General features: G+C 61.7%; 55 protein-coding genes and 1 pseudogene (1 of these 56 running past the window's edge). 23 read left to right on the top strand and 33 right to left on the bottom strand.

Annotated features, from left to right (window positions below; all coding sequences use genetic code 11):
- Positions 1-464 precede the first annotated feature (464 nt).
- Positions 465-1,508 (top strand): NAD(P)-dependent alcohol dehydrogenase, encoded by a 1,044-nt coding sequence (locus tag ACR9WD_RS05115; RefSeq protein WP_190264794.1) that lies wholly within the window; start codon positions 465-467, stop codon positions 1,506-1,508.
- 100 nt (positions 1,509-1,608) lie between these two features.
- Here ACR9WD_RS05115 and ACR9WD_RS05110 read toward each other — a convergent pair whose 3' ends face one another.
- The gene (locus tag ACR9WD_RS05110; protein ID WP_052253492.1) at positions 1,609-2,211 is read right to left on the bottom strand and encodes a hypothetical protein; all 603 of its coding nucleotides are present in this window, start codon (positions 2,209-2,211) and stop codon (positions 1,609-1,611) included.
- A gap of 316 nt (positions 2,212-2,527) precedes the next feature.
- Here ACR9WD_RS05110 and ACR9WD_RS05105 point away from each other — a divergent pair, with 316 nt between their 5' ends.
- Entirely contained in the window at positions 2,528-2,839 is a 312-nt protein-coding gene (locus ACR9WD_RS05105; protein WP_038989631.1) for a DUF1883 domain-containing protein, read from the top strand.
- Between the two features lie 21 nt (positions 2,840-2,860).
- Here ACR9WD_RS05105 and ACR9WD_RS05100 read toward each other — a convergent pair whose 3' ends face one another.
- From ACR9WD_RS05100 to ACR9WD_RS05090, 3 genes are all read right to left on the bottom strand, one after another.
- Positions 2,861-3,835, bottom strand: coding sequence for an ADP-ribosylglycohydrolase family protein (locus tag ACR9WD_RS05100; RefSeq protein WP_434922862.1), 975 nt, complete (start codon positions 3,833-3,835; stop codon positions 2,861-2,863).
- 171 nt (positions 3,836-4,006) lie between these two features.
- Entirely contained in the window at positions 4,007-4,258 is a 252-nt protein-coding gene (locus tag ACR9WD_RS05095) for a hypothetical protein (RefSeq protein WP_141357491.1), read from the bottom strand.
- A gap of 129 nt (positions 4,259-4,387) precedes the next feature.
- Complete coding sequence (locus ACR9WD_RS05090; RefSeq protein ID WP_073706769.1) at positions 4,388-5,707, bottom strand: YjiH family protein; 1,320 nt, start codon at positions 5,705-5,707, stop codon at positions 4,388-4,390.
- 394 nt (positions 5,708-6,101) lie between these two features.
- Between ACR9WD_RS05090 and ACR9WD_RS05085 the strand changes: the two genes are divergently transcribed.
- The 4 genes from ACR9WD_RS05085 (at position 6,102) to ACR9WD_RS05070 (ending at position 11,665) form a co-directional block, all read left to right on the top strand.
- Positions 6,102-7,127 carry a 3-oxoacyl-ACP synthase III gene (locus tag ACR9WD_RS05085; RefSeq protein ID WP_038989634.1) on the top strand — a complete coding sequence of 342 codons (1,026 nt, stop codon included), beginning with the start codon at positions 6,102-6,104 and terminating at the stop codon, positions 7,125-7,127.
- The gene (locus ACR9WD_RS05080) at positions 7,124-9,712 is read left to right on the top strand and encodes an alpha/beta fold hydrolase (protein WP_434922861.1); all 2,589 of its coding nucleotides are present in this window, start codon (positions 7,124-7,126) and stop codon (positions 9,710-9,712) included. The genes ACR9WD_RS05085 and ACR9WD_RS05080 overlap by 4 nt, the downstream gene beginning before the upstream one ends.
- Positions 9,709-10,716 carry an NAD-dependent epimerase/dehydratase family protein gene (locus ACR9WD_RS05075; RefSeq protein ID WP_434922860.1) on the top strand — a complete coding sequence of 336 codons (1,008 nt, stop codon included), beginning with the start codon at positions 9,709-9,711 and terminating at the stop codon, positions 10,714-10,716. The genes ACR9WD_RS05080 and ACR9WD_RS05075 overlap by 4 nt, the downstream gene beginning before the upstream one ends.
- 88 nt (positions 10,717-10,804) lie before the next feature.
- Positions 10,805-11,665 (top strand): prephenate dehydratase, encoded by an 861-nt coding sequence (locus ACR9WD_RS05070; protein ID WP_434922859.1) that lies wholly within the window; start codon positions 10,805-10,807, stop codon positions 11,663-11,665.
- Positions 11,666-11,713: 48 nt separating this feature from the next.
- Here the strand turns inward: ACR9WD_RS05070 and ACR9WD_RS05065 are convergent, their stop codons facing one another.
- Entirely contained in the window at positions 11,714-12,388 is a 675-nt protein-coding gene (locus ACR9WD_RS05065) for a response regulator (protein ID WP_434922858.1), read from the bottom strand.
- A 10-nt stretch (positions 12,389-12,398) separates the two neighbouring features.
- Positions 12,399-14,000: a sensor histidine kinase gene (locus ACR9WD_RS05060; RefSeq protein WP_434922857.1), complete on the bottom strand. Its 1,602-nt coding sequence runs from the start codon at positions 13,998-14,000 to the stop codon at positions 12,399-12,401.
- 239 nt (positions 14,001-14,239) lie between these two features.
- Here ACR9WD_RS05060 and ACR9WD_RS05055 point away from each other — a divergent pair, with 239 nt between their 5' ends.
- Genes ACR9WD_RS05055 through ACR9WD_RS05040 form a run of 4 tightly spaced genes read left to right on the top strand, consistent with a single transcriptional unit; the run spans position 14,240 to position 17,759 of the window.
- Positions 14,240-15,253: a Bug family tripartite tricarboxylate transporter substrate binding protein gene (locus tag ACR9WD_RS05055; RefSeq protein ID WP_038989642.1), complete on the top strand. Its 1,014-nt coding sequence runs from the start codon at positions 14,240-14,242 to the stop codon at positions 15,251-15,253.
- Complete coding sequence (locus ACR9WD_RS05050) at positions 15,250-15,753, top strand: tripartite tricarboxylate transporter TctB family protein (RefSeq protein WP_434922856.1); 504 nt, start codon at positions 15,250-15,252, stop codon at positions 15,751-15,753. The genes ACR9WD_RS05055 and ACR9WD_RS05050 overlap by 4 nt, the downstream gene beginning before the upstream one ends.
- Positions 15,754-15,774: 21 nt before the next feature.
- Positions 15,775-17,361, top strand: coding sequence for a tripartite tricarboxylate transporter permease (locus ACR9WD_RS05045; RefSeq protein ID WP_434923190.1), 1,587 nt, complete (start codon positions 15,775-15,777; stop codon positions 17,359-17,361).
- Complete coding sequence (locus ACR9WD_RS05040; protein WP_073706764.1) at positions 17,358-17,759, top strand: universal stress protein; 402 nt, start codon at positions 17,358-17,360, stop codon at positions 17,757-17,759. Before ACR9WD_RS05045 ends, ACR9WD_RS05040 begins: the two co-directional genes overlap by 4 nt.
- Before the next feature lie 68 nt (positions 17,760-17,827).
- On the opposite strand, the gene ACR9WD_RS05035 is transcribed toward ACR9WD_RS05040, so the two are convergent.
- Positions 17,828-18,229 (bottom strand): DUF4282 domain-containing protein, encoded by a 402-nt coding sequence (locus ACR9WD_RS05035; RefSeq protein WP_190264790.1) that lies wholly within the window; start codon positions 18,227-18,229, stop codon positions 17,828-17,830.
- A 178-nt stretch (positions 18,230-18,407) separates the two neighbouring features.
- On the opposite strand from ACR9WD_RS05035, the gene ACR9WD_RS05030 reads away from it, so the two are divergent.
- Positions 18,408-19,424 (top strand): S66 family peptidase, encoded by a 1,017-nt coding sequence (locus ACR9WD_RS05030; RefSeq protein WP_434922855.1) that lies wholly within the window; start codon positions 18,408-18,410, stop codon positions 19,422-19,424.
- 49 nt (positions 19,425-19,473) lie between these two features.
- On the opposite strand, the gene ACR9WD_RS05025 is transcribed toward ACR9WD_RS05030, so the two are convergent.
- The 5 genes and pseudogenes from ACR9WD_RS05025 to ACR9WD_RS05005 form a co-directional block, all read right to left on the bottom strand.
- The gene (locus ACR9WD_RS05025; protein WP_434923224.1) at positions 19,474-20,109 is read right to left on the bottom strand and encodes a hypothetical protein; all 636 of its coding nucleotides are present in this window, start codon (positions 20,107-20,109) and stop codon (positions 19,474-19,476) included.
- A 133-nt stretch (positions 20,110-20,242) separates the two neighbouring features.
- Positions 20,243-20,701, bottom strand: a pseudogene (locus ACR9WD_RS05020) (IS1096 element passenger TnpR family protein); the annotation flags it as partial.
- Between the two features lie 222 nt (positions 20,702-20,923).
- Positions 20,924-22,021 (bottom strand): pyridoxal-phosphate-dependent aminotransferase family protein, encoded by a 1,098-nt coding sequence (locus ACR9WD_RS05015; RefSeq protein WP_073706761.1) that lies wholly within the window; start codon positions 22,019-22,021, stop codon positions 20,924-20,926.
- Positions 22,022-22,129: 108 nt separating this feature from the next.
- The gene (locus ACR9WD_RS05010) at positions 22,130-22,822 is read right to left on the bottom strand and encodes a phosphonatase-like hydrolase (RefSeq protein WP_073706760.1); all 693 of its coding nucleotides are present in this window, start codon (positions 22,820-22,822) and stop codon (positions 22,130-22,132) included.
- 28 nt (positions 22,823-22,850) lie between these two features.
- Positions 22,851-23,609, bottom strand: coding sequence for a GntR family transcriptional regulator (locus ACR9WD_RS05005; RefSeq protein ID WP_073706850.1), 759 nt, complete (start codon positions 23,607-23,609; stop codon positions 22,851-22,853).
- A gap of 168 nt (positions 23,610-23,777) precedes the next feature.
- On the opposite strand from ACR9WD_RS05005, the gene ACR9WD_RS05000 reads away from it, so the two are divergent.
- Genes ACR9WD_RS05000 through phnE form a run of 4 tightly spaced genes read left to right on the top strand, consistent with a single transcriptional unit; the run spans position 23,778 to position 27,577 of the window.
- Positions 23,778-24,977, top strand: a complete 1,200-nt coding sequence (locus ACR9WD_RS05000) for a TIGR03364 family FAD-dependent oxidoreductase (protein ID WP_246857137.1) — start codon at positions 23,778-23,780, stop codon at positions 24,975-24,977.
- A gap of 28 nt (positions 24,978-25,005) precedes the next feature.
- Positions 25,006-25,926, top strand: coding sequence for a phosphate/phosphite/phosphonate ABC transporter substrate-binding protein (locus ACR9WD_RS04995; RefSeq protein ID WP_073706758.1), 921 nt, complete (start codon positions 25,006-25,008; stop codon positions 25,924-25,926).
- Positions 25,927-25,928: 2 nt separating this feature from the next.
- Positions 25,929-26,705 (top strand): phosphonate ABC transporter ATP-binding protein, encoded by a 777-nt coding sequence (locus tag ACR9WD_RS04990; protein ID WP_073706757.1) that lies wholly within the window; start codon positions 25,929-25,931, stop codon positions 26,703-26,705.
- Positions 26,702-27,577 carry a phosphonate ABC transporter, permease protein PhnE gene (phnE, locus tag ACR9WD_RS04985; protein WP_434922854.1) on the top strand — a complete coding sequence of 292 codons (876 nt, stop codon included), beginning with the start codon at positions 26,702-26,704 and terminating at the stop codon, positions 27,575-27,577. Before ACR9WD_RS04990 ends, phnE begins: the two co-directional genes overlap by 4 nt.
- A gap of 120 nt (positions 27,578-27,697) precedes the next feature.
- Here the strand turns inward: phnE and ACR9WD_RS04980 are convergent, their stop codons facing one another.
- The gene (locus ACR9WD_RS04980) at positions 27,698-29,290 is read right to left on the bottom strand and encodes an amidohydrolase (protein WP_434922853.1); all 1,593 of its coding nucleotides are present in this window, start codon (positions 29,288-29,290) and stop codon (positions 27,698-27,700) included.
- A 383-nt stretch (positions 29,291-29,673) separates the two neighbouring features.
- Here ACR9WD_RS04980 and ACR9WD_RS04975 point away from each other — a divergent pair, with 383 nt between their 5' ends.
- A complete protein-coding gene (locus ACR9WD_RS04975) occupies positions 29,674-30,411 on the top strand; it encodes a type 1 glutamine amidotransferase domain-containing protein (RefSeq protein WP_073706849.1) in 738 nt (245 codons plus the stop codon).
- A gap of 139 nt (positions 30,412-30,550) precedes the next feature.
- Here ACR9WD_RS04975 and rpsO read toward each other — a convergent pair whose 3' ends face one another.
- The 6 genes from rpsO to truB form a co-directional block, all read right to left on the bottom strand.
- Positions 30,551-30,820, bottom strand: a complete 270-nt coding sequence (gene rpsO / locus ACR9WD_RS04970; protein WP_013348393.1) for a 30S ribosomal protein S15 — start codon at positions 30,818-30,820, stop codon at positions 30,551-30,553.
- A 107-nt stretch (positions 30,821-30,927) separates the two neighbouring features.
- Complete coding sequence (locus ACR9WD_RS04965) at positions 30,928-31,713, bottom strand: class I SAM-dependent methyltransferase (RefSeq protein ID WP_128469837.1); 786 nt, start codon at positions 31,711-31,713, stop codon at positions 30,928-30,930.
- A gap of 5 nt (positions 31,714-31,718) precedes the next feature.
- Positions 31,719-32,672 carry a bifunctional riboflavin kinase/FAD synthetase gene (locus ACR9WD_RS04960; RefSeq protein WP_121866442.1) on the bottom strand — a complete coding sequence of 318 codons (954 nt, stop codon included), beginning with the start codon at positions 32,670-32,672 and terminating at the stop codon, positions 31,719-31,721.
- Positions 32,673-32,736: 64 nt separating this feature from the next.
- On the bottom strand, positions 32,737-33,204 hold the full coding sequence (locus ACR9WD_RS04955) for a hypothetical protein (protein WP_174787679.1): 468 nt from the start codon (positions 33,202-33,204) through the stop codon (positions 32,737-32,739).
- A 9-nt stretch (positions 33,205-33,213) separates the two neighbouring features.
- Positions 33,214-33,576: a hypothetical protein gene (locus ACR9WD_RS04950; protein WP_434922852.1), complete on the bottom strand. Its 363-nt coding sequence runs from the start codon at positions 33,574-33,576 to the stop codon at positions 33,214-33,216.
- Positions 33,577-33,593: 17 nt separating this feature from the next.
- A complete protein-coding gene (gene truB, locus ACR9WD_RS04945) occupies positions 33,594-34,517 on the bottom strand; it encodes a tRNA pseudouridine(55) synthase TruB (RefSeq protein ID WP_434922851.1) in 924 nt (307 codons plus the stop codon).
- A gap of 258 nt (positions 34,518-34,775) precedes the next feature.
- Here truB and ACR9WD_RS04940 point away from each other — a divergent pair, with 258 nt between their 5' ends.
- The 4 genes from ACR9WD_RS04940 to ACR9WD_RS04925 all read left to right on the top strand — a co-directional run bounded on the left by ACR9WD_RS04940 (position 34,776) and on the right by ACR9WD_RS04925 (position 38,697).
- The gene (locus tag ACR9WD_RS04940; RefSeq protein WP_038989659.1) at positions 34,776-35,438 is read left to right on the top strand and encodes a fasciclin domain-containing protein; all 663 of its coding nucleotides are present in this window, start codon (positions 34,776-34,778) and stop codon (positions 35,436-35,438) included.
- Positions 35,439-35,608: 170 nt separating this feature from the next.
- Entirely contained in the window at positions 35,609-36,190 is a 582-nt protein-coding gene (gene sigK / locus ACR9WD_RS04935; protein WP_073706751.1) for an ECF RNA polymerase sigma factor SigK, read from the top strand.
- Positions 36,190-37,014 carry an anti-sigma factor gene (locus ACR9WD_RS04930; protein WP_121866440.1) on the top strand — a complete coding sequence of 275 codons (825 nt, stop codon included), beginning with the start codon at positions 36,190-36,192 and terminating at the stop codon, positions 37,012-37,014. The genes sigK and ACR9WD_RS04930 overlap by 1 nt, the downstream gene beginning before the upstream one ends.
- Positions 37,015-37,212: 198 nt before the next feature.
- Positions 37,213-38,697: a molybdopterin-dependent oxidoreductase gene (locus tag ACR9WD_RS04925; RefSeq protein ID WP_038990105.1), complete on the top strand. Its 1,485-nt coding sequence runs from the start codon at positions 37,213-37,215 to the stop codon at positions 38,695-38,697.
- A gap of 17 nt (positions 38,698-38,714) precedes the next feature.
- Here ACR9WD_RS04925 and ACR9WD_RS04920 read toward each other — a convergent pair whose 3' ends face one another.
- Together ACR9WD_RS04920 and ACR9WD_RS04915 are read right to left on the bottom strand one after the other, a co-directional pair.
- Positions 38,715-39,161, bottom strand: a complete 447-nt coding sequence (locus ACR9WD_RS04920) for a YdeI/OmpD-associated family protein (protein ID WP_052253498.1) — start codon at positions 39,159-39,161, stop codon at positions 38,715-38,717.
- A 510-nt stretch (positions 39,162-39,671) separates the two neighbouring features.
- Positions 39,672-40,331 (bottom strand): maleylpyruvate isomerase family mycothiol-dependent enzyme, encoded by a 660-nt coding sequence (locus tag ACR9WD_RS04915; protein WP_190264788.1) that lies wholly within the window; start codon positions 40,329-40,331, stop codon positions 39,672-39,674.
- Positions 40,332-40,413: 82 nt separating this feature from the next.
- Between ACR9WD_RS04915 and ACR9WD_RS04910 the strand changes: the two genes are divergently transcribed.
- Complete coding sequence (locus ACR9WD_RS04910) at positions 40,414-40,857, top strand: MarR family winged helix-turn-helix transcriptional regulator (RefSeq protein ID WP_170214610.1); 444 nt, start codon at positions 40,414-40,416, stop codon at positions 40,855-40,857.
- Between the two features lie 87 nt (positions 40,858-40,944).
- On the opposite strand, the gene rbfA is transcribed toward ACR9WD_RS04910, so the two are convergent.
- From rbfA to rimP, 5 genes are all read right to left on the bottom strand, one after another.
- On the bottom strand, positions 40,945-41,379 hold the full coding sequence (gene rbfA / locus ACR9WD_RS04905) for a 30S ribosome-binding factor RbfA (protein ID WP_254590552.1): 435 nt from the start codon (positions 41,377-41,379) through the stop codon (positions 40,945-40,947).
- A gap of 101 nt (positions 41,380-41,480) precedes the next feature.
- Positions 41,481-44,378, bottom strand: a complete 2,898-nt coding sequence (gene infB / locus ACR9WD_RS04900; protein ID WP_190264786.1) for a translation initiation factor IF-2 — start codon at positions 44,376-44,378, stop codon at positions 41,481-41,483.
- A gap of 176 nt (positions 44,379-44,554) precedes the next feature.
- Positions 44,555-44,875, bottom strand: coding sequence for a YlxR family protein (locus tag ACR9WD_RS04895; protein WP_052253499.1), 321 nt, complete (start codon positions 44,873-44,875; stop codon positions 44,555-44,557).
- Positions 44,876-45,014: 139 nt separating this feature from the next.
- On the bottom strand, positions 45,015-45,998 hold the full coding sequence (gene nusA, locus ACR9WD_RS04890; RefSeq protein WP_038989667.1) for a transcription termination factor NusA: 984 nt from the start codon (positions 45,996-45,998) through the stop codon (positions 45,015-45,017).
- Positions 45,999-46,000: 2 nt separating this feature from the next.
- Positions 46,001-46,567 (bottom strand): ribosome maturation factor RimP, encoded by a 567-nt coding sequence (gene rimP / locus ACR9WD_RS04885; RefSeq protein ID WP_038989669.1) that lies wholly within the window; start codon positions 46,565-46,567, stop codon positions 46,001-46,003.
- Positions 46,568-46,742: 175 nt separating this feature from the next.
- Between rimP and ACR9WD_RS04880 the strand changes: the two genes are divergently transcribed.
- Together ACR9WD_RS04880 and ACR9WD_RS04875 are read left to right on the top strand one after the other, a co-directional pair.
- Positions 46,743-47,816 carry a hypothetical protein gene (locus ACR9WD_RS04880; RefSeq protein WP_434922850.1) on the top strand — a complete coding sequence of 358 codons (1,074 nt, stop codon included), beginning with the start codon at positions 46,743-46,745 and terminating at the stop codon, positions 47,814-47,816.
- Positions 47,817-48,368: 552 nt separating this feature from the next.
- The gene (locus ACR9WD_RS04875) at positions 48,369-48,710 is read left to right on the top strand and encodes a hypothetical protein (protein ID WP_121866437.1); all 342 of its coding nucleotides are present in this window, start codon (positions 48,369-48,371) and stop codon (positions 48,708-48,710) included.
- A gap of 5 nt (positions 48,711-48,715) precedes the next feature.
- On the opposite strand, the gene ACR9WD_RS04870 is transcribed toward ACR9WD_RS04875, so the two are convergent.
- The 7 genes from ACR9WD_RS04870 to ispG all read right to left on the bottom strand — a co-directional run.
- The gene (locus ACR9WD_RS04870; protein WP_143181070.1) at positions 48,716-49,507 is read right to left on the bottom strand and encodes a TSUP family transporter; all 792 of its coding nucleotides are present in this window, start codon (positions 49,505-49,507) and stop codon (positions 48,716-48,718) included.
- Between the two features lie 59 nt (positions 49,508-49,566).
- Positions 49,567-51,354: a proline--tRNA ligase gene (locus ACR9WD_RS04865; RefSeq protein WP_190264784.1), complete on the bottom strand. Its 1,788-nt coding sequence runs from the start codon at positions 51,352-51,354 to the stop codon at positions 49,567-49,569.
- Between the two features lie 473 nt (positions 51,355-51,827).
- Positions 51,828-52,568: a hypothetical protein gene (locus tag ACR9WD_RS04860; RefSeq protein ID WP_434922849.1), complete on the bottom strand. Its 741-nt coding sequence runs from the start codon at positions 52,566-52,568 to the stop codon at positions 51,828-51,830.
- A gap of 362 nt (positions 52,569-52,930) precedes the next feature.
- On the bottom strand, positions 52,931-53,632 hold the full coding sequence (locus ACR9WD_RS04855) for a hypothetical protein (RefSeq protein ID WP_434922848.1): 702 nt from the start codon (positions 53,630-53,632) through the stop codon (positions 52,931-52,933).
- 97 nt (positions 53,633-53,729) lie between these two features.
- Entirely contained in the window at positions 53,730-54,356 is a 627-nt protein-coding gene (locus ACR9WD_RS04850) for a hypothetical protein (protein WP_434922847.1), read from the bottom strand.
- Positions 54,357-54,696: 340 nt separating this feature from the next.
- Positions 54,697-55,509 carry a GNAT family N-acetyltransferase gene (locus ACR9WD_RS04845; protein WP_434922846.1) on the bottom strand — a complete coding sequence of 271 codons (813 nt, stop codon included), beginning with the start codon at positions 55,507-55,509 and terminating at the stop codon, positions 54,697-54,699.
- Positions 55,510-55,546: 37 nt separating this feature from the next.
- Positions 55,547-55,739: the final stretch of a flavodoxin-dependent (E)-4-hydroxy-3-methylbut-2-enyl-diphosphate synthase gene (gene ispG / locus ACR9WD_RS04840; RefSeq protein WP_038989684.1), read on the bottom strand. 974 nt of this gene lie beyond the right edge of the window; 193 of the gene's 1,167 nt are visible here — the last part of the coding sequence; its start codon lies beyond the right edge, outside the window; the stop codon is at positions 55,547-55,549.

Below are 55,739 nucleotides of genomic sequence, written 5' to 3'. Positions count from 1 at the left end.
GCCGCAGGGAATTCGACTTCCACTGCACAGTCGCCGTCAAACAGCGTCGCCCATCTCTTTGATCCCATTTTTCTGACTCGTCCCACGATTTCACCTCGAAAATGCGCCGGAGGCATTCTCAAAACACTGTCTGCCAGGCTCTTTCGCAGCTGTGTTAGGGATTGAACTTCCTGGATTGCCAAATCGCTTGAATTTCTCGCCATGGCACCGACTCTAAAGGCGACCTCCGACACTATGGAAGCGCTGGATGAAGAGCTTGTGCAGGGTTGAACACCAGTTTGGCAGTAACTGATCAGCATTATTCCTATGGAGGCAGCGGAACGGCGTGGGAAATTTACTCAGACCGGGATTATTCATAGCCTGCCGATTGTTGTTCTCCATGGGCCACGCCCTGATGGACTGCGGCGATCGCCGCAGCCCAGAACATTGCCAGTCGCAACCCGCAAGACAAAGGAAATACCCTGATGGCAACTATGGTCAACGCATACGCAGCGCACTCTGCGGCTGAAGGACTCATCCCGACACAGATTGAGCGCCGTGCTGTAGGTCCGCACGACGTCTTGATTGACATCAAGTTCTCCGGCATCTGCCACTCCGATATCCACACGGTCCGCGGTGAATGGGGAAACCAGAACTATCCGCTGGTCCCGGGCCACGAAATAGCTGGCATCGTCACCGAAGTCGGCTCAGCAGTCACCAAGCACAAGCTGGGCGATCGCGTTGGCGTGGGCTGCCTAGTCAATTCCTGCATGGAATGCGAAAACTGCCTGGCTGGCGACCAGCAGTTCTGCGAGCAGAGCGTGGGAACCTACGGTTCGCTCGACCGTGATGGCAGCATGACCCAGGGCGGCTATGCAACGCACGTCGTGGTTGACGAGAACTTCGCCTTGAACATCCCCGAAGGCATCTCCTTGGATGTCGCCGCACCCCTGCTCTGCGCCGGCATCACCACCTTCTCCCCGCTGAAGCACTGGGGTGCAGGACCGGGCAAGAAGGTTGCCGTGGTGGGACTCGGCGGCTTGGGCCATATGGCAGTCAAGCTCGCCAGTGCCATGGGCGCTGAGGTCACCGTGCTGTCGCAATCGCTGAAGAAGAGGGAGGACGGCCTGAAGCTGGGCGCCAGCGATTACCGGGCCACCAGCGACGAGAACACCCTCAAGGATCTGCGCAAGAGCTTCGATCTGATCATCAACACCGTCAGCGCCTCGATCGACATCAGCTCCTACCTCGGACTGCTGCGCGTGAACGGCACCTTGGTCAACGTTGGCGCGCCGGCTGAACCATTGCCGGTCAACGCCTTTGCTTTGATCGGCGGGCGCCGTTCCTTCGCCGGTTCGCAGATCGGCGGCATCGAAGAAACCCAGGAAATGCTGGACTTCTGTGCCGAACATGGAATTGGCGCAGAAATCGAGGTCATCGATGCCACGCAGATCAACGAGGCCTACGAGCGCGTGCTGGCGTCCGACGTCCGATACCGCTTCGTGATCGATACCGCGACGCTGGCCTAGCCTAGCGATCCCAACGCACGCGCATCACGGGAACGGCGCCGGTGCTGCCTCTGCATTGCAGGGCGGAACCGGCGCCGTTTCCTTTCTGCCGGACTAGCGGCTATTCGCCGCGGCGCGAGCGTCGCGTGCGGGGACTGCCCGTTTGGTTCCCGAGCTCCGTGACACCTGCTGTTGTGGCGGGCGCGGGCAAGATCGCCTTTATCTCGGCGAGCTCGGCCTGCAGCTGCACCACCGTACCGCGGAGATTCAGCATCTCCTTCCGGCGCCGGCGGGCAGCCCGGAAAGTCCGGATCATAATGGCAATGATCAATGGAATGGCCACGAGCAGTGCCCAGCCGCTGCGCGTAAAGAAGTCGAGAGCCACCGGCAGGGCCTGCCTGAATTCCCAGAAGGAGTTCACTCCCCCGGCGATTGCTTCCAAAGCCGATTCCAGGGGAACCAGTTGCTGGCCCACGATCGGGGTTCCGGATAGTTCCGGTGCGCTCACCGGGGGCTCGCCTGCGGTCCACCGCGGATCACCCAGCCGTTTCAGGATATAGATCCCGGCGCCGGCGTTGAGAGTAGCGAACAGGAGCACCGAGGCAAGCGCGACAGCCACCAGTTGGCGCCGGCGCCATAAACCCACAGCGACGGCAAAGGCCAGCACCAAAATCCAAATCCACAGTCGAAGTTGTTCAAGGCCAATGCCGGTCAAAATATCCATGAATCTTGCCTTATTATTCTTGGCCGTCACGGCCCCCAATTGCGTGGGAATTTATCCCATGCAAATAGCGTATCCCCGGTAGCGGACAATCCGCCGCTTGGCTGGTTGACGGAACTTGAAATCGAGATGGCCAGAAGGTTCTGTGGCATCTCTGGCATCAGATGAGGTGGCATAGCCTCCCATGCCTAATCCCCGAGTCGTGTTGGCCACCAGCTCTTGCCCAGAAGCTGGTTCCCGTTGCCGCGACGGTCCATCTTCTGGGTTAATAGGTCTGGGTCTGCTAATCGGCGGATCATCCGAACCCCGGAGGCAGGCATTGACGGAACCCAATTTCGCTGAGTACTACTGGGAGTTCCTTGAACGGGGAACTATCTTGGCAGTGACGCTCAGCGGTCCGGCCAATCTCCGATTGATGGATCCAGAGAATTTCGCGGCATTCCAAGACGGAGAAAAATTCGAATCGTACGGTGGGCTGGCACGCCGGGCACCCTACCGGATCAAGGTGCCCAAATCCGGGCCCTGGTTTCTCGCGATCGATTTGGCAGGTCTTGGCGTGCGCGGGGTACGCCACGAAGTCAGCGTCGTACCTCCACAGAAGCTGGAGGCGAGGCGCACTTCCCGTGACTAGCCGGACGGCAGGTCCGGGAACTTAGCCTGCAAGATCGTTTGAAATATCAACGAGCTCCTGCATCCGCATTGCTGGCCAGCCGTGGACCATCTCCACCCACTGCTCCGGGACGCTTTCCAAGCCAGTGGCCGCGCCGATAAGCGATCCGGCGATGGCTGCCACGGTGTCGGTATCCACGCCTCCGCGAACGGCAGCTTCCACCACCGGAACCAAGCGGGCTTTCCCGTCCACCGCATCGGCGGTGGTGATGGCGCTCCAGGCCGCCTGGAATGCTTCAACAACCCAGCCATTGTTGCCGAAGTCCCGAGGCCGTTGGGTTTCGGCCTGCCCGATGCGCTGTTCCCACACGTGGGCGCGATCTGGCTTGAGAAGCTCAAGCCAGATGCGAATATCAAGTTCTCCGGTGAGCACCGCGTGCTGAATGGCGACGGTCCACAGACCGCACGCTTCAGCGGCTTCGTCATCGAAATGGGTCAGCTTGCTGATGGCCGCCGCTGCGTCGAATGCGGCGGCAGGCGTTCCGGACAGATAAGCCAGGGCAACCGGTGCTGTGCGCATCAGGCTGCCGTTGCCTCCTGAGCGGCCGGTTCGCCTGTGGATCTGCTCGGAACCGGCGAGCGCGTCTGCGGTGTTGGGTTCAGTTCTCCCGTCAGCAGACGCGGTGCTCTGGGCGAAGGCGAGGACGGCACGGGTCTGGTTGCCGACGTCCGGTGCGTTCACCGCCCATCTGGCCCATTCGCGCACCATGTAATCGCTTGCGGCGCCATCAAGCTTGCCGTTGGAACCCAGCAGGCCCTGGGCAACGACTATCGCCATCGAGGTATCGTCGGTCCACTCCCCGGGTGCAAAGTTGCCCAGCCCTCCGCCGATCATGTCCACTTGCGCGGAATCGGGCAACGGCGCATTGAATTCATAGCCCGCGCCTAGGGCGTCGCCGGCAGCCATGCCGGTCATGACCCCGAGAATCCGATCTAGCACTTCTACTGGATATGCCATGCGTGCCTTTCTATGGGTGGTCGCCAAGGCAGCGAAGAACTGCCCAGGTTCACTGTACCGATGCGCAGCGACACCATGGCAGTCCGCGCGGTTTCGGATTACCGCAGCCACAAATGGCCAATGCCCTGCAGGAACCGGGTTCCTGCAGGGCATTGGCCGTCTTGGTTTGGGTCACGGTGTCAGGGCGAATCCAGGTGATGGCGGGGTCGTCGGGTCTGAGGGGTGCCCCGGTGGCGGTTGCGTGGGATCCAGCGGGCCTGGAGGCGCCATCGGGCCATCCGGGTGCGAAGGGCTCGGCGGCGCATCCGGGTGGGATGGGCTTGGCGGTGCGTCGGGAGCCGGCGGCTGCGCAGGAGGCTCAGGCTGGTCGGGAATACTCGGATCGCCCTGCATCGGAACACCTGATTCGTCTAAATGATTCATGGGAGCCTTCCTTACCTTCCTTCATATCGATCCGACCATTCAACGACGGATCACCGATGCGATGCAACGGCATTCAGGCTTCGCAAAGCTGGGACAGCAACAGGCCTGGGCGGAAGCTGCCCAGCCCACCTACAAGAGCAGGCGCACGATCGGTGTCGCGATGAGGATGGTCAGGACAACGCGCACGAACCAGATGGCAACCATTTGCGGGATGTTCAGCGGAATCTGCGTTGCCAGGACGCATGGCACCAGTGCCGAGAAGAAGATGATCGCCGAGACGCAAACAATGGCGATCACCATGCGCAGCTCGATCGATTCATGTCCCGCAACCAGGGTCGCTGGCAGGAACATTTCGGCGATGCCGGTCGCCGACGCCTTGCCGGCCAGTAGCGGATCTTCCAACCCGACGATCCAGGCGAAGGGCACGAACAGGTAGCCCAGCCAGTCGAAGACCGGAGTGAAGCGTGCCACCACCAGCCCGAGCAGTCCGACGGAAAGAATGGATGGCAAGATCGCCATCGCCATTTTCAGTCCGTCCCACACATTGGCGCCGATGTTCTTGGCCAGCGACGGTGCCCGCCGAGAGGCTCCCAGAGCTTCGTTCCAGGCCACGCGTGCGCGGTTGCCAGTGACCACCTGTTCCTTGTCGTGCTCCATGCCCAGGTACGTGGTGTCCGGAACCCGGCTCAGCGGCGGAATGCGCACCGAAATGGCAGTCACCGCAAAGGTGACGACCAGCGACAGCCAGAAGTACAGGCTCCAGTGGTCCATCAGATCCAGCGCCTTGGCAACGATCACCATGAAGCTGGCTGACACCGTGGAAAAGCCGGTAGCGATAATGGCCGCTTCGCGTCCGGTATAGCGCCCACCGCGGTACATGCGGTCGGTGATCAGCAATCCCAGCGAGTAGCTGCCAACGAAGGACGCCACGGCATCCACGGCCGAACGGCCTGGGGTACGCCAAATCGGGCGCATGATCGGCTGGCAGAAGACGCCGAGGAATTCCATCAGGCCGTAGCCCACCAGCAAGGCCAGGAAGATGGCCCCCACGGGAACGATCAGGCCTACGGGAATCACCAATTTTTCCAGCAGGAACGGCCCCATGTCCGGATCGTTGAGCCATGCTGGAGCGAAGTCGAACAGCAGGGAGCAGCCGACAACCAGGCCGAGGATGTTCAAGAACGCGAAGACGCCCCGGACCTTTGATGCCTTCCAGCCACCGGTGGCGAAGGGAAGAACCGTTCCGCAGACGAGCATCAGCAAGATGATGTACGGAACCACCGGTGCCGCGGCCGTTTGGATCCAGGTAATCAGGTGATCCAGCGGGATGGTGCTCTTGCCGTTGATGGTGATGGGCAGGAAGAAGAACACGATGCCGACGAGGCTGTAGACCATGAATCGCAGAACGACTGGAAACGTGCCTTGGGTTTCAACGCTTGAAGTTGTCATTGGATACCGCTTTTCGATGAGGACAGGGCCGTCAAAATGAATCGATGCGATATCCAATACAACGCGATCTTCGACCGTGAATGTGAGCTGGATCGCTTTTCATGTCCGGGGTTTCAGACTTGCTTTCGATCAGCTGTGCGGATGGAAGAAAGCCCACAGGATGAACGGCCCACTTTTCATGATTCTCATAGGACTAGTCTGTAGGATCGATATAGTCTGCATAGATCCTGCATCTAGCTTTCGGCTGAAAACTCGCACTCAAGTACGTCTTGGCGCGATGCAGGGAATAACCTAGGGAGTATACATTCGCAGCCCTGGGCACTTTCCCATCGGCACAGACGTTTCAACGCAGTACGCAGCATATAGATAGTCCAGCAGAAACGAAGGCACCATTTTGAACGGCAATGCCACCTTTAAGCACCACAACGTTGCGCTTTTATCAGTGAACAGCGTTCTCGCACCAGAGGTGGTGAGCTCGGCAGAATTCGATGAGCGGCTGGCTCCTAGCCTGAAACGCCTGCGCCTGTCCAAGAAGCTTCTGGAACGTGTCTCCGGTGTCAAGGAACGCCGTTGGTGGTCCGACGGTGTCGGCTTTGACGATGCCGCGATCATGGCCGGCAAAAAGGCCCTGGATGCCGCTGGTGTCGACGCCAGCAGCATCGGACTGCTCATCAACACGTCGGTGACCCGCCGCAACCTGGAACCATCGGTGGCCTCCAAGGTGCACAACGGCTTGGGCCTGCCCTCCTCTGCCATGAACTTCGACGTGGCCAACGCCTGCCTCGGTTTCGTCAATGGCATGAGCCTGGCGGCGAACATGATCGACTCGGGCCAGATCAAGTACGCCCTGATTGTTGCCGGCGAAGATTCCAAGCCGACCCAGGAAACCACCTTCCAGCGCCTGAACGCCGAGAATTCCACGCGCGATGACTACATGCGTGAATTCGCCACCCTGACCCTGGGCTCCGGTGCCGCGGCTGCGGTCATCGGCCCGGCCGATGCGCACCCGGATGCGCACCGCATCCTCGGCGGCGTCTCGCGAGCCGGCACCGAGCACCACGAACTGTGCGTCGGAGGCCCCTCGGGCATGTACACGGACACCAAGGGCCTGCTGGACAACGGCCTGGAACTGGTGGTGAACGCTTGGAACGAAGCCCATCAGTCGGGTTGGAACTGGAAATCCATGGACCGCTACGTCACCCACCAGGTGTCCAAGTCCTACACCAACGCCATCATCAAGGCCGTCGGACTGGTCAAGGACCGCGTGCCGATCACGTTCTCCAAGTGGGGCAACGTCGGTCCGGCTTCCCTGCCGATGACCCTGTCCCAGGAAGCTGATTCGCTGAAGAAGGGCGACCGGGTGCTCTGCATGGGCGTCGGTTCCGGCCTGAACACCGCGATGATGGAGATTGCCTGGTGACCGAGCTGTTCCCCGGTGTAGATGCAATTTACTCGACGTATCTTCAAGTGCCGTCCACCTCGCAGGTTGACACCCAGGGCAGCACGCACCGGTGGCACATCCTGGACAACCATGAAGAACTCCAGCAACGTGGCATCGATCCGGTCGGCACACTGCTGTGCGTGCATGGCAACCCCACCTGGTCCTACCTCTGGCGCAGCCTGCTGAACCACGTCAGCGAGCACTCATTGCCGTGGCGCGTGGTGGCAGTCGACCAGCTGGACATGGGCTTCTCCGAGCGGACCGGCACCTTCCGCCGCCTGGCCGACCGGGTCAACGACCTGGGCGACCTGACCGGCGCGCTGGGGCTGACCGGCAAGGTCACCACCGTGGGCCACGACTGGGGCGGCATCATTTCCCTGGGCTGGGCCGTCTCCCATCAGGAGCAGCTGGAAAACGTGGTGCTGACGAACACCGCAATCCACCCGGCAGGCTTCGAGCTTCCCGCCGCGCTGAAACTCGCCTCCCACCCTGCGGTGCATTCCTGGGGCACCAAGACCTCCCCTGCTTTCTTGCAGGTCACCCACTCGTTGGCGCAACCGGCCTTGGCCCCTGAGGTCCGCAAGGCCTTCATGGCCCCGTACACCAGCGCCGCGAAGCGCGATGGAGTTGCCAACTTTGTCGCCGATATCCCTTTCTCCCCCGAGCACCCGAGCCGCCCTGCCCTGGACGAGATCTCGCAGGCCGTGCGCTCGCTGAAGGTGCCGGCCCTGATGCTCTGGGGCCCGAAGGACCCGGTCTTCTCCGACCGGTACCTGCGCGATCTGCTCTCCCGCCTGCCGCACGCCCAAGTGCACCGCTTCGAGGGCTCCAGCCATCTGGTGGGCGAGGACAACGACATCGCCGCCCCGATCTTCCAGTGGCTTGCCGGCGAGAAAGAATCCAGGAACACCTCGCGGGCCGAATCCCTGGGCGATTACCGTCCGATGCTTGCCGAACTCGATTCGCGCACCAATGACCATTCAGCAGCCGTGGTGGACATCAACCCTGCGCGCTCGCTGTCCTGGGCCGGGCTGGGTGAGCGCGTGAACGCCCTGGCCGCAGGCCTGCGGCAGATCGGGGTGAAGGCTTCAGACCGGGTGAACCTGCTGGTACCGCCGGGAATCGAGCTGACCTCGCTGATCTACGCCTGCCTGCGTTTGGGCGCGGTCATCGTGGTGGCCGACGCCGGGCTGGGCACCAAGGGCATGGGACGCGCCATCAAGGGCGCCGGTCCGGGCTTCCTGATCGGCATCGAGCGTGCGCTCACCGGCGCGCGGCTCTTCGGTTGGCCGGGCACCAGGATTGCTGCCGAGAACCTGCCAGCAGCCAAGCGCAAGCTGCTGGGCGTCGCCCACACCTTGCCTGAGCTCTATGAAGCCGGCGGCAAGGCAGCCACCGAATCCTCGGCGTTCGAGCCTGCGGACCCGGATGCCGACGCGGCGGTGCTGTTCACCTCCGGCTCCACCGGCCCGGCCAAGGGCGTGGTGTACACGCACCGCCAGCTGGCAGCCATGCGCGATACGCTGCGCGAAACCTACAACCTGAAGGCCGGTTCCGCGCTGGTGGCAGGCTTCGCGCCGTTCGCGCTGCTGGGTCCTGCCCTGGGAGCCACCTCGGTCACCCCCGACATGGACGTGACCGCCCCGCGGACCCTGACCGCCACCGCATTGGCTGATGCGGCTGCCGCGGTGCACGCAACCACGGTCTTCGCCTCACCCGCGGCGCTGGCCAACGTGCTGGACACCAAGGATGCGCTGGATCAGGTCCAGCGCAAGACCCTGGAAGGGGTCTCGCTGATGCTTTCGGCCGGGGCACCGATCCCCGAACCATTGCTGGCCAAGGTGCAGGAACTGGTTCCGCAGGCCAAGGTCCACACCCCCTATGGCATGACCGAGGCCTTGCCGGTCACCGATATCGATCTTCCCGGAATTCGCGCTGCCGGCCGGGGCAATGGCGTGTGCGTCGGCACGGCTGTCGCCGGGGCCACGGTTGCCATCGCGCCGATTGATGATATGGGCATGGCCGGCGACCAGCCGGAATTCATCCCGAATGCCACCGGCGAAATCCTGGTTCGCGCCCCGCATGTCAAGGACCGCTACGACCGTTTGTGGATCACCGAACAGCACAGCAGCTCGATCCCCGGCTGGCATCGCACCGGCGATGTCGGGCACCTGGATGACCAGGGGCGGCTCTGGGTCGAGGGCCGCCTGAGCCATGTGCTGCGCACTGCCAAGGGCGCGATCACCCCGGTGGCGGCCGAGCACGCTGCCGAGTCGGTTGCCGGCGCTGGCCGTGCCGCGCTGGTTGGCGTGGGACCCGACGGAACCCAGGCTGCAGTGGTGGTCATGGAAACCGTGCCCCCGGCCCGCAAGCCGGGCCCGGCCAGCAGCGAACTGGCGCGCCAGGTGCGCTCCGCGGTCGCTGCCACCGGCACCGACGTGGCAGCCGTGCTGGTAGTGCCCAACCTGCCGACGGATATCCGCCATAATTCGAAGATTGACCGTGCCGCGCTAGCCGGCTGGGCCGCCGCTACGCTCGCCGGTGGAAGGATCCGCAACCCGTGAGTGCTCCAGACACTGCTTCGACCCCTCGCCGCGTGCTGGTCACCGGCGCCAGCGGCATGCTCGGAGGCGCCGTGGCACAGCTGCTGCGCGACAACGGCCACCACGTGCGCACCTTCCAGCGCGGTGCCTCGGCCGGTGCCACCGATGAAGTCCGCGGATCGCTGACCGATCTGGACGCCGTGGCTGCTGCCGTAGAGTCCATGGATGCAGTCATCCATCTGGCGGCAAAAGTCTCCTTTACCGGCCAGTGGGAGGATTTCGTCGCCACGAATATCGACGGAACCAGCAATCTGCTGGCAGCCTCCAAGGAATCAGGCGTCAAGGATTTCGTTTTCGTTTCCTCGCCATCCGTAGCCCACTTTGGCGATTCGCTGGCCGGCGCCGGTGCCGGCGACGCCGATCCGCAGCAGGCGCGTGGATTCTATGCACGTTCCAAGGCGGCCGCCGAGCTGGAGGCCCTGGGCAACGATTCGCCCGAGTTCCGGGTGGCAGCCATCCGCCCGCATGTGGTGTGGGGGCCAGGCGATACCCAGCTGGTGGAGCGGGTCATCGCGCGGGCCAAGGCCGGACGGCTCCCGTTGCTGGACCATGGCGCGGCGTTGATCGACACCACCTATATCGACAACGCGGCGGCTGCCATCGTTCGCGGCTTGGAGCGCATGGACCACGCCCATGGACGTGCCCTGGTAGTCACCAATGGCGAACCCCGTCCGGTGGGCGAATTGATTGCCGGCATCTGCCAGGCCGGCGGGGCCCCTGCCCCGAAGCTCAACGTTCCGGGCTGGCTGGCCCGCGGTGCCGGTTCAGTGATCGAGAAGTTGTGGCTGGCCGCCGGTTCGCGCAACCTCGTGCACGATGAGCCGCCGATGACGCGTTTCCTCGCCGAGCAGCTGTCCACCGCGCACTGGTTCGACCAGCGGGCAACGCATGAAATCCTCGGTTGGAAGCCCGAAGTCACCATCGACGAGGGACTGCAGAAGCTCACCGCGCACTACCGGAACTAATTGGCCTGCAAGGCGCCCGGCAGCCGCCTCGACGTCATCTGCTTTCTCCGATTCCGGCCCCGCCATGGCGCTGGGATATGTTGGTTCAATGCGCAAGAAGATTTCCTACCAGGGCGAGGCCGGCTCCAACTCGAACATGGCCTGCATGCAGCGTTTCCCCGAGATGGAAGCCATTCCGTGCGCCAGCTTCGAAGATGCCTTCGCCATGGTGGAAAACGGCGAGGCCAAGCTGGCAATGATTCCGATCGAGAATTCCATTGCCGGCCGCGTTGCCGATATCCACGTCCTGCTCCCCGAGTCCGATCTGCACATTGTCGGCGAGCACTACCTGCGGATCCGCTTCGACCTGCTCGGGCTGCCTGGCAGCGGCATCGCCGAAGCCACCGAAGTGCATAGCCACATCCATGCGCTGGGCCAGTGCCGCAAGGTCATCCGCGAGCACGGGCTGACCCCGGTGATTGCCGGCGATACCGCAGGTTCGGCGCGCGAAGTGCGCGACTGGAATGATCCTGCCAAGCTCTCGCTCGCACCTCCCATGGCGGCCGAGCTGTACGGCTTGGAGGTACTGGCCTCCGGGGTCGAAGATGACCAGACGAATACGACCCGTTTCGTAGTGCTCGCCCGCGAGCAGCAATTGCCGCACCGTTCGCAGCTTCCGGACTCGGTGATTACCACCTTGGTGTTCCAGGCACGCAACGTGCCTAGCGCCCTGTACAAGGCATTGGGCGGATTCGCGACGAACGGCGTGAATATCACCCGCTTGGAAAGCTACATGGTCGGTTCGTCCTTCGCCGCCACCACCTTCATGGTCGACATCGAGGGCCATCCCGAAGACTTGCCCGTGCGCCTGGCGTTGGAAGAGCTGGAATTCTTCACCTGGGAAATCAAGATCCTCGGCACCTACGCCGCCAGCGAGCATCGCCAACGCGTTTCGGCAGCTTTCGTCTAGGCCTGCACCCGCTTCCGGCGCCTGCAGGCATCGGGAAGCGCCAGGGGCCTATGTCCTCCACGAGTAGCGGCGTTCGGGCCTGCCGACTCCCCCGTAGCGCAGGTTCACCTGCGCCAAGTTCTCTTCGGCAAGATACTCCAGGTACCGGCGAGCGCTCACCCGGGAGGTCCCGAGCTTTTCAGCCGTTTCGGTGGCCGAGATGGGTTCGGCGGCTTCCTTGACGATGTTCTGGACCAGCTCCATGGTTTCGGCGCTGCAGCCTTTGGGCAGCGGGCGGCGCTGCTGTCCGGCGAGGCCGAAGAGCCTGTTGACGTCGGCCTGCTGCAGTTCCTGGTCGGTGGCCTGCCCCAGCGGCTGGTAGGTCTTGGCGTAGTGCTCCAGGCGCTCGCGCAGGTCCTCGCGCGAGAAGGGCTTCATCAGGTAGTGGACAATCCCTCCGCGCAGCGCACGGCGCACGGTCTCCATTTCCCGCGCCGCACTGATCACCAGGACGTCGAGTTCCGGCTGGCCTTCGCGCAAACGCTGCAACAGGTCCAGTCCATTCATGTCGGGCAAGTGGATGTCGAGCAAGATCAGATCCGGAGATAGCGCGGCGGCGGCCTTGAGCGCGTCGCTCGCGGAGTGCGCCACGCCGACCACGGTAAATCCAGGCTCGCTGTTGACGAACCCTGCGTGCACCTTGGCGACCATGAAGTCATCGTCGATCACCAGTACTTTGATCACTTCTTGCTTCCTACTTCCTGAGCGTGGCGGTAAACCGGGCACCGTGGCCACTGGCTGCGGCCAGCTCCCCGCCGCGGCGCCGGCACACCAGGCGGCTGATCGCCAGGCCGAAGCCCCGGCCGCCGGAGACCGAGCTGTCCTTGGTGGAGAAACCCTGGGTGAAGATCTCGTCGATGGCATCTTCGGCGATCCCCTCTCCATTGTCGCTCACGATGACGCGGACCAGCTCATTGGTTTCCTCGATGCCGACCTTGATTTGAGGCGTGGATGCCGAGATGGCCGCGTCCATCGCATTATCGACGAGATTGCCGATCACCGTGGTCAGATCCCGCGCCAGCTGGTCCTCGCACCGGCCCAAGGCCGAGTTCGGCACCATCGCCAGCTGCACCCCGCGTTCGGTGGCGACGCTGGACTTGGCAATCAGCAGCGCAGCAATCGTGGGTTCTGCGATGCAGGCGGAGACGTCCTCGAAGATCTTGCTCCTGCTGAAGCTCACGCCATCGATGAAGCCGATGACCTCGTCGTATTCCTCGAGCTGGATCAACCCGGAAATCGCGTGCAGCTGGTTGGCGAATTCGTGGGTCTGCGCCCTGAGCATGTCGGCAGTCGCCTTGCTGTCGCCCAGTTCCTGCTCCAGCAGGGTCAGTTCGGTCTTGTCGCGGAAGGTGGTGACGGAGCCCAGGTCCCGCCTGGCGGTCTTGACCGGCATGCGGTTGAACACCAGGACCCGCTCGCCGACAAGGAATTGGCGGTCGGGCTGCTCCTGGCTGGTGTTCAGCGCGTGCCGCACCTGCGGCGCCACCTCCAATTCGTCCAGGGTCTTGCCGACACAGTCATCAGGCAGTTGCAGCAGCTCGACGGCGATGTCATTGGCCAGCATCACCCGGCTGTCCGGAGACACCGAGATGATGCCTTCCTTGACTCCGTGCAGCAGGGCCTCTCGGTGCTCGAACAGCTCCGCGATTTCGCCCGGTTCCATCCCGCGGGTCTGGTGCTTGACCCTGCGGGAGAGCAGTACCGAGCCGGTGGTTCCCAGCACCAGGGAAATGAGCAGGGTGGCCAAGGCGCTGGGAGCGATATCCTGGATCATTTCGCCGGTACTGGGATAGCTTTGGCCTGCGCTGACAATGCCGACCATCTTCCCGTCGTCATCCAGCACCGGTACCTGGGCAATCAGCACATGGTTGCCATTGCGCCAGATTTCCCCGGTCCATCCGCGGCCTTCGGCGACAGCGGATTCGGGGTGCAGGATCGAGGTTCCCACTTCATCGGGGTAGCTGGAGGTGATGACGGTGCCCTGGGGATCGGCGATGATCACGAATTGCAATCCCGAGGTGCTGCGTACCGATTCACCCATGGCAGGCAACGCCGAGCCCATTTCCGGCTCCGCTTGCGGAAGCAGAACGCGCAGCAGCGGGTTGGCGGCCAGCGATTCGGCTGCCGAGAGGCTGCGGCGCCCCTCGATCTTCTCGAAGTTATTGGTGGCCTGGGTCAGCGCGACCGTGATGACTCCTGCGAGCACCACGGCGATAATCAGCAGTTGCAGGACCAGGTACTGTCCGGCCAGGGTCATCCTGCGGCGCGGGTACAGCTGAGCGAGAAATAAACGCATGGACTTCATTGCCTCGCCCCCAAAATTCCAGAATTCCACTGCGCCCACGGCAAACCCCCGCTGGGCGGCTTGCAGCTGGCACTGTGCTACCTTATCGAAGATTTGAATGGTTCAGATCACAATTTCTGGTTACACAATGAACAGTATTTTCTTTGAGTACGCAAGAGTGACTTGCTTCACCATCGCGCATAGGTTGGAATCACTCGCAACCCCGATGAAAGCAAAGAGGCTGAGTCAACATGAAACCATTCAAGTCCTTCCGTGCGCTGACGGCGCTGGCCGCGGCTGCCGCGCTTGCACTGACCGCCACTGGCTGCGGCGTGACCTCCGAGACCTCCAGCACCGACGCTGCAGAGTCCAAGGGCCCAATCGCGAACCTTCGCATCATGGTGCCGAACACCCCAGGCGGCGGCTACGACACCACCGCCCGCGTTGCTGCCAAGGTGATGGATGACGCGTCGCTGGCCAGCAACCCAGAAGTCTTCAACCTTGCAGGTGCCGGCGGTACCGTCGGTCTGGCCCGCATTGTCAACGAGAAGGGCAACGGCGATCTGGCCATGCTCATGGGCCTGGGCGTGGTCGGTGCCAGCTACACCAACGAAACCGACGCCAAGCTGACCGAGACCACGCCGATTGCCAAGCTCATCGAAGAGCCCGGAGCGATCATGGTGTCCAAGGATTCGCCATACAAGACCATCGATGACTTGGTGAAGGCCTGGAAGAAGGATCCGAGCAAGCTCTCGGTCGGCGGCGGCTCCTCCCCTGGCGGACCGGACCACCTGCTGCCGATGCAGCTGGCCGAAGCCGTGGGCATTGATCCCAAGGACGTGAACTTCGTATCCTACGACGGCGGCGGCGATTTGCTGCCTGCCATCCTGGGCAACAAGCTGGCCTTCGCGGCCTCCGGTGCCGGCGAGTACATGCAGCAGATCGAAGAGGGCTCCGTGCGTGTGCTGGCCACCAGCGGCGAGGAGCGCCTCGAAGGCGTGGACGCTCCAACCCTGAAGGAATCGGGCATCGACCTGGTGTTCTCCAACTGGCGCGGCCTGGTGGCTCCGCCGGAGATCTCCGAAGAGGACAAGGCCAAGTGGGTCAACCTGATCACCGAAATGCATGATTCGGCCGAATGGCAGGAAGCCTTGAAGACCAACGGCTGGAGCGATGCCTTCATGACCGGCGATGAGTTCTCGGCCTTCCTCACCGAGCAGGACGAGCGCGTTGCCAACGTCCTGAAGACCCTGGGTCTGGCGTGAGCGAAGTAAGCACCGCAAAGAAGAAACGCGTCGAACTCCTGTTCGCCGCGTTTCTTCTTCTCGTCGGAATCATCGTGTTTGTTGATGCGTCGCAGCTGCATGTGACGTACTCCCAGGCAGACGTGGTCGGCCCCAAGGCCCTGCCCTACGTCGTCTCGGGCATTCTTGTTCTTTCAGCCATTGCCTTGGCCATTACCGTGATGCGCGGAAACCTCGCCGAGGGCGAAGAAGGCGAAGACGTGGATCTGAGCCAGCCCTCGGACTGGAAGGTCCTGCTGCCGCTGATCGGCGTCTTCGTGCTGAACCTGCTGATCGTGAACTGGGCCGGCTGGGTCATCTCGGGAACCATCATGTTCTTCGGTGCGGCGACCTGCCTGGGCGCCCGGCGCTGGATTTTGACCCTGGTCATTTCCCTCGCACTGGCTCTCGGTTCCTTCTACGGCTTCTACCTTGGCCTGGGCATCAAGCTTCCGGCCGGAATCCTCTCGGGGGTGCTGTAAGTGGAAACTCTTGACCTCTTGATGGGCGGCTTCGCCTCGGCGCTGACCCCGATCAACCTGCTCTTCGCCTTCGCCGGAGTCCTCCTGGGCACCGCTGTCGGCGTGCTGCCGGGCATCGGCCCGGCCATGGCCGTGGCCTTGCTGCTGCCACTGACCTTCGGCATGGAAACCTCCAGTGCGCTGATCATGTTCGCGGGCATCTACTACGGCGGGATGTACGGCGGGTCAACCACCTCGATCCTGCTCAATACCCCCGGCGAATCCGCGACAGTCATCACCGCCATCGAAGGCCACAAGATGGCCAAGGCGGGCCGGGCCGCGCAAGCTCTGGCCACCGCGGCCATCGGCTCGTTCGTTGCCGGCACCATCGGCACCGCGCTGCTGGTGACCGTTGCCCCGATCGTCGTGAAGTTCGCCGTGAGCCTGGGCGCACCGAGCTACTTCGCAATCATGGTCCTCGCTTTGGTCACCGTGACCGCCGTGCTGGGTTCTTCCAAGATCCGCGGTTTCGCCGCCTTGGGCCTGGGCCTGGCCATCGGCCTGGTCGGCATGGACCCGGTCTCCGGGCAGAGCCGCCTGACCTTCGGCTTCGCGCCACTGGTCGACGGCATGGACATCGTGGTGGTCGCCGTGGCGATCTTCGCCATTGGCGAGGCGCTGTGGATTGCCGCGCACCTGCGCACCAGCCCTGCACGCACCATTCCGGTGGGTGCCCCGTGGATGGGCAAGGAAGACTGGAAGCGTTCGTGGAAGCCCTGGCTTCGCGGCACCGCCTACGGGTTCCCCTTTGGCGCGCTGCCTGCCGGCGGTGCCGAAGTTCCGACCTTCCTCTCCTATGTCACCGAGAAGAAGCTCTCCAAGCATCCGGAGGAGTTCGGCCACGGCGCCATCGAGGGCGTTGCCGGCCCGGAAGCTGCCAACAACGCCTCGGCCGCTGGCACGCTGACTCCAATGCTTGCCCTGGGCCTGCCCACCAATGCCACCGCTGCGGTGATGCTGGCGTTCTTGACCATGAAGGGCATCCAGCCCGGTCCGCTGCTCTTCGAGAATGAGCCCGACTTGGTGTGGGCGCTGATTGCCAGCTTGTTCATCGGCAACACGCTGCTGCTGCTGATCAACCTGCCTTTGGCACCGCTATGGGCTAAGTTGCTGAAGATCCCGCGCCCCTACCTGTATGCGGGCATCTTGTTCTTCGCTACGCTCGGTGCCTTCTCGGTGAACATGCAGGTCGCCGACCTCTGGCTGCTGCTGATCATCGGCTTGCTGGGCTTCGCCTTGCGCCGCTTCGGCCTCCCGGTGCTTCCGCTGATTCTGGGTGTCATCATCGGCCCCATGGCCGAGGAACAGCTGCGCAAGACCTTCCAGCTCAGTGCCGGCGAGGTCTCGGGGCTGTGGAGCGAGCCGCTGGCCGTGGGCATCTACGTGCTCATCGCCTTCCTGCTCCTGCTGCCGGTGCTGATCTCCATCATCCGGCGCAAGCGCGGAACCGGGTCGGACGTTGCAGACGCCCTGCTGGGCGAGAACGCAGCTGGCGGCGACCAGACCGAGCTGGCAGAGCCTGCCCACCGCAATGAGCACAGCCACGGTGCTGGAAGGAATGAATCATGACAATCGTAGTGGGGTACATCCCCTCGCCTGAAGGCGAAGCCGCCCTGGAACGGGCAATTATCGAGGCTAGGCGCAACGAGGCGCGATTGATCGTGGTGAACTCCTCCAAAGGCGACCAGCTGGTAGACGACAGGCTCATTGATGCGAAGCAGTATCACGAACTGGAAGCCCGGCTTGCTGAGGCAGGCATCGATTTCTGGATTGAACGCCATTCCCAGGGAGCCGATGCGGCAGACCAGATCCTGCACATCGCCGAGGCGCAACGTGCCGAGCTGATCGTGATCGGTCTGCGCAAGCGCACGGCCATGGGCAAGTTCCTCATGGGGAGCAACGCGCAACGGATCCTGCTCCAAGCCTCCTGCCCGGTGCTCTCGCTGAAGGCATCCAGCGACTGGTAATCCTGCCAGTCCTTCGCGCGAAACGGCCGATGGCCCGCACCAGTGGTGCGGGCCATCGGCCTCTAACCCTACTTCTGGTAGGGGTTGGCTGGCGGAGTGTTGTTGCCGCCATTGGCAGTTGGATCCTGCGGCTGCTGCGGAACCGGCGGATTTCCCGGGCGCGGGCGGTAGCCGCCGTCTGCCGGCGGGATGCCACCAGCCAGGCGAACCAGTTCAGTGGTGTTCTCCGCGGTGCGGATCTGCGCCAGCAAGGATTCGAGGCTTGCACGGACCAGAACCAAGTAGACCAGCGACACCAATGGACCGACGATCAAGAGCATCAGGAAGCCGAGCATCGCGTCAGCCATGAACCCGGTAATCACCAGTCCGAGGTAGCCGATAGCCAACAGGACCATGATCAAGATGTAGACGATCTTGATGATCGATGGCGTGATGAACTGCCTGAAATCCAAGTCGAAGAGGGACTTCACCGTATTTCCTGCTTTCTTTAGAGAAATCGTGCTGTCACGCCCACGCTATCGAATTTCTCAGGAATCGCACAGTAGCTGGAGCGGAATATCATCATTTGTTGCAAAAAATTTCGCCAACAATTCCCGAACAGTCACTGCAGCTATTCTCCCAAGCTACGCCAGGGCCTAGACTGGTGGAATGCCAAGCCCACTGAAGCCGACCGTCATCCCTGCCCGATTGCAAGCCGGAGACGCCGTCAGGGTCATCGCACCCTCGTGTTCCCGCACCTTCGTGATGGAATTCGACAATACGCAGTGGGTCAATGAACGCTTCGATGCCATGGGGCTCAAGCTGGAATTCGGCGAGCACGTGGATGAGAATGACGATTTCGACAGCTCGCCCATTCCATCGCGCGTGGCCGATCTGCACGCCGCGTTTGCTGATGCATCTGTCTCAGGGATCATCTCGGTCATTGGCGGCTTCAATTCCAACGAACTGCTCCCCTACCTCGACTGGGAGCTCATTGCCGCCAACCCCAAGGTCTTCTGCGGCTACTCGGATTTCACTGCGCTGGCCAACGCCGTGCACGCCAAGACCGGGTTAGTGACCTACATCGGCCCGCACTGGTCCAGCTTCGGCATGCGCGATCACTTCGAGCCGACCGGCCAGTGGTTCCGGGCCGCAACCCACGAGCATGCCTGGAGCATCGAGCACGCCACTGAATTCACCGACGACCTGTGGTTCATGGACCAGGACAATCGCAGCGTCAACGCAAGCAGCGGACCATGGATCCTGAACGAAGGCGCTGCCACGGGCATGGTGATCGGCGGGCACCTGGGCACGCTGAGGCTGCTGCAGGGAACCGAGTTCATGCCGTCCCTGGACGGGGCTGTGCTATTCGTCGAGGACGACGGCGCCGCGGACGTCCACGAATTCGCGCGCAGCCTTGCCTCGCTGCTGCAGGTTCCTGGAGCCGAGAAAATCCGCGGCCTTGCCATCGGCCGATTCCAGCTCGAATCCAGCATTTCGCGTGACCTGCTGGAACAAATCGTTGCCAAGCATCCGTTGCTCTCCACCGTGCCGGTGGTCGCCAACCTCGACTTCGGGCATACCTCGCCGATGTTCACCATCCCCATCGGCGGCATCGCCCGGCTCGAAGCCCGAGGTCAGGTGCCCCGCATGGATTTTGCCCACGAGGCGCACCAGCTGGATTAGCAGCCATTCCCAGCCGCACGGGCTGAGCACCTGAGGCTCCCGCGTGCTTCTAGTGCTGCAGCAGGTAGCGGGACAGCTCGGCCAGCCGCGGGTTGAGCTCTTCCTTCTTGTCTTCCCGGTGCAGCCGGTACTCCAGCAGCCGTTCGACCAGGTACCACTCTTCGACGCTGGGCAGCCACGATTCGCCGTTGACCGGGCGTTGCTGGTTCGGGTCCCAGTAGCCGAAAATTTCCAGGATCTCGGACCTGTCCAAGAAGAACTCCGGCTGCGCCGAGTAGCGTTGCATGCGATCCGGGATGTACCTACCGGCGCGGATGAACCACCCGGCGAACGTCGAGTCGCACTCGATGTTCCGGTCCCGAACATCATTGCCCTTGTACTGTGCCAGGCGCGAGGCCATGTGCTCCGCCATCGCCGTTGGATCATCCATGAGCTTGCGCCCCCGCTGGGTGGTGGTGAGCACTCCCTTGGCCTTGCGCAGAAGCCCCATGCGCTGCGCAGCTTCGCGAATCGTGGCCACGGTTAGCATGTTGTTTTCGCGCTTGGAGGACCCGCTTTCGAAGTCGATGCCTTCCAGGTCTGAACGTTCCACGAGATCGCCGACAACTTTCGGCGGCATCCAGCCAGCCTTGGTGAGAATCAGCCCGTCGCTGCACAGCTCGGCGAGCACCGTGAAGGGCGGCACCAGCTGAATGAACCAGGACGGCTGCGGCCCGCCGGCCGGCGGCGAGCAGTTCCAAGCGCCGACCGGCTACTTCGGCATCGAAGACTCCGGGATTGAACGGATTCCAGCGCCCACCGCGCCAGTGCATCCAGGCGATGATCTGCTCCGCTTCATCCTCTTCGAGGTCTTCCCAGCTGTCGGGCGCTGGATTGCCGTTGAAGATACCCAGCTTCTCGTACCAGCCGTGGATTCCGCCGCTATCCTCCAGCGGGGCACGCAGCTCGCCGTCCACGACCCGGTAGGGCGGGTCGCCAGCCGCCTTGGCGTGCTGCGATACCACCGTGATCTTGTGCATCCAGCCGTCGCCGAAGTCGTATTCGAAGTAGAGTTCACCTTCCGCCGCCTTGAGCGCCTGGCCCAGGGTGGTGGTCTCCTGGGCTTCGCCCAGTCCGATCTCCAGCCGGCTCTGTTCCTAGTACCAGGTGATGGCCTCGTCGGTGCGCGATCGGAGATGCGGGTTGATGCTGTGGAAGGCCTGCAGGTGCGCGTGCTCCCAGCCCATCGCGCACTGCAGGGCCAGTCCCGCCTCGTCGAGCATGATGATGTCGTCCATGTCCATGGTGCGCCAGATCAACGGGTCGGACCCGACAAGTTCGATTCGCACGGTCAGCATTCGTTGCAGTGAAATCGCACCAGTCATGGTCTTGAGCGTATCTGCCCACTGCCCGAATCCAGAACGGCGAGCACGGAAGAAGACGCGGCAAGCATCCGCGAAAAGGTCGAGGGACCCGCCCGGACAAATCCCGGCGGGTCCCTCGACAGCAAAAGTGGGCGATCAGGCCTTGGCGATCGCTTCTTTCAGCGCGGACAGCAGCAACGCCACCGACCCCGGATTCGCGTTGGGGCCCATCATGCCGATGCGCCACACGGTGCTCGCGTACTTGCCCACGCCGCCGCCGATTTCAATATTGAAGCGGTCAAGCAGGTAGCCGCGGACCTTCGCAGAGTCAACGCCTTCAGGAACGTAGACGGTGGTCAGCTGCGGCAGGCGGAACCCCTCCTGGGCAAAGAGCTCCAAGCCCATTTCCTGCAAGCCAGCTTGCAGCAACCCGCCAGCTTCCTGGTGGCGAGCAGTCACTGCTTCCAGGCCCTCGGCCATGATCCGGTCGATGCCCGCCTCCAGCGAAGCAACCATCGCGACCGGCGCGGTGTGGTGGTAGGTGCGCTGCCCTCCGGTGGAACCGGTGGCGTAGCCTCCGAGCAAGCCCAGATCCAGGTACCAGGACTGCGGCTTCTGGACCCGGCGTTCGAAAGCGCGGTCCGAAATCGTGAATGGCGCCAGGCCGGGAGCCACGCCGAGGCATTTCTGCGTGCCTGCATAGCCGACGTCGATGCCCCATTCATCTGCCAGCACTGGCATGCCGCCAATGGAAGTCACTGCATCGGTGATCAGAAGGGCGTCGCCCTTGATTGCTCCGAGCGCGGCAATATTGGAAACAACGCCGGTACTGGTTTCGGCATGCACGCCGGCAATGACGGTTGGGTTCGGGTGCGCTGCGGCAACGCGTTCGGCGTCGATTGGAGTTCCGTATTCATGCTCAACGCGGACCACTTCCGCGCCAACGCGCGAGGCAACTTCGCACATGCGCTCGCCGAACAGGCCGTTGATGGCGATCACCGCAACGTCGCCCGGATTGATGGTGTTCACGAACGCGGCTTCCATGCCGGCTGATCCCGTCGCGCTCAGCGGCAGGGTGCGGGAGTTCTTGGTTCCCCAGAGAGTGCGCAAGCCATCGGCAACGCGGTCCATGCGGGCGATGAACTCCGGATCCAAATGTCCCAGCAGCGGCAGGCCCAGTGCCGCTGTGGCTTCTGGGTACGGGTTGCAGGGACCTGGTCCGAACAGATGGCGCTGAAGAACAGTCTTGCTCATGACGACTCTCTTTCATCTCAATGGGATGTTCCAACTAGAGCCCAGCTTATCCCTCATTTCACGGCGAAACGAAACATATCTTCCGCATTGCAAAATTTTCGCAAGGGACTAGGCAGCCTCGGACTCGATGGCCGCAAGATACTCTGGCAGCTCTGCGACCGACTCGAGAATGGCGGCATGCGGGTGCCGCTCCAGGTCCTCGCGGCCCAGTTTGCCGGTAAGCACGCCGATCCCATTGACTCCCGCATGGTGGGCGGCCAGCAAATCATTGGCGGTATCCCCGGCGGCAACGACCGTGGCTACATCCCGGACTCCGGTCAGTTCCATGGCGCGATGGATCATGTACGGAGCGGGGCGCCCGGCGGCGGTTTCATCCCCGGCAACCACAGCATCCAGAAGCTCGCCAGGACCCACCTTCCAGCCCAGGCCGTCAAGGATGATATCGGCGACATCGCGTGAGAAACCCGTGGTCAATGCGATCTTCGTGCCACTGGCAGCCAAGTGCTGCAGCGCTTCGACGACTCCTGGCAGGGCAACGGGCGGGTTCTCCTGGTAATAACCGAGCAGCAGCTCGCGGAAACGGTCGAATTGCGCTTGAACCTGCTCATCGCTCGCGCTGCCGCCACCGAGTTCAATCAGCGCCTTGATCGCTTCCTTCTTTTCGGCGCCCATCCAATGCTGCAGGTCTTCTTCCCTGACCTCGACGCCGAATTCGCGCACAGCATTCTCCAATGCCCGGTAGACGTCGGCATGCTCGTCAATGGTCGTTCCAGCCATATCGCAGGCGATGAGTTCAAACATTTCTTCTCTTTTCGTCGTGTTTTCTGTTTCAGCCAGCAATGCTTCGCACACGGCTTAATGAGGCACGCTGCTCGCTGGTGTTTTCAATGGTGAAGTTGGCAAGGTGGGGCAGATACCGGTCATCGGAGAACTCGAGTTTCTGCCCCGATTTGGAAGACGTCACGCGCTGCTCGCGCAGCAGAGGGGCGCCGACGGGCACGCCGAGCAGCTGCGCGTCCACTTCATCGGCCGCCACCGCATCAATGGTGTGCTTTCCGCGGTAAAGGTCAACCCCTTGTTCGCGCAGGTACTCGAAAATCGACCCGCTGTCCGTATCGAAGTCGAAGAGCAACCGGCCAACTTCTTGCGGAAAGCTGGTCCGCTCCAGCATCGCCGGGCTCCCGTCGAGCAAACGCAGGCGCAGGAGCTGCACCACCTTGGCGTCTTCGTCGAGTTCAAGCTGCTCGGATACGAAGGCTTCGGGCCGGCGCTGCGCCAGTTCCCTGGTGTCTTGCCCAGCTTCCAAGCCGATGGAACGCGCCCAGTCAGTGAAGGACATGAACGTGGTGAACGATTGGGATTGAACCTGCTGCGCCACGATAGGCGGCTTGCCTTGCCCGCCGGCGATGAGTCCCTCCGATCGCAACTGGGCGAGTGCATGCCGAACCGTGCCGCGCGAGGCATTAGCCCGTGCGCAGAGCTCGGACTCGCTGGGCAGGACGTCTCCTTCATGCCAGGTGCCGGCCGCGATTTCCTGCCGCAACCAGGTGGTGAGAGCTTGGTACTTGGGTTGCTTCTTGTTCTCCATCACCACTTGATCATACAAGCCGTTTCACCGATAAATCAGCGATTCATGTGACATTTTGGTGAACTGAATATGAACGAATGGGCCTCATTCTGAACACTTGGAAAACTTGTACAGACAAGTGCAGATCTGGCTTGATTCCCTGTCTTTCGAGCATGGATGATCACTGTCGTGAGCAACGAAAAAACTTCCCCGCAAACCCAACCAGGCACTAACCAGGCAGACGTGCTGGTTATCGGCGCAGGCATTGTCGGCATGGCCCATGCCGCCCGTTCCCTGGACGCAGGCCTGTCCGTCATCGTCATCGACCGCGACCATGAGGCCGTCGGTGCATCGGTCCGCAACTTCGGCCACTGCTGCATCACCGCACAGTCCGGAGAACTCTACGACCTCGCGCAGTCGGGCCGCCCACTATGGCTCGACTACGCTGAACGGGCCAGTTTCTGGGCCGTTGAATCGGGTGCCGTTGTGGTCGCCACGACGGAAACAGAATTGCAGGTGCTGCGCGAGCTGTCCGCGCGCCGCGACACCGGCCAGGTCGAAATGCTCAACGCGCAGGACGTCGCCGAACAGCTCGGACGCGAAGGCGCAGAAGGCATCCTCGGCGGAGCGTTCCTGCGTGATGATCTCCGGGTCGATCCGCGCACCACGGTAGCCAAGCTGGCCCAGTGGGTTGATGCCCACGTTGCTGGCAGCGTCCAGTTCAACACCAGCGCCTTGGGGTTCGGTGCCGGCAAGCAACGCCGGGCCAGCGTGCAAACCAATCGCGGCAGCTTCGAGGCCGACCAGGTCTTCATCTGCGTCGGGCACGACGTGGACTACCTCTTCCCGCAGGTCGCGCAAGAGCACCAGATCACCCGCTGTGCACTGCAGATGCTCCGCGCAGAAGCATCCGAGGACCTGGAGCTGAAGCCTGCAGTGCTTACTGCCACCTCCATGCTGCGCTACGAAGCCTTCACCGAGGTGCCGGCGGCCAAGGCCCTTCAGGCTGAAGTCCTCGCCGAACACCCCGAGCTGCTGGACATCCAGGCGAACGTCATGTTCACCCAACGGCCCGACGGCACCCTGCTCCTGGGAGATTCCCACAGCTACGCCGCAACCCAAACTCCCTTCCTCAAGGAATCCACCTCGCAGACCCTGCACTCGGCTATCGGCGGCTACCTGCGTGGCACCGAGCTGAAAGTGCTTGAACGCTGGCAAGGAATCTACGCGTCCAGCGCTATCGGCCCCTTGCTGGTCCGCAATGTTGCCGACGCCATCACCATCGTCTCCGTCACCGCCGGTGTCGGCATGACCCTGTCCTTCGGCCTGGCCGATAAGAACGTCAACGAAATCGCCCTCCCGGCGACTGCTTCCCCAATCACCGCCTAACGCAGCAACAGAACACTTGGAGCAAACCATGAAGATCTCCCCGATGATCAAATTCTCTGCCGTCTCGCTGGGCCTGCTGGCCCTCACCGCCTGCGGGTCCGCCCAGGCAGATGGGCAGGCCAATTCCGAGACCCCGGCGTTCTGCGCCGACGGCCCGATCAATTTCGGCATCGAGCCTTATGAGGCCCCTGCCAAGCTGGAACCTGCCTACGGCGTGCTCGCCGACGCATTGGAACGCGAGCTCGGCTGCGAAGTCGAGGTGCAAGTTGTCGAGGACTACGCCGCAGAAGTACTGGCAATGCGCAATGGAAAACTGGACCTGGGCCAATTCGGCCCCGTGGGATACGTGTTCGCCAGCCAGCAGGCTGGAGCTGAACCGCTTGTATCCTTCGGCACCTCCGAAGGCGAACTGAGCACCTACACCGGCGGCATCTGGGTGGCCAAGGATTCAGAGATCAAGACCCTCGAGGATCTGCGCGGAAAGGACTTCGCGTTGGGCGGCGTCGGCTCGACATCCGGAGATGTCCTGCCGCGCTACGCGCTGAAGACTGCTGGCATTCCCGAGTCGGAGGTCAACTTGAACTATGCAGGTGGCCATCCCGAAGCACTGCTCGCCCTGACCAACGGAACCGTCGACGCAGCCCAGCTCAACTCGCAGACCCAGGCAGTCGCCGAAGAAGAAGGCACCTTCAACCCGGAGGACTACCGCCAGATCTGGACGTCGGACCCCATCCCAAATGACCCGATCACCATCAGCGCAGATGCCGACCCTGAATTGAAGAAGGCCGTCAAGGACGCGCTGCTGAACCTGCCCAAGGAAGACATCGCACAGGTCGGTGCCTTCCTGGATGTCTCCCCTCCAGGCCCGCTGTTGGAAGTCACCAAGGAGACCTACGCACCACTGTTCGACCTGGCATCCAAAATGGGTCTCACCGAGGATGACATCTAGCGATGAACACTACGCTGAATACCGGCCCAGCCCTCTCGGTGAAGTCCCTGGCCAAGACCTTCAACCAGCGCCGCGTGCTTGATGACGTCGATTTCTCCGTCAACCGCGGCGAGCTCGTGGCGTTCCTGGGTGCCAATGGCTCCGGAAAATCCACCACCCTCAAGTGCGTCGCCGGTTTGACCAATCCGGACACTGGAAGCATCGAATTGGATGGCGTCCACCTCGCTGATCTGCATGGCCGCGACCTGGCCCGTGCGCGATCCCGGGCAGCCATGGTGTTCCAGAAGATCCACCTGGTGCCCCGCCGCACGGCATTGGACAACGTCTGCGCCGGTGCCCTGTCCCGCGTCTCCGGCCTGGGATCGCTCTCCCCCGCGTTCTTTTCGCGAGAACTGCGCCAAGAAGCGATGGCCTGCCTGGACCGGGTTGGCATGGCTGACCGGGCACTGGACAAGGTCGGACGCCTATCTGGCGGACAGCAGCAGCGTGTAGCCGTCGCCCGGGCACTGTGCCAGCGTGCCTCGGTGCTGCTTGCCGATGAGCCGGTTTCCGCCCTGGACCCGCATGCGGCCGAGAACATCATGGAATTGCTCGCTACCCTGGCGCACGAAGAAAACCTCGCTGTGGCAGCGGTATTGCACCAGCCAGTGCTTGCCCAGAGGTACGCAGACCGCGCCATCGGGCTGCTGCACGGGCGCATCGCCTTCGACGGCCCCGTACAGAACCTCAGCACCGACTTCCTGGATGTTCTCTACTCCCCCGAAAGGATTGCAGCATGAGCCTCCATACCCCAAGCCGCGTCAAGGAGCAGGCAGTGGAACGAACTTCGCACAAGGCCGCGGCAAAGACGGCACCGGCACTGCCCAAGGATCCGCACAAGACGACCCGCCGCACCCTCTGGGCAACCGGAATTGCCGTGATTGCCGTCCTTCACTACTTGGCCATCACCGGAACTGACTTCGATCCGGCGCTGCTCGTGGAAGGCTGGCGCGGTATGGCACGCTTCATCAGCGATGCATTCCCGCCGGATCTGAGCTGGGACAAAGTCATCCGACCTGGCTTGGAGGCAACGCTGGTCACCTTGTGGATCGGCCTGCTGGGCACCACCCTCTCCATTCCCACGGCCCTGGTGCTCGCCGTGCTGGCCTGCCGGACAACGACGCCGCATCCGCTGGCCTACCAAACCGCACGCAGCATCCTGTCGTTCTTCCGTGCAGTACCCGATATCGTCTTCGCACTGATCTTCGTCACCGCGGTGGGCCTGGGTCCGTTCGCCGGTGTGCTGGCGTTGATCTGCCACAACACCGGCGTGATGGGAAAGCTCTGGGCCGAATCCCTGGAAGAAACCGATCAGGGTCCGCAAGAGGCACTGTCCACCACCGGCGCATCACGACTGCAGCAGCTGGCTCATGGATCATTGCCACTGGTCATCCCGCAGTTCGTTGGCCTGCTGCTGTACCGCTTCGATGTGAATGTCCGTTCCTCGCTGGTTCTGGGCCTGGTCGGCGCCGGCGGCATCGGCCTGCTCATCAACCAGGCGATCAAGTCCTTCCAGTTCGATACGATGCTCACGCATATCATCATCGTCCTGCTCTTGATCATCGTGGTTGACCAGACATCGGGCTTCATCCGCCGGAAGCTGGCTGTCTAGCCTCCACAACAAGCGGCAAAACTCGCTCGACCCCAGCAGGTGTCCATGATCCGGAAAGGATCACGGACACCAGCTGGGGCTCTTGGCGTCTGGGCGGCTTTCAGCTTACCGGGCCTGCGTCTAGCTCACCGGCACGCTCAAGGATTCAAGACGGTCATAGACTTTCTGCCCGCTGAACCAGGTTTGCTGCGCAGTGATCAGCGGCAACTGGTCGAGGGCCACTTCGAACGGGTCCGCCGAGAGCATGATGAAGTCGGCGGATTTGCCTACTTCCAGCGATCCGGTCAGTTCCTCCAGCCCCATGGCCTTGGCGCAATTGATCGTGTAGATGCGCAAGGCATCAGCCAAGGTCACCGCTTCCTCTTCCCAGAGGGTTCCGGGGAACGCCCCGGTAGGATCCTTGCGGGTGATCAACCCGTAGATTCCCTCCCAGGCATTCGGAGAGACGCTCACCGGCCAGTCCGAGCCTCCGGCAATCAGCGCCCCGCTGGCCAGCAAGGTCTTGTTCGGGTGCATCCTGGATGCCCGTTCGGCGGGAAGGACCAGTTTCATCGCTTCGGCGATCACCCCCGGGAACCACAATGACGGCGAGATGTCCGCGGTGACTTCCAATTCTGCAAAGCGCGGCAGGTCGTCCGGGTGAATGAACTGGCCATGGGCGATATGGTACTTCGGCTCGCTTAAGCCAGCCTCGCGCACCTTCTGGATAGTGTCCAGGACCAGTCGCACCGAGGCATCGCCGGTGCAGTGGATCTTTGCTGAAATGCCCCGCACTGCTGTGCTCATCAGCCAGCCTTCGAGTTCTTCTGGCGGCATGGTCGTGCTGCCGCAATGGCATTCCGGGAAACCCACGCCCTCCAGATACGGTTCGATGAAGGCTCCGGTACCGGCCGGAGGGACGCCGTCGAGGAAGATCTTGATGAAATCCGGACGGTGGTGGGCGGACCTGGTTGGCTCACGCTGCGCAATGATCCCCTCGCCCAGCGGATGGGTTCCGAAAATGAAGTCGTTGGCCTGCATGCTGGTGACCACCCAGGCGTGCAGGTTCCCCGCATCGTCCAATTCTTTCAATGCCTGCATTAGCTGCAAGGAGGCGGCGGCATCCTGGAATCCGGTGATGCCGTAGGAATGCAGTATTTCCATGCCTCGTCCAGCGGCTTCGGCCACTTGCGAGGTCGGTGTCGGGCTCAAGCTCTCGCGTGCCTGCTCGACAATGACTCCGGCGGCTTCAAGCAGCACACCGGTGGCACGCCCTTCGGCATCCCGCATGATTTTCCCGCCGTCGGGGTCAACGGTCGCATCGGTGATGCCAGCAAATTCCATTGCGCGGCTGTTCGCCCACCGGTTGTGCTTTGCATCGTCCTTGAACAAGGCCGGCCGTCCACCGGTGGCCTCATCCAGCCGCTCCAGCGCCTGGGGTGTGTTGAGCTCGCTGAACAGGCTCGAGCCCCAGCTGCCGCCGATAACCCACTGGTCCGCGTCCAGCTTCTGCGACCATGCCGCTACGGCTTCCAGGAACTCATCGAGGGTGAGCGACGGCGCCACGTTGAGCTCGAACAGGTCCATCTGCCCGGCAAGCATGTGATGGTTGTGCACATCCATCAGCCCGGGCATGATCGCGGACCCGCCCAGATCGATCATCTCCGTTTCTTCCCCGCGCAGCTCCAAGGCATCATCGCCAAGCGCGACGATTTTTCCTTCACTGACCGCCATCGCTGTGGCGATGCTGTCTCGCGGATCCAGCGTATGAATGGTGCCGTTGAAAATAATCAGGTCAGGGAGACTGTGTTCACGAATGCATTCCTTTCGACAGGGACCCGTGGCGGATGGCCTGTGCAACCTTCTGGAAGCAAGGCGGGCGGCCGCCCGGCGGGTGCATTCATTCTGGCAAAGTCCGCACCTGGGGTGTTGGCTTTGCGCGCAGGATTCGTTGTCATTGCACGCCAACGTCACATGGAATTGCAGGCCAGGGAAGGTTCCGCTAGCTCACATCTTGGTGCATGGTTCCGCACAACATGCTGGCAACTTGTGCGTCCCCCTTGCGACAGCCTGCAGGTTGTACAAGGGTGGAAGGACGAATGCGAAAGGAGCACACCTTGAAGAAAATCCTCATGGTCCTGACCAGCGTTTCCGAAATCGGCGAGGACAAGGAGCCTACCGGTTACAACGTCGCCGAGGCCGCGCACCCATGGAAGGTGTTCCGGGATTCCGGGCACTTCGTCGACTTTGCGTCCATCAAGGGCGGACAGCCCCCGCGCGACACGGTGGACCAGGATGACCCGATCCAGGTGCAATTCACCCAAGACGAGACAACCCGTGCCGGCTTGTACAACACGGCACGTGTCGAGGTGGTGGATCCTGCGCAGTACGACGCGGTGTATCTCGTGGGTGGCCACGGCACCATGTGGGACTTCGCAGGCAATGCTGGCCTGCAGAAGGTGGTCAGCGACATCTACAACAAGGGTGGCGTCGTCGGCGCCGTCTGCCACGGACCAGCTGGACTACTGGATGTCGAGTTGCATCATGGCCTGAAGCTCCTGAGCGGCAAGACCGTTGCAGCGTTCACCAACGACGAAGAGGTGGCCGTCGGCAAGGACAAGATCATTCCGTTCTTCCTCGCAGACAAGCTCACCGAGCAAGGCGCTACGCATATCGCCGCCGATAACTTCGAAGAAAATGTACAAGTCTCCGAACGACTGGTGACCGGGCAGAACCCGGCGTCCGCAGCCGGGGTCGCGAAGGAGATGGAGAAGCTCCTGGCCGAGGTGATCCACCAGGAAAAGGCCGAAGAGGCCGCGGCAGCCGAAGCAGAAACTGAGGCCAAGGCAGAGTAAGCGGTGACGCGACGCCGCTTGGAGCAGCGCGGACAGCGCTCGCGCCCAACCGCGGCTAAGCGGATCTTCCCCTGCCGGACAAGAAAAATCCCCGCCTCCTGAGACGGAGGCGGGGATTTTCTTGCTCTGAAGCCAAGGACTACTTGCGCAGGCCCAAACGCTCGATCAGCGAACGGTAACGCTCGATGTCGGTGTTCTTCAGGTAGCCGAGCATACGACGACGGCGACCAACCAGAGCCATCAGGCCACGGCGGGTGTGGTGGTCATGCTTGTGCATCTTCAGGTGCTCGGTCAGGTCCGAAATACGGCGGGACATGACGGCAATCTGAACCTCAGGCGAACCGGTGTCACCCTCGTGGGTAGCGTAAGCCTTGATGATTTCGTTCTTGATAGTGGCATCCAATGCCATAACAAACTCCTAGAGTTGGACCGCGTTCATAAGTCAGTGCGAACGCCGAGGCATTCACAGGGGAAACTCGCAACCGCGGACTGCAGCGAGAACCATCGTCAATCATATCACCGACGGGGACGCCGGCGGGACCTCCAAGCATGGGTGAGATACGGCACCTGCACCTTCTTATCTGGCTCATGCCCCAAATGCTCATGCCAGTACCATGCCAGGTTCGCTTCGACCTTGGCCCGCGTGGTGTCCGAGGACTTGCGGTAGTAGCTGCGTGATTTGGTCAGCTCGATAATCTCGTGGAAGTCCAGCTCCATGGACCAATGCCAGATGCCATGCTCCGGCTTCTGGAACTGCGGTCCCAGCGGCGGCTCCAGCTCGGGCCGGTGCACGTCGCCTGCATGCATGATCCGTGCCAAGCGGTGCACCCAGGGAACGGTGACATCCAGCTGGTTCCACAGCAACGTCAGCCAACCGCCGTCATGGAGCAAGCGCGCCGCTTCGGCACTGGCTTGCGGGTGGTCAACCCAATGCCATGCCTGCGCATAGGTCACCAGATCAAAACTGTCAGCGGCCAAACCGGTAGCTTCACCAGCAGCGCAGGCCACCTCGATGTGCGGCAGGCGCTTGGACAGGACCGAGAGCATGTCCGCGGACGGATCTACGGCGGTGACTTCCAAGCCTGCAGAAACCAGTTGCTCGGTGAAGATCCCCGAACCGCAACCGATATCCACCGCAGTTGCCGGTCGGTGCTGCAACGTGAAATCCAGCGCTTCCTGGGGATAGGAAGGACGGATCTTGTCATAGCTTTCGGCATCCGACTGGAACGCCGATGCCAATTCTTCGCGGCGCTGTGCTCCCACAACGAAGGCGCGTTGCGGCAACGAAGGTATTTCAGCCATGATTCCTAGTGGCGTTCGGCAGCCAGTACCGCACGGGCCTGGTCGACATCCTCGGTCATCTGCTCAATCAAGGCTTCGATGCCGCGGTAGGCGACCATCGGACGCAGATGGGAAATGAACTCGACGACAATCTGCTGGCCATACAGGTCGAAATCTTCCACCCCTTCTTCGGGACGGTCGATCACATGCGCCTCGACCACGCGGGAGACACCATCGAAGGTCGGGTTCGAGCCAACGGAAATTGCCGCCGGCCAACGCACCTCGGCCTCATCAATGACCCAGCCGGCATACACGCCATCGGCAGGGATGATCCCGGTGGCTTCGGGATCCAGATTTGCGGTGGGGAATCCCAGCTCGCGTCCGCGGGCGTGGCCATGCACTACTTCGCCGCGCATGCGATGCGGCCGGCCGAGGATCGCGGCGGCGGCCTCAACGTTGCCAGCCGCCAGTTCCTCGCGCACCCAGGTCGAAGACAAGCGCCGCTTATCCCCCACGTCTTCAACGCCGATGACCTCGAAACCGTATTTGGCTCCCAGCTCCTGCATGTAGCCGAAGTCTCCGGAATTGCCGCGGCCGAACCGCACATCGTGCCCGACAACGACGGCTACGGCGTTCAGCTTCTCCACGATGATGGAACGGACGAACTCTTCAGCGCTTTGATCCGCAAATTCCAGGGTGTAGTGGATCATCAGCGTGGCGTCCAGGCCAACGCTAGCCAGGGTGTCGATGCGGTCGGCGATGCCCATGATCAATTCAGGAGCACTCTCGGGACGGTGCACCAGCGCCGGGTGCGGGTCGAAAGTGATTGCCACCGATTGTGCAGAGCGCGCTTTGGCCTGTGTGACAGCTGCATCCAGCACTTCGCAGTGGCCCAGGTGGACACCGTCAAAGTTGCCAATGGTCACGACAGTGGGCGCCATATCCGCGGGGACGGCATCCAAGCCCTTCCAATAGTGCACTTTGCTCCTTCAGAAATTCTGCTGCGGTGGATGGAAAACCCACCGAGGTAATTCTTGCACGTCTTTAGACGTGACGCTCATTACGGTTACGGTACAGCCACCACAAGCCGATGAGCGGCAGAACCAGCGGAACGTATCCGTACCCTTCGCCAAAACCGCTCCACACCGATGGATGCGCGAATTCTTCGGGGTGGGTCAGCGACAGGATTCCCACGACGATCACGCCCACCAATTCAATGGCTACCGCATACAGCGAGACCAGCCAGGCGCCACGCTTGGCCGAGGACAGCGAGAACGTGGCCAGGATGTAGATCAGGCCGGAAACCAGCGACAGGCTGTACGCGATCGGAGCCTCGTCGAATTTGCTCATGATCTGGTAGACCGCGCGGACCGTCGCCGCAAGAGCTAGGATGCCGTAGACGGCAATGATCACGCGGCCCAGGCCGGTGGACCGGCTCGGCTTGGGGGCCTTGTTGGCGCTGCGGGCCTCGGCGGCCTGCATGATGCGCGAGTTGCGCTGCTTTTCACCCATGGGGTACTCCTACTGCCAGATCTGTTCCATGCGGAACACCATAACGAAAGTGACCGCGGCTGACGCGGCCAGCACGGCGTTGGACCAGCGGCTCTTCTCGCTGATGGCCCAGAAGAAGGCGATCGGCGGCATGACCAGCGCCGTGATGAAGTAGCCCCAGAATTCCACCGGGTCCCCCTGCACCGCATTGCCGCCAGCCTGGCGGATCACCGCCGCAATGCCGTAGGCAATCAGGAACAGCTCGGTGGCCACCGCGCCGATCAGCGCCCAGTCATCCGGGTGCTTGCGAATTGCTGTTGCAATCACTGCCACCAGAAACGCCAGCGCACAGACCACCGCGCCGGCGATGAAGAATCCATTCAGGGCAATCAAGCCAGGTCCTTTCGGGATTACTTGGCGGTGAAGACCAAGACGGTACGGGCCTTGTCGCCCTTGTCTTCCAGCAACGCGACGAGCACGCCGTTGGGCGCGAACGCGGCAACGGTCTGGCCCTCGGCGATGTCCATGCTCAAGTGCGAGGCGGGGACGGTGCGGCCGAACGACAGCTCGACTGCTTCGTCGACGCTGACCGTGCGGTTGGGGAACAGCGCAGCGGCAGCCTTTTCAATGGGGAGGATCTCGAATTCCTGGGCCAACTGCTCCAAGGTGCGGGTGAGCTCGATCTTGTACGGGCCCACCTCGGTACGGCGCAGCGCGGTGAGATGCCCGCCCACGTTCAATGCTTCGCCCAGATCGCGGGCCAGCGCACGGATGTAGGTTCCGGATGAGCAGGAGACGGTGACGTCCACGTCGAGGATCTTGCCGCCATTTTCGCGGCGCACCTCGTGGATCTCGAAACGCGAAATGGTCACCGGACGGGCCTTGAGCTCCACCTGTTCGCCGGCGCGCACGCGGGCGTAGGAACGCTTGCCATCGACCTTGATGGCCGAGACCGAGCTCGGGGTCTGCTGGATGTCGCCGCGCAGCCGGGCCACCTCGCGTTCGATGTCCTCGTCGCTGACAGCTGCTGCGATGCGTTCGGAAATGATCTCGCCTTCGGCATCGTCGGTGACGGTGTTCTGCCCCAGGCGGATGGTGGCGGTGTAGGTCTTGTCGTGGCCCACGATGTAAGTCAGCAAGCGGGTTGCCTTGTTCACGCCGATCACCAGCACGCCGGTGGCCATCGGGTCCAGAGTGCCGGCATGGCCGACTTTCCTGGTCCCAGCGAGTCGGCGGATGCGGCCCACCACGTCATGGGAGGTCATTCCCTGGTCTTTGTCGACTAATACGAGGCCTGATGCCTGCTCTTGCGTGTTCTGCCCGGCTTTACTCACGCCTTCCAGTATATGGGCTGTGCAGAGAATAAGCCTGCCGCGGGTTCCAAGCGTGGCAGATCCCACGTGCGGACCAATCCCCCTCCGATAGCGTGGCTGCAGACCCGCCCGGACGCCGCGTCACAGAGGGACTGGAAAATTATTTTGACGGGATTCCAATCCGCCAGGCATCCGGCACCGAATGCTCCATGACAGCCTGCTCCGCACGGACAGGAAAGGAACCGACGACAATAGTCGCGGCGAAGCAAGGAGAAAATCATGAAGCGCACATACAGCAAAGCCGCTGGAGTCTTCGGGCTCATCGCAGTCGCCGCCATGGGACTGAGCGCCTGCTCGACAGGTTCGGAAACCATGGAATCGCCCACCGCTTCCGCTTCGGAAAGCAGCTCTCCGATGGCCAGCGAGTCGGCCATGGATCCAGCCGGAAATCTCGTTGGCCCAGGCTGCGCAGCCTACGCCGAAGCAGTCCCGACCGGTGATGGCTCGGTAGAAGGCATGGCGCAGGATCCAGTAGCCGTCGCCGCCTCGAATAACCCGCTGCTGACCACGCTGACCTCGGCGGTCTCCGGTGAGCTGAACCCGGACGTGGACCTGGTCGATACGCTCAACGGCGGCGAATTCACCGTCTTCGCACCGGTGGATGACGCCTTCGCCGAAATTCCGAAGGATGACTTGGCAGCAGTGGCCAAGGACGCCGACACCCTGACCAGCGTGCTGACCTACCATGTGGTTTCCGGCCAGATCGCACCGGCTGATCTTCCCGGAACCCACAAAACGGTCCAGGGCGAGGATCTTGAAGTCACCGGCAGCGGTGATGATCTGGAAGTCAACGGGGCCTCGGTCATCTGCGGCGGCGTGCAAACCGCCAACGCGACCGTGTACCTGGTGGACACCGTCCTGATGCCGCCGGCCAAGAAGTAGCACCCCCGGAAACAGCAGGTCCGCCGGCATGGAGGTGGTGCGTGGAATACCTTCCATGCACCACCTTCGCCGGTGCTGCGGGAACGTGGTTCCCTCAGCCCAGCTATTTCCCGAACGCCACGCCACCGCAGAGCGCCGCTGAGGCACAAATGCATGAGACTCTAGGATTCATGAGTTCCAATAGACTCGACGCCATAGAAGACGATTCCGTGCAAACGCCAGACGACTTGTTGCGGCAGGTCGCGCTGGGGGCCGAATCTGCCTTCGAATCGCTCTATGATGCCATGGCATCGCGGGTCTTCGGCCTCGTGCTGCGGGTGCTTCGCGACCAGGCGCAGAGCGAAGAGGTCACCCAGGAAGTATTCGTCGAAGCGTGGCAGCAGGCCAAGCGCTTCGATCCGTCCCGCGGAACCGCTGCATCCTGGCTGCTGACCATAGCCCACCGCCGAGCCGTGGACCGGGTGCGCTCCAGCCAAGCGAGCCAAGCCCGGGATCTGCGCATTGGAATCAAGGAATTCCAGGACAGCTACGAAGACGTGGAAGAGAACGCCATCTTGCACGACGAGACCGTACGCGTTGCCCGGGCACTGCAACAGCTCAGCGCACCGCAACGCGAAGCCATACAGCTGGCCTACTTCGGCGGATACACCCACCTGGAAGTCGCTGAGCTGCTGAAAGTACCGGTGGGAACCGCTAAAACGCGAATACGCGATGGCATGGGCAAGCTTCGAGAACTGATGGGAGTGGCGTAATGGAAAAGCATGAGAACGAGCGGACCGACAGCTTCGCCCTGGAAGCTCTGGGAGACGAGGACCGCGGCAAGCTCGCGCACCAGGACTCAGATGCCGCCCAGGCCCGCCACGAGCTGGATGCCTTGCAGGAAACTGCTGGACTGCTCGGCTTGGCAGCGCAGCCGGTTGCTCCCCCAGCACGGCTCAAGAACGATGTCATGGCAGCTATCCGCGCCACCGAGCAGCTGCCGCCCGTCCAGGACCAGGAGCCTGCCTCGGGCAGCTCCCCCGCCAGTGGCTCCACGGCTGGTGCGGAACGTGAATCCGATACCCCGGCTACGCCCCCGGCGTCGCAGCCCGGGGCACCGCGCGGCAACCAGCGCTTCTTCGCCTTGGCCGCCGGCGTCCTGCTACTGGCAGCGGCGGCGTTGGGCGGCTTGGCCATCCAGCAGAATTCCGAGCAGCGCGAGCTGGAAAGCAAAATGGCAGCCATGGCCGAACATCAGGAAGAGCTCGCCCGGATCCTGGGGGCTCCCGATGCCAAGTCCAAGACGCAGACCTTGGATGACGGGGCAACGATCACGCTGTCCTATTCCGCGGCCGAAGGACTGATGGCGGTTTCCACCTCGGGCATGCCGGAGCTGTCCAGCGACAAAGGGTACGAGCTGTGGCTGATTTCCGCCGACGGCGCAGTCCCGGCAGGAATGCTCACGGGCAGCGATGCCAACGGCATGATCATGGTTTCCGATCCGATGCAGGGGATCACTCATTTCGGGATCACCGTCGAGCCGGCCACCGGCTCCCCCGCCCCGACGACGGATCCCATCATGCTGCAGTCGCTATGAGATCGCAGAAAATCTTGTAGCCGGTTCCAATCTGCTGTGCGTCCCGTTCCGAAAACACTGTGAGTGGTTGTTCCCCCGCATTAGGGAGGGGAACATGGAACGAAACGCATGAGGTGAGTGGCAGTGGGCTTCAAGAACAAGCGCGGCAGCAGGGTTTACGTTTTCCACGCGGTAGCCGGAATATGTTCGGCAGCGCTCATGTTTGCCGTCGCCCAGTTGGCCTCGGCATTTTTCAATAGTGCTTCCTCGCCGTTTTTCGCACTGGGGTCTGCCATCATCGACTTGACGCCTCCATGGCTCAAGGACTTCGCCATCGCCACCTTCGGGACCAATGACAAGCTGGCGCTGTTCATTTCCATCGGCGTGGCGGCAGCGGTGCTCTCTGCCCTGATCGGCCTGCTGGCCAAGCGGAGTTTCGCGTTGGCCTGCACCGCCATCATTGCTTTGGCGCTGGTGCTTGCCAGCGCTGTGGCCGCCCGCGCGTCCACCAGCCTGCTGGATGTTGTCCCTACGGTGCTGGGCGCAGTCGCCGGCATCGGAGCTCTTCATTGGCTGGCCCGGCTGGCTACAGCCACCGTCCCCGAACCCGGCCAGGGCACGGCAGCTGCCGGCCCAAGCCGCAGAATATTCTTGCGCGGCGCGGTCCTGTCCTTGGCGGCCGCGGCACTGGCCACCGCGGTGTCCACCTCCGTCTCCGCTACACGCAATATGGCTGTCGCCGCCCGCAACGCCCTGCGCCTGCCAGCGGCCCGGACGAAGGCCAAGGCCCTGCCCGAAGGAGTGCAAATAGAGGAGGCGAATATGCCCCGCTTCGTTACTCCCAACCAGGATTTCTACCGCATCGACACCGCGCTGTCGGTGCCGCAGATCGACCCGAACCAGTGGTCCTTGCGCGTGCACGGCATGGTGGAGAATGAATTCACCATCGGCTTCGACGAGCTGCTGGGCGAGGAACTCGTGGAAACGTATCTGACCCTGACCTGCGTATCGAATCCTGTCGGAGGAGATCTGGTAGGCAACGCGAAGTGGCTGGGCTACCCGCTGCGCAAGGTGCTGGAGCGCGCGGTTCCCCAGGCCGGCGCCGATATGGTGCTTTCGACTTCTCATGACGGTTTCAGCGCTTCCACACCGCTACAAGCGCTGACCGATGACCGGATGGCCTTGCTGGCTATCGGCATGAACGGCGAGCCGCTGCCCTTCGACCACGGATTCCCCGTGCGCATGGTGGTTCCCGGCCTCTACGGCTATGTCTCGGCCACCAAATGGGTGATTGATTTGGAGGTGACGCGTTTCGAGGACAAGGCCGCCTATTGGACTACCCGCGGCTGGTCTGAACGCGGTCCCATCAAGATGTCCTCCCGCATCGACACGCCTCGGCCCTTCGCCGAGGTCCCTGCAGGGGAAGTTGTCTTGGGCGGAACTGCTTGGGCGCAGACCCGGGGCATTTCACGCGTGCAGGTGCAGATCGATGACGGCCCCTGGGAGGATGCGCAGCTGGCCGCCGAAGCGTCGCTGGATACATGGCGGCAGTGGCGCTTCGTGTGGAAGGACGCGGCACCGGGCATGCATGCGGCGTCGGTGCGAGCCTATGATGCGCAGGGCAAGATGCAGACCCGCGAGAAAGCCAACCCTGTGCCCAATGGCGCCAGTGGTTGGCAGCGTCTGCAGTTCACCGTGCAGTAGCCTTGCTCACCAGCACCCTATTCGTCGCGCAGCGCCTTGATAGCTTTCTCGACCCGGCGCGTCCTGGTGTCTTCGCCGCGGGCAGCCACGATGGGCTCCACATGGCCTCGTTGCTTGCTGTAGGACAGCTTGTTCCACGCTTCAAGGAGCTGCGGCTCGGCGGAGAGCAGCACGGCCAGTGGCTCGGGAATTTCGACGGTCCGCGGCTCTTCATCCAATTCGAGTTTCACGCTGATCTCATCGCCTGCGCCCTTGCCCGTGGCAGCGCGGGTTTCAGCGTTGAAGGAAATCAGGAACTGGCCACGCATCGATGAAATGGTGTTCCGGTAGCTATATCCCCCGTCAATGGTTACCAAGACAGGAACGCGCTTGCCACGGCCGAATCCGGCAACGACGTCATCTGGAACGACAATTCCGACGTTGTTCCCGCCGGTGGCACTGAGCACGGTGATGAATTCTGGCATTCTCGGGACCCCTGTTTCGGCTTATGCTGGTGAAGGCTACGCTATCCCACAAGCTCGCCCCGGGTCTACTGGCCCCAATGCCACACGGCAGGGCGCGAGTTCTGCGCGTATCAGCCTGCGAGCGTCCAGAGCGCGTCCATTCCGAGACCGCGTCAAACAGATCGTCCCGGGACGTGCTCGGTAAAGGCATCGACGTGCGCAGGTGACCAAAGCGGACTGCGATCCGCTCGTTCGGCGCTCCAAAATACGGGCCTGCATTCGTCGAGCTGTCCGGCGGTAATTGCGGTTCCAGAGGATGGCACGTAGGAAGTCCTGTGCGCCTGTGCGCTTGATTGCTCGCATTCCCGGTAGGAGTTCGGCAGGAATAAAAAGAGCTCCCGCAAGCCGTCTCAAATTTCCAGACTGCTGTCCGCGTCCTAGGCGGTGCCGCCGCCCCGAGCGAAACCGCGTGACGGTGCCCATGGAGACGCCATGACAGCGACACTAGTTCACGGCATTGCAGCTAGGCTGCTATGGATCCGTCCTTGCTTCCTTCTTTTCCCGCAGCTCCCGGACAATGGAGATGCCATCTCCCGTAAGCGCTTCCCAGCGTGGCGTTCGCCCTGCCCTGAGCATTACCAGCTCGTCGATGGGCCCGAATACCGGCTCCCCTTTCCCCGATTCGAAGCTGGCGTCACGGGCAATCATTTTCACCGAACGGATCACGTTGAGACTGCCCAGCATCAAACCCGTCCGCCCCAGACGTTGAGCAACTTCGACCGCTGCTTCTGGCGGCATCATGTGCCGGATTCCCAAGGGTCGCACAAGGTCCTGGAAGTGCACCAAGGTATCAGTCAAGGTTTCTTTCACGTTGACCATCGATGGGCCTCGTTTGATTGTTGCGAACCGTTCGTACTGCTCAAGAATTGCAAACGCGCCTGCTCTCCCCCGCATTTGCCCATCGCGCAGGACCGTCCCGTTATAACCGTGCCTGAGCATAGACGGCATCAGCTTCATCATGGAGGATGCGTTTAGCTGCGGTGCGCTGATGACGTGCGCCGCCACGTCCTGGACGCTCCATCCTTGGCACAACGAAGGCGCCGCCCATTGTTCCGGGCTCAGTGCTTGCAAAATCTTGAAGAGTTCCAAGCGCTGCTCGATGATGACATCCCACATTTCCTCGGCCAACATCTGTCACACCTCCAAGTAGTAAGAGACTCTGACTAAATAGTGAGATATTCTGACTAACATGTCAATAGAAGGTCGAGAAGAAATGTCCATCGGAACCCTGCTCTTCATCGCCCAGCGCGCTTTCGAAGAAGAAATTGTCACGGCGCTGCACGATGCCGGGTTTAATTTCACCATTGCCCAGGGAAGGCTTGCAGCGCGAATCGGGGAACAGGGCAGCAGATTAACGGAGTTAGCCAACGCTGCCGGTATCGCAAAGCAAAGTGCCGCTTATCTGCTCAGGCAACTGGAAGAGATCGGCTTGGTTGCACGTCAGCATGACCCACGAGATGCCCGCGCCCAACTGGTTGTCCTCACGGAGTACGGTCGGAAAGCGCAACTGGCGGCGCGCGATATCGAAGCGAGGATTGAACGGCGTTGGCAGGATCTTCTGAGCCCGGCAGCTTTCAAAGAACTCAAGCAGCATCTAGGAACTTTGCGGGAACTCGTTGACCGCCATGCTGAATCCCCGGAACGCCAGCTCGGTTAGGCCAATTCAATGCAAGAAATTCCCCGGACCTGGCGATCACGCGAGGTCCGGGGAATGGGCAGACGGTGCCGGTTGGCGCTTCGAAGCTTAGGCTTCGTCGCCGTCCTCGTCCTTCTTGTACGGGTCCTGGTCTCCGGCGAAGTCCTTGCCTTCGCGCAGGGCCGCTACCTCAGCATCCTTCTCGCGGGCCTTGGCCAGCAGTTCCTCCAGATGCGAGGCGCCCTCGGGGATCTCGTCGGCAACAAAGGCCAGCGTCGGGGTCAGGCGGATGGTCAGGTTCCGGCCCAATTCCTTGCGCAGGGCGCCGCCACGCTTTTCCAGCAGGGCGGCGATGTCCTTCTTCATCTCGTCATCGCCAAAGACGGTGTAGTACACCGTAGCGTGCTGCAGGTCGTTGGTGACGCGGGCATCGGTCACGGTGACGTTGTCGATGCGCTCGTCCTTGATGACGTTGCGCAGCGACTGGGCCATGAGGACCTGTACGCGCTTAGCCAGGCGTGCGGCGCGGGCTGAATCAGCCATGGTTTTCTCCTAATGGTTCAAAACTCGTGGGCGCTTGACCAAAGCTTATCGGTCAAACGCCCACGAATCAGTGAGTCACACTGCTAATTGCCTGTCGGCAATTAGTCGCGTGGCTTTTCGCGCATCTCGAAGGTCTCGATGATGTCGCCTTCCTTGATGTCGTTGAACGACCCCAGGCCGATACCGCATTCGAAGCCCTCGCGGACCTCGGTGACATCGTCCTTCTCGCGGCGCAGCGAATCGATCGACAGGTTGTCGCCCACGACGTTGCCGTCGCGTACCAGGCGGGCCTTGGAATTGCGCTTGATAGTGCCCGAGCGGATGATCGAACCGGCAATGTTGCCGAACTTCGAGGAGCGGAAGACCTGGCGGATCTCGGCGGTACCGAGGGCCACTTCTTCGTATTCCGGCTTGAGCATGCCCTTGAGCGCTGCTTCGATGTCGTCGATCGCGGAGTAGATGACCGAGTAGAAGCGCATGTCGACGCCTTCCTTGTCGGCCAGTTCTGCCACGCGCTCGGCTGGGCGGACGTTGAAGCCAATGATGATGGCGTTGTCCACGGTTGCCAGGTTGACGTCGTTCTGGGTGATCGCACCGACACCGCGGTGGATCACGCGCAGCTGCACGTCGTCGCCTACCTCGATCTTCATCAGCGAATCTTCCAGTGCCTCGACAGCACCGGAAGCGTCACCCTTGAGGATCAGGTTCAGGGTATCGATCTTGCCATCGGCAACAGCCTTGTCGAAGTCTTCCAAGGTGATGCGCTTGCGGCGCTTGGCCAGCATGGCATTGCGCTCTGCGGTCTCGCGCTTGTCAGCGATCTGGCGGGCGGTGCGCTCGTCTTCGGTGATCAGGAAGCCGTCGCCAGCACGCGGAACCGAGGACATGCCCAGGACCTGTACCGGACGCGATGGCAGTGCCACGTCGAGGTTCTCGCCATTCTCGTTGAACATTGCACGCACACGGCCGTGGGCGGTGCCCACCACCATGGTGTCGCCAACGCAGAGGGTGCCGGACTGGACCAGGACGGTGACAACCGAACCGCGGCCCTTGTCCAGGTTCGCTTCGATGGCCACGCCGCGAGCGGACTTGTCCGGGTTCGCCTTCAGCTCCAGGACATCGGAGGTCAGCAGGACAGCGTCCAGCAGCTCTTCGATACCCTGCTTCTGCAGTGCAGAAACCTTCACGAACATGGTGTCGCCACCGTATTCCTCGGGTACCAGGCCGTACTCGGTCAGCTGGCCCATGACCTTGTCAGGGTTGGCGCCTTCCTTATCGACCTTGTTCACTGCGACGATGATCGGCACGCCGGCAGCCTGTGCGTGGTTCAGCGCTTCCACGGTCTGCGGCATGACGCCGTCGTCCGCTGCGACAACCAGCACTGCAACGTCGGTGACCTCGGCACCGCGGGCACGCATGGCGGTGAACGCCTCGTGGCCCGGGGTATCGATGAAGGTCATCGCGCGCTGGCGGCCCTCGTGCTCATGGTTGATCTGGTATGCACCGATGTGCTGGGTGATGCCGCCGTGCTCGCCCTCGATGACGTTCGACTGGCGGATGGCATCCAGCAGTCGGGTCTTACCGTGGTCGACGTGGCCCATGATGGTGATGACCGGGGCGCGCTCTTCGAGCACGTCTTCGCCTTCGGCCTCAAGTTCGGCTTCCAGGTCCAGTCCGAAGCCTTCGAGCAGCTCCTTGTCCTCGTCCTCTGGGGAGACGACAAGCACCTTGTAGCCCAGCTCTTCACCGAGCACCTCGAAGGTCGCCTCATCCAGCGACTGGGTTGCGGTAGCCATTTCACCGAGGTGGAACAGCACGGTCACCAGCGCGGCCGGGTTGGCGCCAATCTTGTCAGCGAAATCGGTGATCGACGCGCCGCGGCGCAGACGGATCTCGGTGTCACCGGTGCCGCGCGGAACATTCACGCCGCCCAATGACGGAGCACTCATCTGCTCCAATTCCTGGCGCTTTGCGCGCTTGGACTTGCGCTGCTTGCCGCGACCGGCGCCTCCCTTGCCGAAAGCGCCGCCAACGCCACCGCGGCCGCGTGGTGCGCCTGGGCGGAAGCCGCCACCGGTGCCGCCACCGCCGCCGCCACCTGGGCGACCGCGTCCGCCGGCACCTGCACCCGGACGTCCGCCGCCTGCTGGGGCTGGACGATCGGTGCGATTAGGCATCATGCGCGGAGTTGCAGTGGTGCCGGCGCCTGGGCGTGGACCGCCTGCACCAGCTGGGCGTGGAGCGCCCTGGCCTGCTGGGCGTGGGCCGCCTGCGCCGGCTGGACGTGGCCCGCGCTGGCCATCGCGTGGCGGGCGTGGGCCGCCCTGGCCGTCGCGAGCCGGGCGTGGACCGCCAGCACCAGCTGGACGTGGACCGCGCTGGCCGTCACGTGGCGGACGAGGACCGCCCTGGCCACCTTCGCCGCGCATGCCCTGCTGCGAGGAGAACGGGTTGTTGCCTGGACGTGGACCGCCCGGACGTGGGGCGCCTGGACGTGGGGCACGACCGCCTTCGCGGCTGCCGCCGCCACGGCGTTCGCCGGACTCAGCGCCGCGCATTCCCTGCTGGGACGAGAACGGGTTGTTGCCTGGGCGCGGAGCGCCTGGCTTTGGAGCCGGCTTGGCGCCTGGCTTCGGTGCTGGGGCTGCACCCGGCAATGGAGCGCCAGGGGTTGCCTTCGCGGTTGGAGCGGCAGGTGCTGCTGGTGCAGCAGGAGCCGGAGCCGGCTTGGCGCCTGGCTTCGGCGCCGAGGCACCTGGGGTAGCTGCCGGCTTTGGAGCTCCAGGGGTCGCTGGCTTGGCGGCGGCTGGCTTCGCAGCTGCTGGCTTGGCGGCACCGTTCGAACCCGGGAATGCGTCGCGCAGCTTGCGCGCTACGGGTGGTTCAACGGTCGAGGAAGCGGAACGAACGAATTCGCCCATGTCCTGCAACTTGGTTAGTGCTTCTTTTGAAGTGATTCCGAGCTCTTTGGCGAGCTCGTGAACGCGGGGTTTAGCCACATCTCTCCTGTGTCGATGTGATCTGCTCAAACCCCGGTATCAAAAGATAAATCTTTGGATCAGCGGTCTGGCAGATCAGCTGTGTAATTCGTGAAATTCTTCCGTCGCACGGTGGATCACGCAGAACTGATAATTCATCGTTGTGCGCTCAGCATTGCCGACTCATCGGGTTGCCATCAGATTTCTGACCCGCTTTCATCATGTTTGCCAGATAGCTGGCTTGCTGCCAACTGATCTTCGTATGCAGTGAATTCCTGCAGTACCTGCGAATCGTCTACCGCGGATCTGAAGGTCCGCGCGAACGCTCGGCGCTGCACTGCTTGCTGCACACACTTTTCGGTCCCGTGGGTCCAAGCGCCCCGCCCGAAAGCGGAACCTTGCAGATCCAGATTCACCGCACGCAGCGGTGCACCGTCTTTGAGGACCCAACGGAGCAGCTCGTTCTTATTGGTTACGGTTCGACAGCCAATGCACGTGCGTTGCTGATGCAGCTTCATGCGAGCGCCGTCGCCACCTTCCCAAGTTATTACGAGCCATCTACTAGTCTAGCGCGTTTGGACGCCATAGCGCGCATGAGATGTGGCTCACACGCAACCAGGCGTCCAGCACGCTGAACTGGAATTCTTCGGCAGCTGCTTACAGCTGCGGTTCCTTGCCGCCCGATGCGGCCAGGATGTCGATGCGCCAACCGGTCAGCTTGGCTGCGAGGCGGGCATTCTGCCCTTCCTTGCCGATCGCCAGCGAGAGCTGGGAGTCGGGGACAACCACGCGGGCACGGCGTTCACTTTCGTCCAGGATCTCCACCGAGATGACTTTCGACGGGGACAGAGCCGCTGCGATGAATTTTGCTGGATCCTCGTTGTAATCGACGATGTCGATCTTTTCGTCATTCAGCTCGTTCATCACAGCGCGCACGCGGGTTCCCATTTCGCCAATGCAGGCGCCCTTGGCGTTGACGCCGGCCTTGGTTGCACGCACGGCGATCTTGGTGCGGTGGCCAGCTTCGCGGGCCAGCGCCTCGACCGCGACGGTGCCGTCAGCGATTTCCGGAACTTCCATTTCGAACAGCCGGCGAACCAGGTTCGGGTGGGAGCGCGACAGGGTAATGGCCGGGCCCTTGTTGCCGCGCTCGGCCGAGACAACGTAGGCGCGCAGGCGGTTGCCGTGCTGGTACTTCTCGCCTGGCGACTGCTCGACCGGCGGCAGCAGCGCTTCCAGGTCGCCGAGCTTGACCTGCACCATGTGCGAGGAGTAGCCCTGCTGGATGACGCCGGAGATCAAGGTGCCGACACGGGCCGCGTACTCGCCGACGACCTGCGCATCTTCTGCTTCCCGCAGGCGCTGCATGATCACCTGGCGTGCGGTCGAAGCGGCAATGCGGCCGAAGCCGTGAGGAGTATCGTCGAATTCGCCGAGCAGCACGCCAGCGTTATCGCGGTCTTCCACCAGGATCGCCACATGGCCGTTGCTGCGCTCAATATGCGCGCGAGCGCCAGGCATGGCGCCTTCGGTCTTGTTGTAGGCCAGCAGCAGGGCCGACTCGATGGTTGGAATCAAGACATCCATCGGGATGTCGCGGTCTTTTTCCAGGATGCGCAGCGCATTCATATCAATATCCACGCTTAGCCCTCCAAATCTTCAGTATCGACAGTGTCCAAGAGCGCGTCGTCGAAGTTCAGTTCTGGATCGACAACTGCTTTGCGGATATTTTCAAATGCATGGGTCGCAGGTTCGAGCACCTTGACCTTCATGCCCTTCTTGGCCGGCTCGCGGTGCTCGGCAACCAGCACGTCATTTTCGTTGACCTCTAGTAGGCGTCCGCGGAGCTTCGTGCCGTCTGCCAGTGAAAGCTTGACCATGCGGTTGATGGCGCGGATCCAGTGGCGCTGGGCAGTCAACGGTCGGGAGAGTCCAGGGGAACTGACTTCGAGTTCGTATGGAGCCGCATTCGCATAGACGGCGTCCTTGTCCAGGGCATTGGAGATGGTGGTGGTGACTTCGCCAAGTTCATCGAGATCCAGCGTTTCATGCCCGTCAGCTTTGTCGACGATGATCTGCAGGATCATTTGCTTGCCGGAGGGACGCAAGGTGACTTCTTCTAAGAGAAGCCCGTGGGATTCTACGTCTTTGGAGAGCAATGCAGTCAGACGCTGCGCTTCCTGTTCGGTATCGGCCGGCATTCCGGTCATGGATATCCTCCCACGCTATTCGATGTTGTCCTTTAAGCCTATATTGCGTTCCGCCCATTGAGAACATCCAAACGGGCACAGGTGAAGGAACTCACGCCCATTTTCCATTCATCGTGGCGCGCGGCACCGCCAATGCCCTCATTGCCTGTGTTGATCATGGCATGATCGAAACGCTATGACTGAAAAAACGCCTTATTCCTCCCCTCGCTCCGACAGGCAAGCACGCCGTGCTCCGGGCTGGATTGCTCCGGCCTTGGCTGGCGCAGTTGCCGTGGCAGTGACGTGGGGAACAGGCAGTACGCTCTTTCATGGTGCCCTGGTCGAGCACGGACTGCCCGAACAAGTCAGCGAGGCCAGCGCCGATCAACGCACGATGTGGGAACAGGGAGCAAAGCTCGCGGATCTGGCATCCCAGGCACAGGCTTTGGCCAAACTGGCACCCGAGGAAAACGCGTCACAGCTGTCCACACTGGCAACTTCCTTGTCGCAGGGTTCAGCACTGCTCGGCGAATTGCGTTTCGATGACCAAGAACCTGCAGCGTTGCCGCAACGCTACTCCCCCGACGCACTGGTTGCCCTTGCCACGAATGTCGCCCATGCCTCGGCACAGATGCCTGCATTCGAGGAGCCGTCGCTGCCCAGGGATTCGAAACTGGCCGAGATTGCCTTCCAGATCAATCTGGATGCCCGCCGTGCAGTCGCATCTTCAGGTGACAAGCGCGACCTCGACTTGGCCCTGCCGCTGAGCAAAGTCGCGGGCGAGGAAAAGCAGAATGACCAGCTGGTAGCCTGCCTGCCGCATGCAGATCTGCTGGATCCGGCTATGGAAATCACCGGAGCGCAGGACATCGAGCCAACGGCCGTCGCCCGTGCACTGGACCGCGGCTACGCGCTGGATTTCCTTCTTCAGCTCACGGCTGCTCGTGGCGCTGAGTCAGCCGAGGATGCCATTGAAGATCGGCGCAGCGAATTGGGAAATCAGCTTCGCGGCCTGCGCGACGTCGTTGACGACCGGTGTGCAGACCTGCGCGAGCCCGCCTATGCATTGCCCGAAGGCGGACTGGAAGAACTAGCCAAGCTCTCCGCAGCAGCCGAAGAAGATTTTGCTGAAGCGCTGGTCGTAGCAGCGGGAAATACCGATGGCGCCGCTGGATTGGAAATTTCCGCCCTAGCATTCCAAGCTCTCCGCGAACTCCACGGATCAAGTAGTGACTACCGTCTCTTGGAAACTGTCGAGTCCAAGAAATAGCTTGAGTTCCAGCAGATTTTTCTGGCATATTTCCCACGTCGTTGATTTATCACGAAATAATTACAACCTTTATTCTCCACGGCGAATTATGGCCAGGGTTGGAACAGACGTTTCTGTCGAGATGAAGCAGGCAATGTTTCAACGATCAGTGGTTTTTAACCTTGCGTCTCGTTGAAACTGGCATACCCGATACCGGTTTTTCGTAATCGACCGTAATTTCAGTTACCAGTCTTCCCTATTCACTCCACCATCGAATGGAGCTGTAACTACATGAATTTCATTCCTACTCAACTGCTCTCGATATTCACTGCCAAAGGGTCTATGGTGAATAACAAGTGCTTAAGATTCGGCATTCAGCTCCGCTAAAACGGAGTGAAAATTTCCGCTTTCTTCCACTTATTGGGGAACTAACCACTTGCAGCTAGGTCGTCAATTGGAGGTAGTGAAATGTCAGGTCGATACATGCGTTCGACGATAGCTGAACTGGTCAGCGAAGTGATCAGTTCACGGCAAGGTCGTGCGCAGCTCAGCGCACATGGTTGGATTCAGGGCATGCCCATTGTCATTGCTCAATCCGGAGAATCTGTAAACGACGTCATGTCGCTCGTAGCCGCGCATCAGCCTCCGGTGCTGGTCGCTACCCTCGACCCCGAGAACAACGATTTGTGGTTCTTGTACGTATCAATCGGTTCCACCGCGTTGAAGACCGTGGATCCGCTGGAACCCCGCACGACAATTGCCCAACTCTACAAAGCCGCATTAGGCTCTAGCTTCCTGACCTTCAGGATCGCGCAAATGCCGACCAGTTCCATGGTTCATGCCATGGAACCGCAACAGGTCCAGCATCATGCCGGTTACCCGCCAATTAGCACATCAGCTGCCGGAAGCCGCTAGACCTTTCAGTTGCCGGCCAGGATCAGGTCCGAACCGAGCTTGATGATCAGTGCCGAAACGACGATCACGAAGACGATGCGTATGAAGGCGCTGCCCTTTGAGATGGCCATGCGCGCGCCGAGGTAGCCGCCGAGCATATTCATCAAGCCCATGGCCAGGCCTAATGCTACCAAGACGTGCCCCGTCGGGACGAAGAGCAGCAACGCACCCAGATTGGTGCACAGGTTCACGATCTTCGCCTTGGCGGAGGACTGCAGGAAGTTGTAGCCCAGCACCGTCACCATGGCGATGATCAAGAACGATCCAGTGCCTGGCCCGATCATCCCGTCGTAGCCGCCGATCAGCAGCCCGATCAGGATGGCGCGCAGATAGTGCCCATGCCCGGTGTAGCGCAGGCGCGACAGCTCCCCCGCTTTGGGCTTGAGGATCGTGAAGAGCAGCACCGCAATGAGTGCTGCGATGATGATGGGCTGAATCGCTTCGGCTGGAAGTATTGTTGCCAGCGCGGCTCCGCCGAACGCCCCGAGCATCGCGGTCAATGCCATCGGAATCGCAGTTTTCAAATCCGGGCTGGTGCGCCGGTAGTAGGTCACCGCGCTGGTTGCAGTCCCGAAGATCGAGCCGAGCTTATTCGTGGCCAACGCCTGCACCGGAGTGATGCCGGGGAAAAGAAGCAGCGCGGGCAATTGGATCAGGCCGCCGCCGCCAACCACCGCGTCGATCCATCCAGCGCCCAAGGCTGCCAGAAGCAGCAAGGCCAGGGGCCAGAAGGAGACGGGTTCACCGTTGACGGACAGCAATTCCAAGATCTCTTGCACCGCGCTACTCCCCTATTCAGTTTTCGGCTGCCGCGCTCTTAGGCAGACAGCTCCCCAACGACGTCCTCGACCTTGACGTCGCGGCGTTCGCCTGAGGTACGGTCCTTGACCTCGACGACGCCCTCTGCGAGGCCACGGCCCACCACGACAATGGTTGGGATGCCGATCAGTTCCGCATCGGAGAACTTCACGCCAGCGGAAACCTTTGGACGGTCGTCCAGGATGACCTCCAGGCCGGCCGCTTCGAATTCGGCGGCCAGCTTCTCGGCGGCTTCCAGCAGCTCTGGGCCCTTGCCGGTGACAACCATGTGGATGTCGGCTGGGGCAACCTGCTTTGGCCATGCCAGGCCGTTTTCGTCGTGGTACGCCTCGGCGAGCGCGGCTACCGCACGGGTGACGCCAATGCCGTAGGAACCCATGGTGACGACGGTCAGCTTGCCGTTCTGATCCAGGACCCGCAGATCCAGTGCTTCGGCGTACTTGCGGCCGAGCTGGAAGATGTGTCCCATTTCGATGCCGCGTTCGGTGCGCAGCGGGCCGGAGCCATCCGGTGCCGGATCTCCTTCGAGCACGTTGACCGACTCGATGGTGCCGTCAAAGCCGAAGTCGCGCTCGGCCACCAGGCCGAAGACGTGCTTGCCCTTTTCGTTTGCGCCGGTGATCCACGAGGTGCCGGATACAACACGGGGATCAACCAGGTAGGTGATGCCGCTGGTTCCCTCGGTACCCAGAACAGCCTTGTCCAGGCCGTTGCCCGGGCCGATGTAGCCAGCAACCAATTCTGGGTGCTTAGCCAGGTCTTCGCCGTTAGCGGCTTCAACCTGGACCTCGCCGATGATGCCCAGCGGGGCACCTACGGTAGCTTCGACGCGCTTCAGGTCCACCTGGCGGTCGCCTGGAACACCGATGACTACCAGCTGGCGGTTGCCTTCAGGGTCGGTCACGGCCAGGACAACGTTCTTCAGGGTATCCTTGGCTTCCCAGGCACCGGCCTCGCGTGGGCGCAGCTCGTTGGCCGCGGCCACCAGGGTTTCGATGGTCGGGGTGTCCGGGGTATCGACGACCTCGAACGCAGGTGCGTTGGTGTAATCGATGGATTCTGGCACCACGGTGGTCACAGCCTCGACGTTCGCAGCATAGCCGCCTGCCGAACGCACGAAGGTGTCCTCGCCGATAGCCGTTGGATGCAGGAACTCCTCGGATTTGGAGCCGCCCATGGCGCCTGCCTGCGCGAAGACCGGGACAACTTCCAGTCCCAGGCGCTCGAAAATCTTCAGGTAGGCGGCGCGGTGCGCCATGTAGGCCTCGTCCAGGCCCTCGTCATCGATGTTGAAGGAGTAGGAATCCTTCATGATGAATTCGCGGCCGCGCAACAGGCCCGCGCGCGGACGTGCTTCGTCGCGGTACTTGTTCTGGATCTGGTACAGGTAGACCGGCAGATCCTTGTACGAGTTGTACAGGTCCTTCACCAGCAGGGTGAACATTTCCTCATGGGTCGGAGCCAGGAGGTAATCCGCATCTTTGCGGTCCTTGAGGCGGAACAGGCCTTCGCCGTATTCGGTCCAGCGGCCGGTCTGCTCGTAAGGCTCGCGTGGCAACAGCGCTGGGAAGTGGACTTCCTGGCCGCCGATAGCGTTCATTTCCTCGCGAACGATAGCTTCAACACGCGCAAGGACCTTCAAACCCAACGGCAACCAGGTGTAGATTCCCGGGGCCGCACGACGGATGTAACCGGCGCGTACCAACAACTTGTGGCTGGCGACTTCGGCGTCAACCGGATCTTCACGCAAGGTGCGCAAGAAGGTAGTGGAAAGCTTCAAAACCACTCGGGGTGTCCTTTTCCGTCCGTCGACTTCAGAGATATTTCCGGATGCCGACTAGCTATGCAAAATCAAATGGGTTTTGGCCAGAAAATTGGCCTTAATCAATGCTACAGCTTTCGGCGACTTCCCAATAAATTCAAGGGGTCGAGCGGAACCGTGTTGCGTTTTCAGTAGCTTGCTCCCGCTTCTGGGCCACTGCCGGGCGTTGCAAGGTTCTTGCTTATTGAGGAGGTGACTTTAAACGAGACACCGCCTCGGTGCGCGTTTCTCACTGATTCTTGCTCGGAGCGTGTCCGCACATTGCGCCGCTCCACTGGCCATGGACACGGTTCATCAGCAGGTTCTTAACCGAACCTTCGTCTGAGACCACTCCATCCATCGGCAGCTGCTGCCTCACTTTGGAAGTATTTTCCATGCAAATGCGCGAAGCCCCTCTGGTCCAGGAACCAGAGGGGCATTCGCCACCGGAAGCGAGCTTACTTGGCCGCCGCCTTGACCTCTGCAACCGCCTTGTTCAGTTCCTCAACGAGAGTCTTCACAGCCTCGTCTTCACTTTGTTCGGTGGTTTGGGTGTGGGAGACGGCAACGACGTTGTCGCCAACTACGCCCTGAATCTGGTACGAACCGCCCGGCACTTCAGCACCGTTCATGGTCATGGCGGTGTGGGTAGCGATAGTCTTGTCTGCGTCAGACTCGGCATCCAGGATCTTGGCAGAGGCCGAAACTTCCTGGCCTGCTACCTTCATCGAGAAGTCCTCGCAACCCTGCAAGTCCTTGGCATCTGCCATCTTGTTGATTGCTTCCAGCTTGGCAGCATCCTCGTAGCCAGCGACCGAATAGCTGCTGCTCTCACCGGCCTCGCCGACGACAATCGCTGCAGCCATGTTGACGCCGTCCAGGTCCTGGGTTCCCTGCTGCGCAACGTATTCCGCGCACTGCGCTGGTTCGATCTCCATCTGATCGATCAGTCCCTTTGCGCTTTCAACCGAGGCGCTCAGCGCAGCGCTATCCAGAACCTGCACATTCGGTTCGTCTCCACCGAGAGTTTTGGCGACCGCAGCGGCTTGCTCGGCGGTCAGCGCCGGGACTGTCGTGCTTTCCTGTTCCTGAGGGGCCTCCGAAGAGCCTGCAGCTCCTTCGGTTCCCGCATTCGAGCTGCAACCGGTCAGTGCCAGGGCAACTGCTACGGGCAGCACCCAGAGTGAACGCTTTTTCATGGTGATTTCCTCACTATGGTGATGATTAGCCACCCACAGCATTTCACAATATGTTGGAAATAAAAAGACAACAAGAGAGTGTTGCAGCGAATGGACTTGAGCAAGCTGTTCACTTGAATCGTCAAGAGCTGGTCAAACGCCACCCACTGCCAGGAAAGCATCAGTCAAAGAGAAATCCGCAGGTGCCGCACATGGACAAGCCCCTGGCAGTCGAATCGCACTTCAACTGCCAGGGGCTTCAATGTGACTCGGAAGATGCATTGCTTCTCGGCAAACTATCCGCGTCGCTACCGCCACGGGCATCCCGCTCCTACGCGCAGCACCGCCTGATATTGGCGAGTCGGGGCACCGAGCACATGCGACTATTGCTTTCGAACCGCGTCGATTTCGACGAACGCACGATCCGTCAATTCCACCGCTTGCGCGGCCAGCTCAGCTGCTTGCTGCGAACCTGTCTGCAAGGTAACCAGGACGAAATCGCCGTCCCGCAGCGCCTGCACCACGACCGAGGTCAATAGCTGTCCTCCACCTGCGTCCATTTGAGTCGACATGGTCAACGACTGGTCAGCTTTGACGTCCAAGGGCAGGATCTGGCGTTCAGTTTCGATTTTTTCGCCACCGGTCTCAACGGTGACGTTTTCGCATCCCTCTAGATCATCCAGGGTCAGCGCCTGTGAAACGTTGTTGCGGGTGGCATCGTCTGTCAAGGAGAAGACCTGCACGACCTTGCCGACGGATTCCGAGGAGCTGGTTGCCGTTGCGGATACGGATGCTGTCAAGTCGGTGACTGAATACTTGGCATTCAACTCGGCGCATTTCTCCGGTTTGATGCCGCTGGGAGCCTTCGCATTCTTGGCAATTTCCAGTTGCTGCTGCATTTGCTCGTTGCCGACCACCTGGACTGCGTTGTCGCCTTCCATAAGCTTGGAAGCGACGGATTTCACCTGCTCGGCAGTGAGCGCGCCATCCGAGGCAGCCTCTTTCTGGCTGTCTACGGAGGTCGTTGAAGCAGCCGATTGCGCAGGTTCACTAGCTGAATTTGAAGAACAGCCGGCCAGAATCATGCTCACCGCCAATGGCAGGGCCCAAAGGGTTAAACGCTTAGTCATTTACTGCTTTCCGTTGTTGCCGCCGAAGAGCCGACGACGTCGTAAAAATAAACTACTGGGTCAGCTGGCCCATGAGCTTTTGAAGGATCTCTGACGCTTCTTCAACTTCATTCGCGGTGTTCCCCGCTGATGTGGAGCGCTGTAGGCCGAGAAGGACATTCGAGCTGGCAGTGCGAATGATCAGCTGCTGCTGGGTCGACGACCCATCACTGCTGGTGATCACATACCCATCGGATAATCCTGCTGAAGAATCTATGGGCTGCTTGGCAAGATGATAGGCACGAGTCTCGTTGCCCCGCTTGACGGTGTACCGCGCGCAATCAGCGTTGGCCGCCGTTTTGGCATCCCATTGGGCCTGCAAGAATTCAGAATCCTTGTAGATTGCGACCGTGAGGTAGCTGTCCTCGAATTCAATGGCGCCCATCGTGGCGTTCCTCAGTTGATCGGCTACTGGCTCAGCAAAAGTGACCCCGCATTTGCTGGGATTCACTTTGACGTTCTCGATCCATTCCTGGGCTTGCGGAATGTTCTCACGAAGTTGCTTGTCGCTGATGACCTCGGAATTCTTTTCTTCTTGGGCGAATTCCTCGAGCAGGTTCTCCAGCTGTGCGCCATCGAGGCGAACCTGGGCTACCGGTGATGCGCCGACTTCGGCTTCTGGTGAGCTGCACCCGCTCATCAGGAGTACTGCTGCGCACATAGCAGCGCCCAAGTGCGCTCTAGCGCCAAAGCCTCGAACCACCAATTTTCCCATCACCGTCGCAGTTACACCTTCGAGTCTAGAAGACCGCGGATCATTCGCTGGGCATTGTTGCTTCCGCGTTGGGCACAAGACGAAACATCACGAGGACAATGCCGGGGTCGACATTTTCATTGCGGCGCCCGTCGCGCGATCGGGTTGCGCTGCAATTCCCCACGGCATCGAGGCTCGCTGTGCTGAAGCCATACAGGAATCTGCGAACGAATCAGCATCGTCGGCTTCGAAAATTAACGCTTTTTCATGGCGCCGGCTTCGGAGATCAGAACAGGATCGTCGCGAAGGTTCCGACCTGTTCAAATCCGATGCGCTGATATGTCTTAATCGCAGCGGTGTTGAAATCGTTGACGTAGAGGCTCACGACTGGCGCGAACTGCATTGAGTAGTCCACAGCGGAGGCCATGTAGCCGGCAGCCAACCCCTGTCCGCGGTACATCGGATTCACCCAAACACCTTGGATTTGCACAACTTCATCGGTGACCGTGCCCAGGTCAGCCTTGAAAATCACGTTGCCCCGCTGGTCGCAGTCCATGAGGGTATGCCCGTCACGAATTAGCTGGCGTACACGATTGCGGTAGAAGCTTCCCCCGTTTTCCAACGGCGAATAGCCAAGTTCCTCTTCGAACATTGCTGCGCTGGCCGGCAGCACTCGATCGAATTCCTGTACCTGGGCCGGACGGAGCCGATTGCGTCGAACGCCCGACGGGTTGTGCGAGATCGCCATTAATGGCTGATTCGCCCGGAGCTCGAAAATTTCTTGCGGACCGTCCCGCAAGACCTCATGCATGGCCAGCACGGTTTCCGCCGGGCCGAAGACCGAGGCGAATCGCTGGCGGGTCTCGATGGCATGCATGGCGAATTTCTGGGCATCGGCCTCCGGCATGGCGGTGGGCGCCATATTGGCGCCCACCCAGCATGCCGATTCAAGGCCTTCACTGCCGTCCAAGCCAACGATATGGGCAAAGCCATCTGGAACCGCTGACTTGTGGATGTTCACCTGCGAACGGGTGAAGATGTTGGCGACGGGGTCGCGATCGAGCAACTCGATGAGGGCGGCCGTGTCACGACGGCCCAAGATGCGCGGCGCTCCCTCGACGCTTCGTCGGCTAGTTCTAGCTGACGGAGACCACGGGAGAACCCGAGGAAGGATTCTCGTCATTGTCCAGTCCCATTTCTGCCGCCAAACGGTTGGCTTCTTCGATCAAAGTCTCGACAATCTGGTCTTCCTGGACGGTCTTGATGACCTCGCCCTTGACGAAGATCTGTCCCTTGCCGTTGCCCGAAGCTACACCGAGGTCCGCATCG

This window comes from Glutamicibacter sp. PAEs-4 (assembly GCF_051161755.1).
In the GTDB taxonomy this organism is placed as follows: Bacteria; Actinomycetota; Actinomycetes; order Actinomycetales; family Micrococcaceae; genus Glutamicibacter; species Glutamicibacter nicotianae.
This window is presented reverse-complemented; position numbering and strand designations above follow the sequence as displayed.

What these genes read in the sequence shown, in the direction of transcription:
- ACR9WD_RS05115 (WP_190264794.1), top strand. Translation starts at nt 465, where the DNA reads ATGGCAACTATGGTCAACGCATACGCAGCGCACTCTGCGGCTGAAGGA.
- ACR9WD_RS05110 (WP_052253492.1), bottom strand. Translation starts at nt 2,211, where the DNA reads ATGGATATTTTGACCGGCATTGGCCTTGAACAACTTCGACTGTGGATT.
- ACR9WD_RS05100 (WP_434922862.1), bottom strand. Translation starts at nt 3,835, where the DNA reads ATGGCATATCCAGTAGAAGTGCTAGATCGGATTCTCGGGGTCATGACC.
- ACR9WD_RS05095 (WP_141357491.1), bottom strand. Translation starts at nt 4,258, where the DNA reads ATGAATCATTTAGACGAATCAGGTGTTCCGATGCAGGGCGATCCGAGT.
- ACR9WD_RS05090 (WP_073706769.1), bottom strand. Translation starts at nt 5,707, where the DNA reads ATGACAACTTCAAGCGTTGAAACCCAAGGCACGTTTCCAGTCGTTCTG.
- ACR9WD_RS05070 (WP_434922859.1), top strand. Translation starts at nt 10,805, where the DNA reads ATGCGCAAGAAGATTTCCTACCAGGGCGAGGCCGGCTCCAACTCGAAC.
- ACR9WD_RS05060 (WP_434922857.1), bottom strand. Translation starts at nt 14,000, where the DNA reads ATGCGTTTATTTCTCGCTCAGCTGTACCCGCGCCGCAGGATGACCCTG.
- ACR9WD_RS05055 (WP_038989642.1), top strand. Translation starts at nt 14,240, where the DNA reads ATGAAACCATTCAAGTCCTTCCGTGCGCTGACGGCGCTGGCCGCGGCT.
- ACR9WD_RS05045 (WP_434923190.1), top strand. Translation starts at nt 15,775, where the DNA reads ATGGGCGGCTTCGCCTCGGCGCTGACCCCGATCAACCTGCTCTTCGCC.
- ACR9WD_RS05040 (WP_073706764.1), top strand. Translation starts at nt 17,358, where the DNA reads ATGACAATCGTAGTGGGGTACATCCCCTCGCCTGAAGGCGAAGCCGCC.
- ACR9WD_RS05030 (WP_434922855.1), top strand. Translation starts at nt 18,408, where the DNA reads ATGCCAAGCCCACTGAAGCCGACCGTCATCCCTGCCCGATTGCAAGCC.
- ACR9WD_RS05015 (WP_073706761.1), bottom strand. Translation starts at nt 22,021, where the DNA reads ATGAGCAAGACTGTTCTTCAGCGCCATCTGTTCGGACCAGGTCCCTGC.
- ACR9WD_RS05010 (WP_073706760.1), bottom strand. Translation starts at nt 22,822, where the DNA reads ATGTTTGAACTCATCGCCTGCGATATGGCTGGAACGACCATTGACGAG.
- ACR9WD_RS05005 (WP_073706850.1), bottom strand. Translation starts at nt 23,609, where the DNA reads ATGGAGAACAAGAAGCAACCCAAGTACCAAGCTCTCACCACCTGGTTG.
- ACR9WD_RS04995 (WP_073706758.1), top strand. Translation starts at nt 25,006, where the DNA reads ATGAAGATCTCCCCGATGATCAAATTCTCTGCCGTCTCGCTGGGCCTG.
- ACR9WD_RS04990 (WP_073706757.1), top strand. Translation starts at nt 25,929, where the DNA reads ATGAACACTACGCTGAATACCGGCCCAGCCCTCTCGGTGAAGTCCCTG.
- phnE (WP_434922854.1), top strand. Translation starts at nt 26,702, where the DNA reads ATGAGCCTCCATACCCCAAGCCGCGTCAAGGAGCAGGCAGTGGAACGA.
- ACR9WD_RS04980 (WP_434922853.1), bottom strand. Translation starts at nt 29,290, where the DNA reads ATGGCGGTCAGTGAAGGAAAAATCGTCGCGCTTGGCGATGATGCCTTG.
- rpsO (WP_013348393.1), bottom strand. Translation starts at nt 30,820, where the DNA reads ATGGCATTGGATGCCACTATCAAGAACGAAATCATCAAGGCTTACGCT.
- ACR9WD_RS04965 (WP_128469837.1), bottom strand. Translation starts at nt 31,713, where the DNA reads ATGGCTGAAATACCTTCGTTGCCGCAACGCGCCTTCGTTGTGGGAGCA.
- ACR9WD_RS04955 (WP_174787679.1), bottom strand. Translation starts at nt 33,204, where the DNA reads ATGGGTGAAAAGCAGCGCAACTCGCGCATCATGCAGGCCGCCGAGGCC.
- ACR9WD_RS04940 (WP_038989659.1), top strand. Translation starts at nt 34,776, where the DNA reads ATGAAGCGCACATACAGCAAAGCCGCTGGAGTCTTCGGGCTCATCGCA.
- sigK (WP_073706751.1), top strand. Translation starts at nt 35,609, where the DNA reads ATGAGTTCCAATAGACTCGACGCCATAGAAGACGATTCCGTGCAAACG.
- ACR9WD_RS04930 (WP_121866440.1), top strand. Translation starts at nt 36,190, where the DNA reads ATGGAAAAGCATGAGAACGAGCGGACCGACAGCTTCGCCCTGGAAGCT.
- ACR9WD_RS04925 (WP_038990105.1), top strand. Translation starts at nt 37,213, where the DNA reads ATGTTTGCCGTCGCCCAGTTGGCCTCGGCATTTTTCAATAGTGCTTCC.
- ACR9WD_RS04920 (WP_052253498.1), bottom strand. Translation starts at nt 39,161, where the DNA reads ATGCCAGAATTCATCACCGTGCTCAGTGCCACCGGCGGGAACAACGTC.
- ACR9WD_RS04915 (WP_190264788.1), bottom strand. Translation starts at nt 40,331, where the DNA reads ATGTTGGCCGAGGAAATGTGGGATGTCATCATCGAGCAGCGCTTGGAA.
- ACR9WD_RS04910 (WP_170214610.1), top strand. Translation starts at nt 40,414, where the DNA reads ATGTCCATCGGAACCCTGCTCTTCATCGCCCAGCGCGCTTTCGAAGAA.
- rbfA (WP_254590552.1), bottom strand. Translation starts at nt 41,379, where the DNA reads ATGGCTGATTCAGCCCGCGCCGCACGCCTGGCTAAGCGCGTACAGGTC.
- ACR9WD_RS04895 (WP_052253499.1), bottom strand. Translation starts at nt 44,875, where the DNA reads ATGAAGCTGCATCAGCAACGCACGTGCATTGGCTGTCGAACCGTAACC.
- rimP (WP_038989669.1), bottom strand. Translation starts at nt 46,567, where the DNA reads ATGACCGGAATGCCGGCCGATACCGAACAGGAAGCGCAGCGTCTGACT.
- ACR9WD_RS04880 (WP_434922850.1), top strand. Translation starts at nt 46,743, where the DNA reads ATGACTGAAAAAACGCCTTATTCCTCCCCTCGCTCCGACAGGCAAGCA.
- ACR9WD_RS04875 (WP_121866437.1), top strand. Translation starts at nt 48,369, where the DNA reads ATGCCCATTGTCATTGCTCAATCCGGAGAATCTGTAAACGACGTCATG.
- ACR9WD_RS04860 (WP_434922849.1), bottom strand. Translation starts at nt 52,568, where the DNA reads ATGAAAAAGCGTTCACTCTGGGTGCTGCCCGTAGCAGTTGCCCTGGCA.
- ACR9WD_RS04855 (WP_434922848.1), bottom strand. Translation starts at nt 53,632, where the DNA reads ATGATTCTGGCCGGCTGTTCTTCAAATTCAGCTAGTGAACCTGCGCAA.
- ACR9WD_RS04850 (WP_434922847.1), bottom strand. Translation starts at nt 54,356, where the DNA reads ATGAGCGGGTGCAGCTCACCAGAAGCCGAAGTCGGCGCATCACCGGTA.